We start from the raw sequence: 50,127 nt of genomic DNA on the forward strand, positions 1-50,127 counted from the left end.
GTTGCTAGCAGCCGCCGCAAATTTTCTTGTAATAACCTTTGGGCATAACTATAAATTGCTGGTTGTTCTCCTGTATGGAGAATTTTACCGATCCCTTCCCCACCTTTAATTGTCACCGTTTCTTCACCTTCACCACCCCATTCGACCATTGCCCAAATCGGTGTATCGCGGGTAAGGTCAAGATTATCACCAGGGTCACTCCGGGTAATTGCCAAAGCCAGATTTTCCGCTAGACCAGATACCTGTTCAATTGGTATTTCTACGATTTGTGGCGGTGTAATTAAATCCACCGCCACAACTTTTAACGGCTGACGCTGGCGTAACCAATGTAACGCCGCCACAGCCGCCGCACAAGCAAACACAGGTAAAGTGTATCCAGCCTTACTCATTCATCAACAACATAATATTTCACACTTCACACTTCATACTTCATACTTCACACTTCACACTTCATACTTCACACTTCACACTTCACACTTCACACTTCATACTTCACACTCCCACCTCTGCTAATAAAGCTTGCATTGCTTCCCAAGAGATGCCTTTTTCAATATAGCGGGGTGCTTCAGGATTATAAGGGCTGGCAATGCGATCGATACTGATAATTGTGGCAGCATCTAGTAACACAGGTACATCTGGATCGAAGGCAGTGGGGCGCATCAAAGAACTAGAAAAACCTTTGAAGACGGCAATTTTATCTTGTTCATCAGCTATTTCCACCGCGATGAGTAAGACTTCTTGGGGACGTTTGATGGTGTATTGTTCTAGCCGCTTGCCAATGGAATTATTCATCAAATTGGATGCAATGATAGCTAATTACTGTGGTGTAGCCGAGCGTCCTTGTTTGCCCAGCTTAAATAAAACAAAATAGCTTAAGTAAAGCACATAAATCACTAGACAGACGATTCCCAGAAAACCCAGAAATCCAGGCTTGCTGTTGTGATGGAAATAATCTTTGAAGAGTAAGGGGGCTTCAAACCAGACTCGACAATAGGGACTTTTAATGGCTGTTGCTGAAAAAGCGCAACCGATAAAGGGGATAAAAGCGATCGCACCTAAAAGACAATAAACTGATACAGCCCAACGCCAAGAGGTAAAAATTAACTTTAACGGGCCGCTAGGTTGATACTCAATTTCATCATTGAGATCGACCCAGAACCATAAAGAAATGGGAATCAGAATATTTGCTATCAATCCCGAAATAAAGCTGACTGGATATTCCGCAATCATTAAATAAATTGTAATGACCAAAAGGCTGGCAATTCGCCAGTAAATCATTAACAGGCGTTGAATTCCTTCTGCCTTCTGCACAAATGCCCAAATTAACAAAATTAAAGGAATAACTAACGTAAATAATACCCCCAGTCGGTAATCAGTCCAAATATAGGGGCGGAACCAAACTTCTTGCATTGTTTTTGCCAGACGATAAATAAAAAGTTTGCATGAAGATGCAGATATTTACTATAACGGATACTTCAGCAAAGACTTTTGGTGGAAATAGGTAATTCTGATGCTGGCACTAAACGCTGACTGGAATTTACCCATCTCTCTAAATATGATGCAAAAAAACAAGCAACTTGTATATCTTTTACTTTCATGAGCTTGTACAAACTTACGGCTGATATAGGGTAAGTTGTGCCACACACCCCAAAAAGCATTAAGGTACAAGGTCTTAATTCGTAAATAGATTTTGGTTGCTTGCCTCTGGGATGAATGGAAAATTGACCCAATTTAAGGTTTATTCATCATAAACACGGCACTCAGCCGCTTCTGGATTATCATCGCAGTACTGTTCCAAAGAATTTTTTGGCTTAGTTTGACGCTGGTGAGAGGCTTCAGCTTGCAGCTCTTCAACTGCATCCCAAGCAGCTGCACACTCAGCAGAATTGCTACCGGAGATATCGCAGACAGCACGAGCTTGTTCTACTTCTGCTTGAATTTGTTCTTGGATATCAACTTTTGCTTTGGTTTCGCTCATAGCTTTTGCTTTGCTTTGTTGTGTGTTGTTAATACTAGTATAGAAAAGTTCAAAAATTGCTAGTTTTTGTACTATCACTCATCATTTTACATAATTAGCACAACTACTTAGTCTGACAGTTGGATGATTGTGAACTCAGGCAAACCAGAATATTTATCGGGTATGTTTGTCTATACTTTTAAGATTTTATAGAGTCCTTACTGTGAAAGTACATCTATCAACTATATTTATTCCATGCAGTAGGAATTGATGAATAACTGTCTTAAAAGACAGCTATGCGGGAGGCAAAGGGGAAGAAAAACTTTTCATCCTCAGTTATAAAATATACTTATGAAAGGCTGGCACATCTTTGTCTCGTCAAAACCTTGAGCTAAAAGCACGACGAAAAGGAAAGAGCTAAAAACTCATGGCAGATCAAATGCAGTGGGCAAATGCCCTATCAACCCGTCCTTCGTTGGAAGCAGCTGTAAAAGAGGTGGTACAAAGGGCTGTGTCTTCGTTAACAGCACCTGCGGATTTAGGGCTGGTATTTATTTCATCTGCTTTTGCTAGTGAGTATTCACGGCTTTTACCTTTACTGGCAGAGCAACTGGCACTACCTGTGATTGTTGGTTGTAGTGGCGGCGGCGTAATTGGGACTACAACTAAAGGACAAACTGAAGAAATAGAAGCGGAAGCTGCTTTAAGTCTGACTTTGGCACATCTGCCAGGAGTGAATATTCAAGTTTTTCATGTATTGTCAGAAGAATTGCCCGATTTAGATAGTTCGCCCGATGCTTGGATTAATTTAATCGGCGTAGAACCATCTCAAAAGCCACAATTTATTTTATTGTCGAGTTCTTTTTCTTCCGGGATCAATGAACTGTTGCAAGGCTTAGATTTTGCTTATCCTGGTTCAGTGATTCTGGGAGGACAGGCAAGTGCGGGTGGGATGGGTAGTCGCATTGCACTGTTTTGTAACGATCGCCTCTATCGAGAAGGCACTGTGGGTTTAGCTTTGACTGGTAATATTGTCTTAGAAACAATTGTGGCCCAAGGTTGCCGACCCATTGGTAAACCAATGCAAGTCACCAAAGCCGAACGCAACATTATTTTAGAATTAGACGAACAAGTGCCACTGGTGCTGCTGCGGGATTTAATTAATAGTCTGAGCGAGAAAGAACGGAGTTTGGCCCAACATTCTTTGTTTGTTGGGGTAGCGATGGACGAGTTTAAACTATCCTTGCTGCAAGGAGATTTTTTAATTCGTAATATTCTAGGTGTAGATCCCACTGGAGGTGCGATCGCGATCGGCGATCTCGTTCGTCCTGGCCAACGTCTACAATTTCACATCCGTGATGCGGAAGCTTCCGCAGAAGATTTAGAATTTCTGCTAGAACGATATCAAAACCAGCAAAACACCACATCTTCGGCTATTGCTGCTTTAATGTTTTCTTGTGTTGGTCGTGGCGAAGGACTTTACGGCAAACCCAACTTTGATTCTGCATTATTTCAACGTTATTTCCAAAATTTACCCGTCAGTGGCTTTTTCTGTAGTGGTGAAATTGGCCCTGTAGGTGGTAGAACCTTCCTCCACGGTTATACCTCAGTCTTTGGCATTTGCCGTCAAAATCAGTTTTGAGTCAATGGTCATGGGTCTATGCTTATTAGTTTACACTTTAGGGCAAAGGGCGCTGCGCCAAGCTTTGGAGAGTGCAAAACAAACTATCAATAATCAGTTAGGTAAGCCCACTGCTACACCCACTTTACGTTGGGTCTTTCAATGTTTTATGTCGATTCATCTGTTAACGATCGCCGGCATTCAACAAATTGCTAATCTTACCGATGAACGACGTTGGATTCTCCAATTTCTCGGTGCTCCTTGCCGAAAATATTATTTGCTTACCTGATAGACCTGCAGAATGTAGGTTTTAACCCACCGTTGTTGGGGGCTATCTTACTTTCCCAGCGACTACAGCTATAAAAATGATCATCTAGGCATTTTGCCTAGCAAACATTACTACTCACAAGGCTCATTTTGACTCCACCTTTAGGTCCTAATAGAAAACCTCTACGCGCTGGATTAACTGGGGCTTTTTCTGCTAATTTCAATCGATAATTTAAAAGAATAGTCGCTAAAATTAATTTCATTTCAAACAAAGCAAATACTTGCCCTAGACATTGGCGAGAACCACCTCCAAAAGGCCAAAATTCATAAGGTGAGTATTTCCGATTGATAAACCTTTGAGGTTGAAATTCATGTGGTTGAGGATATAAATCTTCTCGACGATGAGTTAAATAAATGCAAGGTGTCACATACGTTCCCGCAGCAACTTGATATCCTCTTAAATTGACGGAGCGTAAAGTAATTCTCGGGAAAGTGAAAAGAACTACAGGGTAAATTCTCAAGGTTTCTTGGCAAACTGCTGTTAGGTAAGGTAGTTGACTAATTTTGAGTGGGTCAGGATTATCTAAACCTTGTAACTCATACAAAAGTTTCTCATAAACTTCCGGTTGTTGGTGAATCCAATACAAAGCCCAAGCAATAGCAGTCGCCGTAGTTTCGTGACCAGCATTCAGCAACGTTAATAAGTTATCTCTTAATTCAGCATCACTCATGCCTTCTCCATTTTCATATTCTGCTTTCATTAGCAAACTCAGAATATCGAAACGCGAGGTTTGCATTTGTTGACGACGCTCTAATATTTCTGCCATTAAGTTGTCATCAATTTGTTTTCTTAAACGCAGAAATTTTCCCCAAGGACTCCAAGCACCTAAATCTTTTTGTAGAGATGGAAGCAATAAAACGCTGGCACTGAGTGGTGAACTAGTCAAAGAAAGCCAAGTATTCATGAGATTTTTCACTTTTTCCAGCCTGAATCCCTCATTTATCCCAAAGACTACTTTTAAAATAATCTTCATGGTAATGTTTTCACTTAAATGACGAGCAATGAAAACTTCATCTGGTTGGATATTTTGGATGACTTGTTGGGTTATTTCACAAATTTGTTGACCATAATTGAGCATCTGTTCTCCATGAAAGGGTGGCATGATTAGCTTGCGTTGACGTTGATGCCGTTCGCCATCTTGTACAATTAATGAGTTTTCTCCCAGCTGAGGTTTGAAGATTTCATTAGCCGCACCTGGAGCATCAAGTATTTTATTAACAGGATTAAATAACTCTTGAAGATCCTGGGGGTGACTAACAACTAAAGTTTCTAGATTGCCAAAAGAATTAGTCAAGAAAATATCTCCATAATCTTTGGCGCAACGATCTAAAAATTCTAATGGTTTGAGGATTGATTCAATTTGTTGGATAAATTTAGGAGTTGTCAGTTTCTCAATTTGTTTAATTGTCATATCTTGAAAACCCTGTAACTTATTTTGGATAAATTTGATTATTGTGATTTCTATCTTGAGATAAAGTTGCTACAGCAATTGCAGATAGGTTGTGAACAAAAAATTATGATAAATTACCCATGATCAAACCACCAAGGGTCTTTTTGAGAATTAGTTTTCATCAAAAAAGCTTTCTTCCGCAAAAATCGTTTGAGGGCGGCTGCACCCATCCGCGAACCACCTAAACCGGAGAATTTAAAAGCATTTTTCTCGCCTTCGTGCATGATGGCAGTCAAGGCGGCATCATTAATACTAATAGCACCTGCATCTAAATATTGAGCTACTGCTAAAGCGGCGGTTTCTGTTTCTGCAAACACCGCTGCACTTAGTCCATAAATTGAATCGTTTGCTAAATTGATAGCTGCTTCAACGTTGGTAAAGGGCATGACTGGCATGATAGGGCCAAAAGTCTCTTCCTGCATGACTTTCATGGAATGATTGACTTCTGTTAGCACAGTAGGACGACACCACCAACCGCCCCCTATTTCTTCGACTTTGCCGCCGCAGTGAATAACTGCACCTTTTTCCACAGCATCTGCAATATGTTCATTAATAATTGCTGCTTGTCTTTCGGCAATGATTGGGCCAATTTCGCCACTTTCTAAGCTGGGATAGGCTAGTTGTAGGCTATGGGCTTTGGTAACTAATTGATGATAAAACTTTTCAAATATAGATTCGGCAACGTAAATTCGCTCAATTGATAAACATGACTGTCCGGTATTGACGACAGAACCCCACAAAATTGCTGAGGTTGCTAAATCTAGATTGGCTGATTCTAAAACGATCGCCGGATCTTTGCCACCCAATTCTAAAAAAGCTGGAATAAATCTTTTGGCTGCGGCTTCGGCCACTTTGCGCCCCGTGGCGACACTGCCAGTAAAACAAATTAAATCGACATTTTCGATTAAAGCCGCACCTGTTTCGCCTGCGCCTTCGATAAAACTTAAGACATCACGCAAGGAGGGAACAGAATTAATCGTAGCTATCAATGGGGCGATGAAGCGGGGAGCAATTTCACTCGGTTTGACAACTACGGCACAACCCGCAATCAAGGCCGGGATTGTATCAATTGTTGATAGTAATAAAGGAAAATTCCACGGACTAATTACCCCGACTAAAGGGTAAGGCGTTGAGGTTTGTTGTAGGGCGATGAAAGGTATAGAGGTATTTTTAGCTACATCTTGTAACAAATCTGGTGCTAATCCACACCAGCGATCGATGCTAGAAACAAAGGAATCGATTTCGAGAATTGATATAGATAATCTACCAGTGTCATTGACTAAAGCTTCTTTGAGTTTGTCGCGCTCTGATAATACCGCTTGCTTCCATTCTTGTAGGGCGGCAATTCTACCTTCTACCCCTAACTTTTGCCAACGCACTTGCGCTCTGCGCGCCCGGTTGCATTGCTGTGCCAACAGTTTCGGCGGTGGTGGAATAATTACGTAATCATATTTCCCTGTACGTGGGTTACGAACTTCGATGGCTTTTGTCATTGGTCAAGAACAGAGGGTAGGGTGTTGGGTGTAGTGAATACGGCATTGCTTGGGGCTTGAACCCTCTTGATGCATACGGGGCTTCCCAGGGTGCTTCGATGCTCTATATCCCCCACACCCACTCAGCCACACTCCGCCCCAACAGGGCTTGGTCATTTTTTAAATAACAGGAGGGCGCAGAAAATTGAGACTTCATACTTCATACTTCACACTTCATACTTCACACTTCATACTTCATACTTCATACTTCACACTTCATACTTCACACTTCATACTTCACACTTCATACTTCATACTTCACACTTCATACTTCAAATAACTCCTAACTCACTTAGACGTTCTATGGTCTTTTGCTGTGTTTGGATAAAATGTTGGCGTTGCACTTCTCCCTCAAGCATAGTATTTGCTGGGTAGAATTGTGCCTGACTGTAGCTTTGGGCGTATAGTTCAAATCGCTGACGAGAGAGTATATTATTTAACCCAGGGCGACGGCGATCGCGTCTTAAGGCGGTTAAATCTATCTCAGCAAAAGCAGCCATACTTTCGCCTGCACCTGTCTGGGCTAAAATTATACCGCGATAGTCAACAATTTTAGAACCACCATCAACCGAAGCAATGGGAATCGAACTATTCGCTAGACCAGCTGTATTAGAAGAAACAACGTAAGCCATATTTTCTACCGCCCGAGAAATTTTGGCTGCATCTTTAGGTGTCAAACTGTTGTTATAAACTTCTGAGGTGGAGTGCAGAAAAATCTCTGCGCCTCGCATTGCTAAACACCGGGCTACTTCGGGGTATAAAATTTCTTCGGAGGCTAAGGCGGCTAAATTGCCAATGGCGGTTTTGGCAACTGGGAAGACACCTTCTAAACCGTAGCAATCTAAGTATTTATCCCAAACATCCCCAGGCGTGGGTGCAAATAATGAATTTAACCGCCGATACCGCAAGATAACTTCGCCAGCAGGGTCAATGACAAAACAGGTTTGAAAATACAACCCTGGAAAATTAGGGTCGAGTTCGTAAGCGTTACCAGCTAAAAATATTTTGTGTTTTTGGGCAATTTTCCCAAGGGCTGTGTATTCTGCACCGTTCATTTCTATACAAGCTTTATTTGCCCACACAGCTAAAGGTTCCCCCATTGGAAAGCCAGTGAGAAAATATTCCGGCAAGACAATTAACCGACAATCAGAGCCAATAAAAGCGATACTGGCAGCAATTTGCTGGGCTAAACGGGTAATAGCCTTTTCTATTAAAGAACGAGTTTCTTGACGATCGCTTGCTTGGTTAACTGCATGACAAGTCACTTGCAATGCTAAAGCACGAAATGATTCAATGGGGGCAGTATGATTCACCATGCTGGTTGCTGTATGAAAATTTTCTCACTATTCAGTTTATCTGCGATCGCCACCCCAAAGCGCAACCACTAATTTATTAGTCAATTCTTCCCCAAACATCTGGGCGGCGTTTTCGTTTCCCGGATCACGTTCGGCAATTGTCCGACGCAGAAACAAATCGCGTTGAGATAAATCAGCGCGTTCAGATTCCGGTACAGTTTCGGCGGCATCTACCCAAGTTAGCCAACGGTCGATCATGGAATGAGCAATACTGCTAACAACGGTTAAAGTTTCATCCCCAATCCCACAGGTAAAACACAAACAAACAGGTGAGAAAACCTGACGAATATAAGTGCTTCTGCTGTTATACGCTTGAAAGCGGATATCTTTTTGGAGATGTAAATAAGTATTGTTTACAGGTTCGTAGTAGCGATCGAGATATTCTAAATCTGTGGATAAATCTGTGCGCGGAATGTAATCAATATAAAAAAGTAGCTCTCCAAAAGTACCAAACTCAAAAGCCAGATGGGGAACGCGAATCTGTGAGCCTAACCAGATAACCAAGCGCACATAGTTAAAATCAGATTGGGGTTTGTGTGACCATTGATGTACTAACCAGTCAATTTCCGAACCAGTATAAGCATTAAAAGAGCCTTGAATTTCTCCTTTTTGGTCAGAGTAATTACTTAAATTAGCAGTAGCAGAATCTAAATGGAGGTCAAAACGCGCGTTGAGTTTTTGGCGAAGTTCGTTGGTAATACCCCACAATCGCTCAAATACAGCTATATCTGATTGCGGCTCACTCATGGTTTAACCTCCATTGAATCTCAGCGTTATAGATATTTGTCTGAACTTAGCCAGATGAAAACTAATTAATTAGTCTAGACTGAATTTATGACGCAGCATTCCCAGTAAAAGAATGTCACAAAAGGGCGATCGCCAAAAAATACTGCTCATCGGCGTTACAGGTGGCACAGGTGGCAACATCATCAAAGGATTTCTGGAACAAAATGTCACTAATCTGCGCGCCATCACCAGAAAAATCGACCTCAACCGTCCATCGCAAGCCTTGCTGAATCAGGCCGGAATTGAACTGGTAGAAGCCAACCTCGATGATGCCGATTCTCTCATTACTGCCTTTACAGATGTTTCGGCAGTTTATTGTCATGCAACTGCGCCAGATGCAGCTAAACCTACGCCCTTAGAAATTGCCAGGGCTAAACGAGTTGCCCACGCCGCTAAACAAGCGAATATTCAGCATTTTGTTTATAACTCCGCAGGTGGGGCTGACAGAAATTCGGGAGTGATTCGGATTGAACAAAAGTATCAGGTAGAGCAAATATTCAAACAAGCAGGTTTACCAACTACTATGTTGCGAGCTTGCTTATTCATGGAAGAATTGTGGAAGAAATACACTCGACCTGCTATCCTCAAAGGCACTTTCGCCTTTGCGATTCAACCTGATAGACCGATGCATCTAATCACTACTAAAGATATGGGTCGGATTGCTGCCTATGTGATTAAACATCCATCCCAGTATATCGGTAAAGAAATTGAGTTAGCAGGTGATGTCTTAACTCCCACACAAATGGCAGCGGCATTTTCTCAGGCGCAAGGAAAGCCAGTTGTTTATCAACAAACGCCGCCGTGGATTTTCTTACTATTCTTTCAAAGAGATTTGTATTGTTTAATTCAGTGGTATCGTCACAAAGGTTATCAAGCAGATGTCGCCCATCTACGCCAAGAATTTCCCGGACTTTTGACGACATTTAGTGAATTTTTAGCGGAAACAGACTGGGCAAATCCCCAATTGAGTTACGAAAATCTTTAATTTGCCAAGGAATAATATCGTTTCACTTTAAAAGTGAAACGATATAAGTCTGACTACCAAGAAGTTTCAACGTAGTGGGGCGGTGGGTGTTTTCATCAAGAGAACTTCTTGAGTATCCATCACTGTGCGGACGTTGTAGTTTTTCACCAGTTCACGGTAAACATTCATGGTTTCGTCGTGAACTCTGACAGCACTGAATCGGTCTAAATTTTGTTTGGCGCGGTTTTTCCAATATTGGAGTTTTACAGGGTTGCTGAGTAATTGGGCTAAGGTGAGAGCTAGAGTTTGGCTATCTTTAGGTGGAACTAAAATACCTGCTTGGCGATGATCTAGTGTTTCTGGAATACCATCTACATCACTGGCAATGATGGCGCAACCCGCTTCGCGTGCTTCTGTGAGAACTAAACCGAAAGATTCGCAGTGGGAAGCAAGGACAAAAATATCGGTGGCTAACATGTAGCGTTGTGGTTCTGGCTGGAACCCTTCAAAATGAATCCGCTGACTGAATGGTGTATTTTGGGCAATTTCTTCAAATATTGCACGTTCTGGCCCATCACCAACTAAATATAAGTGGGCTGCGGGATAATCTGAGGCAATTTTGTTAAAAGCGGCAATTAATTCTGTAATACCTTTGCGGGTATACATCCCCGCAACTGTAGTAATTGCTGGACGATGCAGAGGTAAAGGTTGATAATCTTGAATACTAGGATGGCGAGGGCTACTTAATGTGCCGTTGGCAACTAGGCGCAATTTAGTTTTAGGTATGCCACGGCGCACCATTGAATCAGATACAGCTTGACTTACAGCTATCACTCGATCTGCCAATCCCATCAAGACGGCACTGCGCTGAAATTCGTTATGTACTGTCGAGACTAAATTATACTTATAGCTTTTGCGTAAAACTCCGGCTAACACAACTCCAGTCATCATGTGTGCATGAACAATATCTGGCTGAAATTGTTGGATAATTTCTCTTAAACGCCAAGCTGCTTTGAGCAAATTTAACGGTTGTTTGGACTGATTTAATTGAAAGTGTTTGGCGTTATGACTGGCTAAGAGTGTTTCAAATTCTCCTCCAGCCGAAGCCACAGCCACATCATGACCATCTTGTGATTGTAAACAAGCTAAGTCTACAGCTACGTTGACAATGCCATTACCGATTTTTTGGAGATGATTAGTAATATGTAATATTTTCATAGTAAATTTTCTCAATATTGTTTATGTCTAAATTATGGCGATCGCTGGAATTTCAGCTATTCTTAGTTGAGGTTATCTGTTTTAAAGAAGATTTCATAGTTATTTAAAAATTGTTGGACAAATCCCCGCGGTAGGGAATTTATTTGAGATGGATAAGCTGCGATCGCCTGTTTTTTTCTCTCTTGAACTGAAGAAATCGAAACCCAATAAGCTGAGGCTATATCTTGCAGTTTTAACAGGATAAATAAAGGCGCTCGCCAAAATAGCCAGACAGGATATTGAATGAGTTCAGGAGTTATTTTTGCTTCTTTAATTGCGGCTTTTAGCAATTCATAAGATGCTTCATGATCTCTATGGCAATCTTTTCTATGAGGTATGTATATTTCTGCTGGTTGATACTGGCTTAAAAGTGCAGATATTTGAGAAACTGTTGTTTGTCTTTCGGAATTTGCTAAATTTAATAATTTGCCATCTGGTTTGCCTAAAAAGTGGATTTTTGATGTTTCTAAACCCAATATATTTAAGGCTTTGATTGCTTCTTGTTGCCGCATTTGCACAATTTTATTTTTGGCTTGTTCGTCTACATGATGATTACCTTGTCCATCAGTCAAAAATACTACTGCAACCGAAACACCTTGTTCGCATTTGTGAGCAATCATCCCACCACAACCAAATGTTTCATCATCTTGATGGGGAGAAAATACCATTGCTGATTTTTGATTAAATGCTAACTGTTTGTTTTCTCGAAACAAAATCCAATTTACTATTAAGCTAGAGTGAATATATTGCATCTTTTCTAGCCATACACTAGGTATTAATTTTTGTATCTGTTGTAAATAGCTTTTAATAGCCATAAGTCTTTTATTTGTTAAAGCGCATCATAATAGCAATAAATAGTGCAGAAATTATCCAACACTCCACTGCTATATTCTGTTTACTTTTTGATTGTGGAGTTTCCAGATTTTTTATTTAAAGAAAGAATAAATATTTTATCTTGTGAAAGTAAAAAGATATAGAAAAATTTGTAAATTCTCTCTAACTAATTATTGACAGAGCAAAAACTACAAATATAAGAGGATGTTTGAAAAGTATTGGGCGAATAGAATTCGCTACTACACAAGCAAAGTCCACCTGCGTGGACTAACACAAAATCATCTAAGGTAATCTATTATTATTAGTGATTGAGCTTATAGCGATTCCCAGTTAAGTGAGGTACAGGTAATATTTTGAAACGCAGAGGCTCGCAGAGTTAAGCGCAGAGGTACGCAGAAATTTGTACTTCAGCAGACTAGGAAACGCTATATACTCACAATTACTAGCTTGAAAATAGTTAAAAAATAAATCTAAATAAAACCTAAACTCTTCTATGGTTTAGCATCAAATATCACAAAAAAAGCCGGAGGAATTAATTTCTCCGGCTAAGAAATCAAATTGAATTGCTATATTTGAAAACTTAACTTTTCAAGCGATACATAATGACTTTACCTTTCCAATCTTCTTCAACAAATACTACATATTCACCATTAGAACGCTGAAAAGCACGGATACCGTGAGGGATATCAATCCAACCACTTTCACCTGCAACTTCAGGGCCGGGTTTGAGTGTTTTCACCATCTCTCCAGTCTTGGCATGATAAACGTAAACTTCTGCGGTTTTGACGGTGACAGCAAATACATAGTCTCCGGCTACACTCATCGCGGCGGTGGCGACTTCACGCTTACCTGTGGTGTCGTAAGGAATTACAGTCCGCCAAGTGGGTGTAAAATTGCCTTGACTCCAGTGATCAAAACGGGCGATTTCTGAACCAACTACTTTAGTATCATCACCGATCGCTGGATGATCTTTGGTAAAGCCAGACAAATACATCGTATCAGTTTCGGGAAAGTATTCAATTCGCCGTAAGTCGGTAAAGATGCTGGGAGTTTTTTGCTTTTTCATGGAAGCATAGGTGTAGATGGGATTTCCATGTGCATCTAGTCCTTGTAGCGGATAGTGGCGAATACCATCTTCAGTTCGCAAGGTTTTCCAAACATCACCTTTGCTATCTACCCACCATCCCCCGATGTACGGATAGTCCTCATTTCTATCATATTCATCTTTGTCAAACAGACCGTTACCGTTGCGATCGCGCCAAATCCAATCTCCTTTTTCTGGTTGATGTGCAGGCCATTTTTCTTTCAGCGATTGTTCATTGGTACTAGCAAACATCCCCGCCGGAATAGCAACTTTACCATCTTTGGCTGGGTTGAAGCGATAAATTTGGATAAAACTGCTGTACATATCTGTGAGGAACAAAAACGGCTGACCTTTGATGCGGCGGACAAAGGTAGCGTCAGGAGAGGTATGCAAGCGCGGATCTTGGGGATATTTGAACGGATTTAGGGTGTAAGCTTTGTAAGTCCATTGCTTACCACTAGGCTGGTTATAGTCAATTAAAAAGCGTTCTTGTTTGGTAAACACTTCTAAGCCATCAGTTTGCGGGTCAGCATCGGCGTTATCTACAAATAACAATCCGTGTAATTGCCAAAGTATTTTTCCTGAAGATGAAAGTTTGCGTAAGTCTGTGCCTGATTTGTTAAAACCGTTGTTATTGACATAGATATTACCAGCTGCGTCTGCACCCACTCCAGTCAGACCATAGAGTTTTAATGGTTGCACTTCACCGGGAACCCCGGCATAAATTCCGCCTTTAGTGCCGAATGTGCCAACCTGCACAGGCTGATTTTTGATGTTATAAATCAGTATTTGTTGGTTGCGTCCATTATCAGCTATTAATAGCCTGTTTTGATGATCAATAGCGATCGCCGAAGGTTGAGCAACATTGGTAATTTTTGCGGATAAGGGCTTACCTGTGGGAGAATAAGCTTGAATCTGTTTTTGGTTTTGGATCACCCAAAGATTGCCTTTTTGATCAATAGCGATCGCGCCTGGTTTGTCTACGCTAAAACTGCGTAGTTCTTGCATTGTTTCGCTATTAAAGACCCGAATCTGATTTTTAGCTGCATCACTTACGTATAACTCATTGGCTTTGGTAGCTAATCCAGTAACTTCGCTTTGATTACCGATAATTAGCATACTTTTATCCCAACCCCGACCACCTGTAAAAGGTGCTGGCTTGCCTAATAAAGTGTAGCGTCTGACAGTGTACCAAGTTGTATTTTCGGGTGGATAATCTTGGTCTGTTTTGCCAATTGCACCTTGAGATAAAGCAATGTAAATATATTTATTATTAGCGGTTACAGCTTTCCCACCAAGGCGACTCCAACCGTGAGTATCTTCAACAATTCCAACTACATTGCCATCTTTATATATACTTGCTTCTCTACCACCTTCATCCCAATGGCTATTAGTGTAGACTGTACCATTGGGACTCACATACATAGCTTCAATGTTATTTTGTACCCACTTTTCACCACCGCCAAAAGTGTTACCTAACCAAGAAGTTTTATATGTGGTAGCAGCCACACTAGTAACATTTAAATCACTACTGATATCAATAGAAATCGCTATGGATGCAACAGCTACACCAAAAAATAAAAAATAAAATGGTCTTAACTTTCTTTTAGCAATAAATCTACTTATTTTGCTAATATATTGCCTAATTTCTCGATAAATTTGGCTCAATAAGAAATAAAATTTTTGCATAACGTTGCCTTGATTGACGATGCCAAAATAATTTTTATTGCTGCTGCGATCGCAAAAAAATCTAAAAATCTACTGCTGATAAGTGAATTTATGAACAATAAATTAAATCAAATAGTCAATCATGATTAACCCTGGTGTATCGCATTTAAATGCTTGACTATTGTATTTGCACCTTTGTTTAATATCAATTTTGCTCTTAGCAAAGCATATTATATAAATAGCTGAATCTTGATATTGTAAAATTCAGGTTTACTAAAAATTTATCTAAGCCATACAATTAGTTTAAACAAAATTCAACTTGTTAAAATATTTACTGACAATTTTTGCTAAATAGTAAATTCATATACAAATTTAATTGAGAATTCAAGATAAAAACTAGTCTATTCTCTTTTAAAAGTTATTCGTGATGTTTGGTGAATCTGTAGAGACGTTGCAATGCAACGTCTCTACTTTATTGAAGTATGGGCTAAAATTCTCCTGCCTTCTGCCTTTTCCTGACGATAAATATTCACGAAGACCTACTTAGATAAAATCTCCATGCAGTATGAAGCGAAGAATGCTGATTATCTGAAAAACCACAGGATATAAGTATTAGCTGCTTTAAAAATTTAGCACGCTCATACATTGTAGGAGGTAACTAAGTGTCAGAAAAAACACAAAATTGTAGCTCTACAGCTGCATCTATCCTCACGCTTGGCTTAGGCTGGTTTCCGCACACACCTGGAGGTTTAGAAAGGTATATTTATGAACTAACCCATGAATTAGCCGCGTGTCAAGACAATATAGAATTATGTGGAGTTGGTTTACCAGAATCTCCTGTTGATTCACCAATTAAGTTAACTAATTTAGCTTCTCCTGATAGTCCAATATGGCAGAGATTTTGGTCAATTCGGCGGAATTTTCAAAAAACCAGAGTTACAAAACCCGATGCGATCAATTTGCATTTTGCATTATATAGCTTTCCGATTATGGATATTTTGCCAAAAAATATCCCCATTACTTTTAACTTTCATGGCCCTTGGGCTTCCGAAAGTCAACAAGAAATGGTTAATCATCAACTCAGTATTATTTTAAAGCGTTGGTTAATCGAAAAAAGTACTTATAATCGCTGCGATCGCTTTGTTGTTCTCAGCAAAGCATTTGGTAATATTCTACATCAACAATATCAAATACCTTGGGAAAAAATTCACGTTATCCCTGGTGGCGTAAATATTCATCGTTTTCAGCCAAATTTATCACCGCAAGCAGCGCGTCAACAATTAGGCTGGCCAGATAATCGGCATATTTTATTTACTTCCCGACGCTTAGTTTATCGTATGGGTATCGATAAATTATTGCAAGCTCTAGCATTAATTAAACCAAAAGTTCCTGATGTTTGGTTAGCAATTGCTGGTCGTGGTCATATGCAGAATTTGTTACAGCAGCAGGTAAAAGAATTAGGTTTAGAAGATTCGGTGAAATTTTTAGGTTTTTTACCTGATGAACAATTACCGATAGCTTATCAAGCGGCTGATTTAACTGTTATGCCTAGTCAATCTTTTGAAGGGTTTGGATTAGCTGTTTTAGAATCTTTAGCTTGTGGCACACCTGTTTTATGCACACCTATTGGGGGAATGCCAGAAATTTTAACATCATTTTCGCCAGACTTAATTACTGCTACTCCCGACACTGCCGCTATTGCTGAAAAATTAGCAAATATCTTATTAGGAGAATTAGCAATTCCTTCTCGCCAAGATTGCCGTCAGTATGCTGTGAATTACTATGACTGGCATTTTATTGCCAAAAAAGTGCGGGATGTGATATTAGCTTAAAACTGAAAATTGAACTAACTCAAATATTTTATGAAAATTCTATTTTTAGACCAAAGTGGTAAACCAGGTGGGGCAGAATTATGTTTAATAGATATTGCTAAACCTTATGGCGATCGCGCTTTAGTTGGGTTATTTGCTGATGGCACTTTTAAAACTTTACTCCAGCAGCATTCTATTCCTGTGGAGGTGTTAACAACCCAAGCTATTCAAGTGCGGAAGCAAAGTAAATTATTGCCAGCCTTAGCTAGTCTAATTCTACTTATCCCTTTATTAATTAAGGTTGTTAAATTAGCCCAAAAATACGATTTAATTTATGCTAATACCCAAAAAGCATTAGTGGTGGGCGCCTTAGCAAGTTTTTTAGCACGTCGCCCTTTAGTTTATCATTTACATGATATCCTTTCTCCAGCACACTTTAGTCAAATTAATTTACGTGTTGCTATTACCTTAGCCAATCTTTTTGCATCTTTAGTTATTGCTAATTCTCAGGCTAGTCAACAAGCCTTTGTGCAAGCTGGGGGAAAATCAGAATTAACTGCTATTATTTATAACGGTTTTGACTCGAAAAACTATCAAGTTAGTGATGCTGAAGTTCAAAAAATTCAAGCAGAGTTAGAATTAACAGGCAAATTTGTTGTCGGACACTTTAGCCGCTTATCACCGTGGAAAGGACAGCATATTTTAATTGCGGCCTTAGCAAAATGTCCACCACAAGTAACAGCGATTTTAGTTGGTGATGCTTTATTTGGTGAACAAGATTATGTTAAAGAATTACACCAACAAGTGATAGATTTAGGGCTAGAACATCGCGTAAAATTTTTAGGCTTTCGTTCGGATATTCCCCAATTAATGGCTGCTTGTAACTTAATTACTCATACTTCCACTGCACCAGAACCTTTTGGGAGAGTGATTGTAGAAGCTATGTTATGTGGCACACCAATCATAGCTGCCAAAGCTGGCGGTGCTAGAGAATTAGTGGAACATGGTGTAAATGGCTTTTTAGTCACCCCAGAAAACCCTCGGGAATTGGCACAAGTAATTAATACTTGTCTGCAAGAAAAAGAAATAATGACAACCATTGCTAATCATGCTCAGAGTCTAGCTAGCAAAAATTTTGATGTGGCAATAATTAATCAACAAATTGCTCAATTACTACAGAAAGTACACAATAAGATGGCCTATTGATGATGAATTAGCGATAAACAATCCCCATTTGAGTGTTTATACGCTATAAATAAAAGTAATGGGGATCAAAAACACACGAAACACTCTGCGAAAATCACTGTCCGTATTCCGCTACAGTGGACGGGCGATTAACTTGGTGTGGACTACTAGTCGCACTTTAACATTGGTTCTGGCGGCGTTAACTCTGGTCGCAGGACTTTTACCAGCAGCGATCGCTTACATTGGTAAGCTGATTGTAGATGCAGTTGTCTCTGCTGCTCAAGGTCACTTAGTAACAGGTTATCATCCTTTAGTGTACGTGGGGTTAGAGGCGATCGCAGTTGCTTTATTAGCGGCTAGTCAGCGCGGTTTACTTGTTTGTCAAGCTTTACTGCGGGCTTTACTAGGTCAAAGAGTTAATATCCTCATCCTCGAAAAAGCACTGACACTAGAACTACGTCAATTTGAAGACTCAGAATTTTACGATAAGTTAACCAACGCTAGGCGCGAAGCTTCTGTGCGTCCCCTTTCTTTAGTGAATCGGATTTTTGGCTTACTACAAAATGCCCTTTCTTTGATAACTTACGGTGTTTTGCTGATTAAGTTCTCATTTTGGGCAGTGATAGTTTTGATTTTAGCAGCTATGCCTGCATTCATCGCTGAAACCCGCTTTGCAGGCGAAGCCTTTCGGATTTTTAGCTGGCGTGCGCCAGAAACCCGTCAACAGCACTACATTGAAAATCTCTTAGCGCGAGAAGACTTTGCAACAGAAATCAAACTCTACCAATTAGGCGAGATGCTGTTAGAGCGTTATCGCAATATATTCACACAACTCTACAGCGAAGACAAAGACTTAACTTTGCGGCGGGGAATGTGGGGTTATTTGTTAAGTTTGGTCAGTACTGTTGCTTTTTACATCGCTTACGCTTGGATTGTTTTAGAAGCAGTAGCAAGTAAAATTTCTCTTGGCGATATGACAATGTATCTCACCGTCTTTCGTCAAGGACAGTCTACTTTTGCCAATGCTCTCACTTCTATTGGTGGGATGTATGAAGACAATTTGTATTTATCCAACCTGTATGATTTTCTCGAAGAGAAAGTTACTAAACCTTGGGGTGAGGCTACTAAAGGTTTATTTCCTCAAGATGGTATCCGGTTTGAAAATGTCTCTTTTACTTATCCTGGTAGTTCTAAACCTGCTTTAAAAAATATTTCTCTGCATCTCAAACCTGGGGAAAAACTCGCAATTGTTGGTGAAAATGGTTCTGGTAAAACTACTTTAATTAAACTACTCACCCGACTCTACACCCCAGACTCCGGCAGAATTTTATTAGATGGTTTGGACTTGCAAGAATGGGATGTGGATGTATTACAAAAACGCATTGGCGTAATTTTTCAGAACTTTGTTCGCTATCAATTTACCGTCGGTGAAAACATTGGTATAGGAGATGTCAACAATTTAGAAGACAAACATCTCTGGCAAATTGCTGCCCAAAAAGGTTTAGCGCAAACTTTTATTGAAAAATTACCCCACAGCTTTCAAACACAATTAGGGCGATGGTTCAAAGGTGGACAAGAACTGTCTGGGGGACAGTGGCAAAAAATCGCCCTGGCTCGTGCTTTTATGCGTACTCAAGCCGATATTTTAGTCTTAGATGAACCCACATCTGCTATTGACGCGCAAGCTGAATTTGAGATTTTCAATCATTTTCGTACCCTGACGCAAAATCAGATGGTGTTTTTAATTTCTCACCGTTTTTCTACTGTCAGAATGGCTGACAAAATTTTGGTAATTGAAAATGGGGAAATCATAGAACAGGGAACTCATCAACAATTGCTAGAAACTGGCGGACTATATGCGAGGTTATTTTTCTTACAAGCTGCGGGTTATCAATAGTTAGAAGAGGGAATGCTGATAGGTGTGGGTGTTGAGGTTCTGCACTAAAAATATTATTTTTCTCTACTATTTAATTTTCTTAATTTTTTTGAGAGTTATAACTCATTTATTTGTAAACCTGATGAGTTAGTTTTTAATTGTCAATAACTGGGTATTTTTAGCGATCGCCTACAACGAAAATTTATTAGGCATAAATCTCTACTAAATCCTGAAATAATTATCAAGCCTGAGTCTCTAGCTTTGACATTCAGAGTTAGTTAACTGAGCAGTTTAGTCAATATTACCTTGAAGGGTATTTATTTGTAACTTGAATTAATTTAATTATTTTTACAATTGTTCAAATTAAACTACAACTAATATCAAATTTTTGTTACATATTCATTAAGAATAGTTACAAATCTCTTAGACAAGGAAATATTAATTATGCCAGTGTCACTTGAGAATCATCAACCACATCAGGTTGTAATTATTGGTGGTGGCTTTGGTGGACTTTATGCAGCAAAGGCACTAAAAAATGCAAATGTAAATGTTACGCTCATCGACAAACGTAACTTTCATTTATTTCAGCCACTCTTATATCAAGTAGCAACAGGGGCATTATCACCTGCGGATATTTCCTCACCATTAAGATCCGTACTCAGCAAAAGCAAAAATACAAAAGTGTTACTGGGACAAGTAAATGATATCGATCCAGAAACACAACAAGTTAAGCTGGAAGATAAAGTAGTAAAATATGACACATTAATTGTTGCCACAGGTGCAAAGCATTCCTATTTTGGTAAAGATAACTGGGAAGAATTAGCCCCTGGTTTAAAAACTGTAGAAGATGCGATAGAAATGCGTCGGCGGATTTTTGGCGCATTTGAAGCCGCAGAAAAAGAAATTGACCCAGAAAAACGCCGTGCTTTGTTGACTTTTGTGATTGTGGGTGGTGGCCCGACAGGAGTAGAATTAGCAGGAGCGATCGCAGAATTAGCTTATAAAACTCTCAAAGAAGATTTCCGCAATATCAGCACCACAGAAGCCAGAATTGTACTATTGCAAGGGGCTGATCGTATCCTCCCATCTTTTTCACCCGATCTATCGCAATCAGCCGCAGAATCTTTAGCAAAATTGGGCGTAGTTATCCATACCAAAACCCGCGTCACAAATATTGAAAATGACATCGTTACCTTGAAGCAAGGCGATGAATTTAAAGAAATTGCCGCAAAAACTGTATTGTGGGCTGCAGGTGTTCAAGGTTCGACAATGGGTAAAGTGTTAGCCCAACGCACAGGTGTCGAGTGCGATCGCTCTGGAAGAGTTATTGTAGAACCAGACTTAAGCATTAAGGGATACAATAATATCTTCGTTGTGGGAGACTTAGCTAACTTCTCTCACCAAAATAATCAAGCCCTCCCTGGTGTTGCACCCGTCGCCATCCAAGAAGGTGAATACGTTGCCGCCCTCGTGAAAAAACGCCTGCGCGGTCAAACTATGCCAGCCTTTAAATATTCTGATCATGGTAGTCTCGCCATGATTGGACAAAATTCAGCCGTTGTTGATTTAGGCTTAATCAACATGGATGGCTTCTTTGCATGGATATTCTGGCTATTTATTCACATCTACTTCTTGATTGAGTTTGATAGCAAAGTATTAGTCATGATGCAGTGGGCGTGGAACTATATGACCCGCAAACGTGGTTCTCGATTAATGACTGGTGAAGGAGCTTTAGCCTTCGCTCAAGGTGAATATCCCAATAGTAAAACTGATTACATCACCATCAACAATAGAGAGCCAATCAACGTTTAGTCTTGCCATTAAGTAGGTCGGCGTAAATAATCAATGTTGGGATAAGGCAGGGGGCAGGGGGCAGGGAGCAGGGGGAGAAAGAGTTTGAGCATTATTTACTTTTCTTCACACAGGTTGGTTTTATTGCACCGACTTACTTATCTGCAATGCACTAAAACCCTTTTATGCGTAAATCCTATATTTATCGATATTCCTTTTTTGATTTTGATTAGTCTTCTATATTTTCGTTCCACCCGTGCAGATTGGCGACACTTTTACTCTCCAATTCCAGTAGGGTTGGCGGCGCGGTTGAGATTAAAACACTGGGATAAACTGCTGTACCCCACATCGGATGAACTAATACACAGCATTTGTTTTTTCTGACGGGATAGCCGAGTAAAGCTTTCACCACGGCTGTATCATTGTGAGGTATAGCTCCAGGACGAGACAGTAAAGGATAACCAGTGCGTGGATCGATGAGGTCTGTAAGATAGCCGCGATCGCGTAAATTAAAAGCTAAGTCACAACCAAATCGCATAAACTTTTCTCGCAACCGTTGTTTCTCATTTTCTATTTCTGGCGTACTTTTGACTAATTCATATTGCGAGCGCTGCAAAACAATCACAACCCAGAAAAAAGGTTGTTCTTTCCAATCTGGTAATATCTGTTCGCAGTTGGCACAGATATATTGGCTGGGTAGATGAATTGAAATTTGTACTGCTTGTCCCATATCGCCAACTAAATTTATGGGACTGCTTTGTTTTGAAAAAGAAAGCCTGGGATAGTTCACTGCATTGATTCAGTTTTTTCCAAGTTGTTAATTTGTTCCTTGGGATCGATGATAACTCTTAAAACTTTATAAAAATCATCAATTTTCTATAATTAGTAAGATTTATTTGCAGTTTATTTTAACTAACTGTAAATTTTTAATCGAATTTTTATCATTTATTAACCTCAATTGATTTACTCATCTGTTGAGGCTTCAATCTCAATCTAGAAAAACAAGCAAGCTCATCCAACCTCCGCTAGACATAACTCGCCTCTGGTGGTATTGTGGCGATCGCGTCAAGCAAAAATCTGGATAGTTACAACTCTTCTTTGTTATTTAACTCCTGCAAGTCTGAACAAGGATTCATCAACACTAGACAAAATCAGCATTCAATAGGTGTGACGACAAATACCAATCATGAAATTCCTTGGAGAAGTTGCCCCAACAAAGTCAGGACAACTTCTGGTACACCCCTTGCACAATACAAACAATATCAGTATTCACAACACTTTGGATGCCAATTTGGCAAAAATCTACAATTACAGTCAGTCTAGACATTGAATGATGCAATATTTCTTCACTGTACTAACTAATTAGTGTATAAAACGAATATCAGCCTGGTAATTTCAAAATAAATTAGCTATGAACTTCTAGATTAGTTACTGAACATACTTGTGTATCAAGGTGGCAGTCACCTCAAATGCAGAAATGAATAACTATAATTAATCTAGGAGTCTGTTGAAGGACTAACAATAAATATTTCCCGAATTACTCTTTTTTAGAGTAGTTAAAAAATCTAGTCAGCAGGCTATAGGTATTAACATTCACTTCATTATATTCAGCTTATATACCTAAACTCAATGAGGCTAATCATGGAAAGCCAAACACAAGCAAATCTCAATCTTCGTGATGAACTTGAAGCAGCGAGAAAGCTTTTAAAGTATAACCAAAAAGGTGGAATGGTTGCTTTAGATAATATTTACCGCCAAGGTGTAGTGCCAAATCCACTTTTGCATGGTCGTTACTGGGGTGAGTTTTTGACTGCTAACTTTAACCCAGTTGTAGATAGTTGGCTAGATATTGTCACTAAATTTTGGTTGCCTTGGCAAGGCAAAGTTTTTGATGCGAATACTAATACAGGAGATAATATTTTTACTAACGATGGGTTATTGCTAGGAAAAATAATTTGGCCTTTTTACGAGAGATATATACCAGATACACGAGGGCGATCGCTAGCATTTAGTTTTCACTCTTCTATTAGTCAATCTCTCTTAGAGCCAGACATTGAGGTTTTGAGTTTAAACTTTAATTTACCAGAAAATCCCCGATTTCTGATTCGTGATTTGGTAGATCAATTAGTGCAGATTGATGAAAATTTATATCTAGGCAAGGCTATTTTAAAACATCCAAATGGTGGATGGTTTTGTGCAGCATATTTTACCCTGAAATCTGGATTAGTGGCTGATAATTATAGCGATTCCCAGTTAAGTGAGGTACAGGTAATATTTTGAAACGCAGAGGGTCGCAGAGTTAAGCGCAGAGGTACGCAGAAATTTGTACTTCAGCAGACTAGGAAACGCTATAATTGAATTAATCACAATATCCCCGACTTTTTCCTAAAGCGGGGATATTAATCTAAGTACAAGACACAAATAAACTTAAATTAATCAATACCTCTTTCCTCATACCTGAAAATAACTGAGTAAAAATACTAGCTATTATTTCATCCAAGGGTCGTAAAATAAGTTTAATTGGGATTGCCTCATACCAATTACATGATTAATGTTTACAAATTAGGTTTATACCATTCCCTATATTCAGCTAAATAAATACATCGAGTGCAATCTTCTTGGGGGTTGACAGCGCATTGCAAATAAACTGATCGCGCATTAAATAAACAGTCAAATTCTTCCAATAAATTTTGGTGTTTCTGGCTGGGAGATTCTTCTCTAGATATTACGCGAGGTGATGCGATCGCTGATAGCATTCCGAGCAAAAACCAAATACTGCTACAAAAAGCTAATAACATAAAGTCTAAAGCACGATGCATATTCAATCCCTAGCTTAAATCTTAACTGCTCATGATTTTAGCGAGATTGCGATATTCATTTCATCCGTCATTAGTCATTAATATTTGGTAAAGATAAATTATGAATATCTCATAAAAAGGGATAATTCTACATAAAATGTAAGTATCTAAAGTTATCAAAACAGAATATAAGAGTCAGGCACTGGAATTCTATTTTGATAAAATTGCTATAGCATATATAAACGAGTTATAAACCTCTGGAATACTAATTTTCTAACTGAATAAGTAGTTGATAGATTAGACAGAATTGCTATAATCAGATACCGATTGCAAAACTACGATTGTAGTCTGATAAACAGAAAGTAGTATACTTAACTCGGTTTTGGATTACATAACCAAAAAATTTTTAAATCACAAAATTTTGGTATTGTTCTGATGTTAAGCCCTGTAGTTACAGTTAGTATCTTCCAAAAACAACCAAATCCTCAAGCATATTCCGCTGGACAAGTCATCTTTGAAGAAGGAGATTCTGGTGAATTTATGTTTGGTATTGTTGAGGGAGAAGTAGATATATCAATTAATAATAAAATTGTAGAAACAATCACAGCTGGTGATATTTTTGGGACTGGAGTGCTAGTAGGAATTAAAAATCGCACATATACTGCGATCGCTAAAACAGACTGCAAACTTGCTTACCTAGATGAAAGAAGGTTTCTCTTCGCCGTTCAAGAAACACCTATGTTTGCACTGAATGTGATCAAAAATTATTCAGAGCGATTATCCCGTTTGCAACACATGGTTTAATTTATTCAAGGGTGTAGGGAAAATCTAGAAAAATTAAATATGAGTTTTGGCTCATTTTGTCAATCTTAAAATAAAAGAGGCACTGCATTGCAGCACCTCTGTTATTTTTATCTCTTAGTCATTTCTAGTTAGAGTTTAGGTTCCACTAGTCCAAGAGTTGATGTATTCAATTTGATCTGCTGTTAAGCTATCGATATGAATACCAATAGCTTGCAACTTCAACCGCGCAATTTCTTGATCTACTTCAGTAGGAATAGAGTGCAAACCAGGTTCCAAATTACCTTTATTCTTCACCAAGTATTCACAAGCCAATGCTTGGTTTGCAAAGCTCATATCCATTACCGCGCTAGGATGTCCTTCGGCGGCGGCGAGGTTAACTAAGCGTCCTTCACCTAAAACAATTACAGATTTACCACTCTTGAGTTGATATTGTTCGGTAAAGGGGCGAACTAGCTTGATTTCTTGAGCTTGGCTAGCTAAATATTTCAAGTCAAGTTCAATATCAAAGTGACCGGAGTTACAAACAATTGCACCGTCTTTCATGACATCAAAATGTTCGCCACGAATAACGTGCTTGTTACCAGTCACAGTAATAAACAAATCACCTTGAGGTGCAGCTTCAGCCATTGGTAATACGCGGAAGCCATCCATCACTGCTTCAATTGCTTTGATGGGGTCAATTTCGGTGACAATGACGTTAGCACCTAAACCACGGGCGCGGAGTGCTGTACCTTTACCGCACCAGCCATAACCAGCAACAACAATAGTTTTGCCAGCTAAGAGAATATTTGTCGCCCGGATAATCCCATCTAGAGTTGATTGTCCAGTACCGTAGCGATTGTCAAAGAAATGCTTTGTGTCTGCATCGTTAACGTTGACTGCGGGGAATGTGAGAACGCCATCTTTGAACATAGCGCGTAAGCGCACAATTCCCGTTGTGGTTTCTTCTGTAGTACCGATTAAATCAGCAATTTGATGTTGACGTTGCTGAACTAAAGTAGCAACTACATCACTACCATCGTCAATGATGATGTTAGGACGGTGGTCTAAAGCAATTTGAACGTGGCGGTTATAAGTTTCGTTATCTTCGCCTTTGATAGCAAAGACAGGTATTTCATGATCGACAACGAGACTAGCTGCTACGTCATCTTGAGTTGATAAGGGGTTACTTGCAATTAAAACTGCATCTGCACCGCCAGCTTTAAGTGCAATGGCCAGATGTGCTGTTTCTGTTGTGACGTGGGCGCAAGCCACCAGGCGCAACCCTGCAAAAGGCTTTTCTTGGGCAAAGCGATCCCGTATTTGCCGCAAAACCGGCATTTCTCGTCCAGCCCATTCAATGCGCTGTCTTCCCAAGGGAGCGAGGGCGAGGTCTTTAACCTCGTGCTTTAATCGGGGAGAAGTTGCGGTCATAAGTTCCTCAAAACGTAAAAAAATGCGCGTAAATTTTTATTACGCACTTTACTAGTTTATTCTAAGACTAGGAGTTTTTGGCTGTTGTTGCTAATTAGCTAGCCACCACCCCTTGGAAATAGCTTGACGGTTGATGAGCATAATGTCAACATATCCAGCTTTTTTCATAGTGGGTGATAAATTTAGGCTGAGACACTCAGATTTTGTCATCAGGCTGGGTTTATGGGTATAAAAGTGGAAAATTGGTAGATACATCCACCACTGCATCTTGAAAATCTTGATTTTTCTTTTTTATGGCTAAATACAGTCAGATAATAACTTTTAAAATTTTTTGCATAAATATGCATAAAGTTAGTGAAATTACTAAATGAACTGACATATTTTTACTCTGATGAGATGAATTAATTAGGCGATCGCAAAACTAACCAAATTCATAACCAACGCTGCCGAAAATACTGACTCTGGCTGAGTTCACAGATTCAGAGGATATTTGGAAAAATAACCTATAAAATTAAAAGTGGTGCTGGAGTATGAATATCAAGCTCAAGAATTAAATCTTTAGCTGTGTGCAGAAAATCCCAAAATAAACTTATTCGGCTAACACTTAAGACAGTCTCTAGTTGTTCCCTTGGTAATGCTGTGTTTCTGGAAAAGCCATTGTCAAAATAATTGCATCCTTTACCTGAAGTTATAATGAAATACGAGGTAGTAGAGCAAATCTTCAATAAATATTCCACTTTACGTAAATTTGAACACTTAGAAATAGATCGTAATTTTTGCCTTTTAGATAAATCTCAACAGGCACATTGCCTGGCATTTCTACCTGAAGAGGTAAAAGTAGGTAGAGATATTCGCGTGGGTTTTCCTGAATTAGCTGGCTTAGAAGATGTTTTGCAATCTATTTTGCAAGGTCAACAAGAGACCTTTGAATTAACAGAGATTAAACGCGATTTTGAGCATCAAAACACAATTTATATCAATATTTATATTACTAGGGAAATTAGCGAAAATATTGATGATGCCAAATTGATTATTTTCCTGGAAGACGTAACCCATATCATCACCAATAATCAAAATATATCCAAACTAACAAATGCAGCTAGTATTCTCTCCATGACATTAGTTGCATATAAAAATTATATGGATACGGTTATCCATTCAATGGCAGATGCTTTATTGGTAACTAGTAATTCTGGAAAAATTAAAAGAGTAAATCCAGCCGCTCAAAAATTATTTAACTTTACAGAAGCAGAATTAATTAATCAACCAATATCTTTAATATTTGATGACAATTTTTTGTTACTGAGAATTCTTAATCACTACAGTAAAATCAATCGTGATTTACAAAACTTTGAAGTAGTCTGTCGCAAGAAAACTGGTGAAAAAGTTTTAATAGCCTTTTCTTGCGCTGTGATGCAGAAAAAAAATGAAATTTTAGAAGACATTATTTACATTGGTCGAGATATTACTGGTCGTCAAAGTCGGGAACAAAGGATTAATGCCCAATATGCAATTACGCGCATTCTCTCAGAATCACAAAATATTAAACAGGCAATGCCACAAATATTGCAAGCTATCTGTCAAAGTTTAGAGTGGGATGTAGGTGAGTTATGGACAACTAACCAATATATCAGTACCCATGCGCCAGAAGATAATGAAAATGCTGTATTAAGGTGTGTAGAAATTTATTCTAGCCGACTCGTATCTGTGCGTGAATTTAAAGCAGTGACATGGCAAACTACATATCAATCTGGTATAGGATTACCTGGGCAGATTTGGAGTAAAAATTCTCCCTTATGGATTCAAAATCTATCGGATTATGAAGACTCACAGCGTCAGTCAACTGCTAGAGTTGCTGGGTTACGTTCGGCATTTGGATTTCCAATTTTAGATGACAATAAAATATTAGGAGTGATGACATTTTTTAGCCGAGATTTGCAGCCAAAAGATACAGATTTATTGCAAATGATGGGTTCAGTTGGTAATCAAATCTCGCAATTTATGAAACGGAAACAAGCCGAAGAGGATTTGCTAGAAAGTGAATATCGATATCGGGATATATGCGAAAATGCGAATGATTTAATTCAATCTGTTAATCCTTATGGTAAGTTTTTATATGTTAATAAAGCATGGTGTAAAACTCTCGGTTATACTGATAATGAAGTTGCCAAACTAAATATTTTTGATATTATTCATCCTGATTTTAAAGAACACTGTCGGCAAATGTTTTATCGTTTAATGTCAGGAGAACAATTAGAAAACGTGCAAACGGCTTTTATTGGCAAAAATGGTCAAACAGTGTTTTTAGAAGGTAATGTTAACTGTAAATTTGTTCATGGTAAGCCAGTAGCCACTCGCGGGATTTTTCGCAACATTACTCAAAAAGTAGAAATAGAAGCAGCCTTGCAGCATCAGCAAGAGAAAACAGAAAAACTATGGCAAACAAAAATACCAGCATTTGTAACTGACACTTTACAACCAGAAATAGCTAGCGCAGCAGCTGATGAAATTAATATCACTGTTTTATGTGCAGATATCGTCGGCTTAAATGAAATTGTGACTTTAAGCAGTGCGATGCAAATGGTGAATTTACTCAGTCCGATTTTTGCTGCTTTTGACCGTCTTTGCACTCAGTATGGTTTAGAAAAAGTCCAAACGATTAATGAAGCTTATGTAGTGATTGGTGGATTACCGAAAAAACGCCAAGATCATACCCAAGCAATAGCGCGAATGGCCTTGGATATGCAAGCTGCGATCGCTAAATTTAATCAAGAAAATCAACAAAATCTCAAACTCTGCATCGGTATCCACACGGGAACTATCACAGCCGCAGCCAATGGTTTAATGGATACTATTAATATTGCCAGATCCGTAGAAGGACAAAGTTTAGCTGATACTATCCAAGTAACCTCCTCTGCTTACGCCCAAATCCGCGATGAATTTGTGCTAGAAAAACAGGATGAAATTGTCATTTCCAATCAGCAAAAAATTACAACTTACCTTTTACAAGGAAAAAGTAAAAAGTAAAAAGGCAAAAGTTTTGAAATTTTGACTTTTACCTTTTGACTTTTACCTTTTTATTTACTGATGATTCGGAATCAATCTACCACAAGGATAAGTTGCTACACCTTGCGCTGCTTCTTCGGCTACAGCAGCAGGTACTTGAGAGGATGATTGCGTTTTAGCGGCTAAGTAATCTTTTTGCAGTTTGCTGAAGATTGCTTCTCGCTGATCGTACAACCGTTTTAACGGACGAGGCGAACATTGATTTAATGTATATGCTGTGACTAATGGTAAAGCAATTGTGCTATCGGTATAACAAACAATGGTGCTGGGTAATTCTTCTGGGTCAATCTTACCCCAGCTAACCGCTTCTGATGGAGTCGCCCCCGACAAACCACCAGTATCAGGACGTGCATCTGTAAACTGGACAAAGAAATCATGTCCGCGTTCTTCTAAACCTAGTACTTCATGAATTTGTGGTTGAGTTTGCAGTAAGAAATTCTTGGGACTACCACCACCAAGAATCACCGCCGCGCTTTTACCATTTTCCTCTCTAGCATTGTAGGCGATCGCAGCTGTCTCGTTCACATCAATTGCTGGGTCTAAGATTAATTGCGAACCTTCTAACGCCAACGCCGCAACGTTCATCCCAATGGAACTATCCCCAGGTGAAGATGTGTAAATTGGTACGCCACACTCATAAGCTGTAGCCAGCAAGCAAGAATGCTGCACACCCAATTGTTTTTCCACTTCCCGGACATACTTACCTAAAAGATAGTGAAATTCTGCTGTTCCCATCCGCTTTTGAAAAGGTTCGGCTTGCAAAATTTTGCGAATGAACGCATCGGTTTCTAATAATACATCGTAGCCAAATACAATGTCATAAATGCGGATAGTGCCTTCTTCACGCAGTTTGACATCATCCACAAAGGGATTACCAGCGAATAATTCAAAGCCTAAGCCATAATGCATATCATGGTATAAATTCGCCCCAGTGCTAATCATCCAGTCGATAAAACCATTGCGAATTAAGGGAGCTAGTGCTGAAACCCCAAATCCGGCTGGTGTCATCGCCCCAGAAAGACTAACTCCCACCGTCACGCCATCTTGAAATACATCTTTACTTAATAGTTGGCAAACTTCCCGCAAACGCGCTGAGTTGTAGGCTGTGAAGTAATTATTGATTAAGTCAACTACCCCAATATCAGATGATATGGGTGTAGGTGCGATTTTTTGACCACGCTGTTTTGACATTTTGCACTCCCGAACAGTAACGCGCCGCATCTAATGTTATAGCAACAACCAAGGCCGTGAGGAAATTACAAGACTTTTTAATTTCTCAGCAGTTCCGGTATAGCCGTTATTTCTTAGACACAGCCGCACTATTCAATAAATACCAACGCCACGGTAAATCTACACCTTTAGTTAAACCGATACGGGTAGTTTGCATTAAACTCAGCTGTCCCGCTTCTAACTGTTGTTGGAATTCTGGAGGGCGATGTTCTAACCATAAAGGTTGACCAAACTGTAAATCTGTGGCATTTAATGTCAAGTCAATTTTCAAAGCACGGCAAAGTTTACCAGGCCCAGCCGCAATTCGATGAGGTTTTAAAGTATCTTTCAGTTCAACCCAAGTAGGTATTTTATCTAACTCAAGGGCGCGCACAAGTACAGCACTGGCAACTCCATCTCGGTCTGTTACCACATTAAAACAATGATAAATACCATAAATTAAATAGACATAAGCTTTACCCGCCGCACCAAACATTACCTGATTGCGCTTAGTTTTTCCACGATAAGCGTGCATTGCTGGATCTTCAGGGGTGTATGCTTCTGTTTCTACTATCATTCCTCGCACAATACTGCCATCGGGCATGAGTCTGACTAGAGTACAGCCAATCAGTTCCGGTGCTATGGTAGTTGCGGGACGAGTTAGCCAAATACTATCAATACAAGCATTCACTCTGAATTTTGATTTGGATATATTACCAGACTAGCAGCAGTTTATGTATGAATACTTTGCTTAATCGGAATTTCAATCTGAAATTCTGTGCCATACCCTACGTGGGATTCACATTTAAATGTCCCACCGTGCTTTTCTACGACAATTTGATAACTAATAGATAACCCCAAGCCTGTACCCTTGCCTACTGGTTTAGTAGTAAAAAATGGATCGAATACGCGATTTTTGACAGCTTCAGGTATACCTAAGCCATTATCTTTGATGGAAATGACTACGCTGGGCATATTTTCTTTCATCTTGCTGCTGGCTGTCTGAATAGTAATTTGATGTTGATGGGTATTGGCGATGGAGTTTTGGTGATACTCAAACGCATCGATCGCATTACTCAACACATTCATAAATACTTGATTTAGCTGCCCTGCAAAGCACTCTACCAACGGTAAGTTACCATACTGTTTGACTACTTCAATATTCAAACTGTCAGATTTTGATTTCAAGCGGTGCTGTAAAATCAACAGTGTACTATCAATGCCTTCATGAATATCTACTACCTTCATTTCAGCTTCATCCAGGCGGGAGAAATTACGCAAGGACATGACAATTTGACGAATGCGTTCGACACCAATGTGCATAGAAGATAAAGTTTTTGGCATATCTTCAGTCAGGAATTCTAAATCTATGGTTTCGGCGCGATCGCAAATTTCTGGATGAGGCCGGGGATAATGCTGCTGATACAGATGCAGCATACTTACCAAATCATCAGTATATTCCCGAATATGAGCAAGATTTCCATAAATAAAATTTACCGGATTGTTAATTTCATGAGCTACACCCGCGACTAACTGACCCAATGAAGACATTTTTTCAGTTTGGATGAGTTGAGTTTGGGTTGTTTGTAATTCATGTAAGGCTTCTGACAATTGCTGTGCTTGCTGTTGCGTTCTCGTGAGTAAATCAGCTTGCTCTAGTGCTACAGAAAGCTGTGCTGCTACTTGAGTGGCAAACTGAATTTCTACAACTTCCCATTCCCGAGGTTGAGCGCACTGATGAATACACAACAAACCCCAAAGTTCATTCCCTTTGACTAGAGGTACAACTAAATTAGCTTGAACTTGCAGTCTCTCCAACATTTTCAAATAACAAAGATTGAGTCCCGAATGATGAATATCTGTAATCACATGGACTCTTCCTTGGCGATGAAAGGCAACATATTTTTGCTTAAAGCAGGTATCTCTAATTTTTAAAGACATACCAGAAATAAACCCTGGCAAAATATCCTCTGAAACTATTTCCCCATCATCTAATTCAGCCTCAGAATCAAAACGGTAAACTACAACTCTATCGGCATTTAAGGTGCGGCGCACCTCACGCGCCGTAGCAGCAAAAATAGTATCTAAATCTAAAGATTCTCTGAGTTTGCTGACGACTTCAAACAATATCTGCCGTTGTTCGGCGGCTTTGCGTAAATCTGCCGCCTGCTGCTGAGTTTGCATAAGTAACTCAGCTTGTTGGAGTGCGATTCCCAGTTGGGCCGCAATTTGACTGAGGAAGTTGACTTCTGAAGATTTCCATTCGCGGGGGCCGGAATGTTGATAGGTACAAAGTATCCCCCAAAGTTTCTGCCCAACAAATATCGGTGCTAAAACAAAAGCATGAATTTGGTAATATTCCAAATTTTCGATATGACACTGGGTAAACCCCATTTTATAAATATCATCTACCGCAAATGTTTCATTGTGGCGGTAACGGCCTCCCTCGGTTTGTTGGAGATAAGTGTCATTCCAAATTGTATTGACCGCAATTTTGGATTCATTTGTCCAGTTGGGGCTAGTTGCTTCAAAGTCGCCGACAAATTCACCACCCCACTCAGGCGTAAAGCGATAAACAGAAACGCGATCTGCTTTGAGTAACTGACACACTTCTTTGGTGGTGATTTGAAATATCGTATCAGTATTTAAAGACTCACGAATTTTGGCAATGACACCAAATACCGCTTGTTGTTGTTCATAAGTGCGTTGCAAATCAACTGTGCGTCTTTTGACTTGATGTTCTAAATTCAGATTAAAAGCTTGTACTTGTTGATAGAGTTCTTGTTGTTGAATAGCTGAGGCAAAGTGTTGAGCAATTTCTCTGGCGAATTGAATTTCGGTTTCTTGCCATTGCTGGGGTTGTGCTTTTTTGAATTCTCGCCAGACATCAAACGACATCCGGGGAAATAATTGACGGCGATCGCTATCAATTTTACCAGCCCAGAGAGTTTCGGTATCGATTTCATCTCGGAAAATGCTTAAGTAACCCACCAATTGTTGACGATACTGGAGTGGGATCATTAAGATACTGCGAATTTTAGTTGGTTGAAAAGCTAGTTGCAAAGCTCGCAAATTGGGAGTTTGATAAATGTCGGCGATCGCCCAAACGTCATAGTTACCTGATTTATAATGCTCTTGCCAGACGTTATACTGCTCCATTAATGGATAGATCGTATCTTCGGGAATTTCCGGTTGTTTTCCGCAGGTATAAACCTTAATGCAGTTACTACCTGGAATTAAACATTCGGCTAGGCTTTTCACACCACCATTTGACTGTTGAAAAGCTTCATTTCTCAGGCAGAGTCTACCTCCAGAACCTTGAAAAGCGGCGACAGTTTCTTCTAAGGCAGGTTGCAGAACAATGGTAGGTAGGGAATGCAGTAAGCTCGCAATGCGATTAATTAAACTTTCTCGTTCCGCTTTAGCATGGGTTTGCGCTAGCAGATTGCTGTGGGCGATGGCGATCGATAATTGATCTACTACCATTTGTATGACTTCTAACTCTGCTTCGGCAAGAGAAATTGCTGCCGAATGATGAGATACCAGCAATCCCCACAGTTGATCGCCATCAAAAATCGGTGTTACCATACAAGACTTTACGCCCATTGCCGTTAAATATTCCGCATGGCAAGGATCTACAGGGCGATAACGGATATTCTCGGGATGAATTTCTCCGGTTGCCAACATTGTCACTGAACTATGACCAATCTGTTGCGTCTCCACATCCACAATTGAACGCACCTTACATCGAACAAACAGTTCTCGCGCGTGTGGTGGAATATCATCAGCCGGAAAATTTAGCCCCAATAGCGAAGGTAAACGATGTTCGTAAATTGACTCACCAACAACTTCGCCACTACCATCAGTATGAAACTGATAAATCATCACTCGGTCAGTTCCCAGGAAATTCCGTACTTCTGCCGTGGTTGTGGAGAGAATTTCTTTTATATCTAATGTTTGTCGAATCCGGTTAATAATGCGCCGTAAGACAACTTCTTGATTTTGTTTTGTCCACAAGTTTGTATCAGTTATTGAAGACATTGCTGTTAAATTTAATAAATTTCAGAAAAATAAATAGTGAGTCATAAATCTGAAATTATTGTGAATTTTTTTCAATCTTTTTGTCCACAGTAAAACCACGGTCAAAATACAGTAAATACTCTTATGTTTCTGTTACATATATTTATATTATTTATTTTCTTCATAGGTTCCCAAACAATTGACTTTTTTCAATCAAGTTTCGTGTAAAGCAAAGTTTAATTAATTAGTTATTATCGATAGTAATAAAAAAGTAGAGATATAAACTTTTATATCTCTACCTGGAAACTTTAGGATTTATTGAAACGTGATTAAAAACGCAAAACTAAACTCTGGCACTATCAACAAAACGAATTCTCAAATAATCATCTTCCATCTTAGCTCCACCAGGTTGGAGTGCTGCTAATGCTTGTGGCAGCACGAGATTGCGGCGATGATTGCCAATAGTAATGTTTAATTCATCACCTGTTTTACTCAGTTGAATTTGATTTTTGGGAATCCCCGGTAAATACAGTTCTAAACTGTATTGATTGTCCTCTTGTACAACTCTGAGTGTTGTTTCTTTGTAGTAAACTTGGCTGGGGTCTTCATCTTGATAAAGAATGTCTTTGAGACGTTCTAAAGCTGCTAACCCACACATTTCCTCGGAGAAAAGAGGTACTTCTTTAACTGGTAAGGGATGAAAATTTTCATGAATTTCTTGTCGATATTGCTCTTGATTTTGTTTCCAAATTTGGAAGAAGGGATCTTCTACTTCTGGAGGAATGATGCGATTAGCAACGACTAAATCAGTGGCAACATTATATAAACTTAAATAGGCATGAGCGCGTAGCGATTCTTTGATCACCATTTTTTCGGGATTCGTCACCAGACGCACAGAAGTTTGGGTATTGTCTGTTAAGACTTTTTCCAAAGCTTCTATTTGTTCATAAAACTCGTAAGGTGCATCCATAACCTCTTTATCGGGCAAAGAAAAACCAGCAATTGGTTTAAAAATGGGTTCAACTAAAGGACGCAAGGCTACAGAGATGCTTTGAAACGGTTTGTAAAAGCGGCGCATATACCAACCGCCAACTTCCGGTAAACTCAAAAGGCGTAAAGCTGTGCCAGTTGGGGCTGAATCAATAATTAATACATCAAAATCCCCTTCATCGTAGTGGCGTTTCATTCTCACCAAGCTAAAAATTTCATCCATGCCTGGTAAAATTGCCAATTCTTCCGCTTGTACTCCTTCTAAACCCCGAGCCTGCAAAACTTGAGTAATGTATCGTTTGACAGCACCCCAGTTGCCTTCGAGTTCTTGCAGGGCATCAAGTTCTGCACCCCATAAGTTAGGGCGAATTTGCCGGGGTGCGTGTTCTAGTTCCAGATCGAAACTGTCAGCTAACGAGTGTGCCGGATCTGTACTCAAAACTAGTGTGCGATAGCCTAGTTCTGCACAACGCAGCCCCGTAGCGGCAGCAACGGAGGTTTTTCCTACACCGCCTTTGCCAGTCATCAAAATTACGCGCATGAATAAATCTGACCTGCCTGAGAAGTTTTTACATTTATTTACATTATCGACCTTTTAAACAATTAAAGGGAACAGAGGAGAAGTATGAAGTATGAAGTGTGAAGTGTGAAGTGTGAAGTGTGAAGTGTGAAGTGTGAAATTTTTTCTTTTTGCTTTTTCCTTGCATTGAGCAAAAAACAGGGTTAGTGGTGTTTTGTGTGGGGTGTGGGGGAAGAGAAAGCTATATTTTTGTACACCTTACCCTTGAAAAGCCCGCCTTTGAGGGCGATAGCATTGGTCGGGGTTTCAAACCTGAGGAAAATTAGAGGTTGATCAAAGCCAATTTTGCAATGACTCAAACTGAGCAAATTCTGATTCTAACTGCCATTGAATCCGCGCGCGATCGCTTTGCCGTAAAAAAGCACTACACTCAGCAGAAATAGATGTTTTACCAGGGGTATCGCTGGCACAAGCTCCAACCATTGTCTTAAATTCCGGCGACTTCCAAAGACTATTTCCCGGAGCGAAACTATATTCTAAGCTATTGCGAGCCAGTCGCTTGAGGTCTTGATATCCTAGCCCATATCTGGTTGCTGCTAACAGATACTCATTACTCAAATCAATGCGAGAAATACCTTCATCATCGGAAGCAAGGGTCATTGGGACTCCAGCCTTCCAATACTCCCTAAAAGGATGATTATCTCCCTTGACATTCAAAATCACCTCATTACTAGTCAGGCAAATTTCAACCAACACACCGCGTTGTTGCATTTGCTTCATCAACTCAAAAGGACGCTCTTCAAAAAGAATATCTACCCCATGTCCAATGCGAGATGCCTGTGCTACTTCTACAGCTTGCCGAATATGAAAACGTAAATGCTCAGTTGGCACTAACCCCAAAGTTAACTCTCCGGCATGAAGTGAAACCTTAACATTGGGATATTGACGTTTGAGAAATTGTAGCATCTGCATTTGTAGGGTGTAGTCGCGTAGTGCGATCGGATTATCTTCTGGGGCAACAAGATTGATCCCAACTACCTGCTTAGACGATGAAGCCAATGCAAAAGCATAAGCTAACTGAGCAAATACTTCAACAGGTGATTTTGTTCTTGTGGTTTGCTGCAAATAGCGCACCGTGACTGTACATCCAGGCTGTGCTGATGGAGTGCCGCAACCGAGTGTTTTCGTAACTTCACTCTCCAACTGCGCAATTTGCTGGCTACCGATTGTTACTAGCTTTGTTAATCCTCGTGCGAGCAATAGCTCGTGCATTTTTTGTAAATCTTGATTCCAGCCCACTTCACGCCCTAGCTGTCGCACTTCACTGCCCTGAACAGTCAGCATTAACTCTAGATAGGTAATATGCTGCGAAGCTGCCCGATTTGCTACTGACGCGACCATATCATCCCGACGGGTGGCAGAATCGGATATTGTCCCAAATCCCGCAAACGCTTCAAAAAATTGGTCGTGTCCCGATTTTCCGGCAAATTGGAGGTTACGAGTAGACCAACGATTTATGAGGGAATCATAAACAGATGTTCGGTTGAACAATTCTGAGGCGGGAAAATAGCTACTGTCCTGACTGCAAGCCTTGGGTTCAACTAAAGTTCCCGCTTGTGGATTCACACAATACCCATCAGTTGCAGCCCACTCTAAATAATGTTCTGCATACACAGCCCCACTGAGATGACTGTGAATATCTCCGCCCTTCGGCATTCGCTGTACAAATGCCCGTAAAGCGGCTGGCTGCGAGTAATGGGCTTTAAACCAACTAGCAGCTTGAGCTTCACTATCAATTGAGGACTGCCGCGAAGTAGCTGGAACTTGAGCTGCTACACTGAAGATAAAGCAGCTAGAACTTGTTAATACGCCTAGAAATAAAGATAAAGCTGCCTGTCTACGCATAATGATTTTTATATTGTTGCCATCTTTGCCAAAAATCCAACCGATATCTGCGGTAGCACTAGGGTAGCTATAACAGAACAAATTTTATCCATATGCTTGGATAAATACTGATAAATGTAATTTCATAATTTTTAATTTATGTAATGTATCCTTATAAATTGACAAAGATAGTAGTCATTGAGAGTTTCATGTTTACACTGCTGAAAACAACCAACTATCAAGCTGTGTAATTTACATAAGCTATAACTTAGGGTAGATGTCTGTCAACTATTTTGATAGGTAAGTACACTGAACTTAATCAATATAGTTAGGACTTACGCAAAATATCTCTCAAACTCTCATTTCTCCGTGAACTCTGCGCCTCTGTGGTTCGATTTTCCGTAGCTTGTGCGTAAGTCCTGATAGTTTCAATCTACAGCATCTGATTGTTTCCCAGGAAACCGCAGCATCATCGAGGGCTAAAAAATATCCCAAGATTGCTATATAGCTGAAAAAATAACAAAACTTGACGCAACTTAATCGATTGCTAGACTCCCTTGCCGGAGTTATGTCATAAGTTAAAAAAGGCTGTTAAATGCAAATTAACTTATGACTGCTGCTGTACAAAATTCTCCTAACTTGGCTGTCAACTTGGTAAATGGCATTTTGGCAATCAAGCCTTTAGCGAACCTCGCCAAGCACCAAGCCCGCCAAATGATGATTAAACGTGCTGAAAGAATTGGCGTACCTTGGACAAAAGAAGTAGAGAAATTACAAGCTCGTGATTGGTCTACAGATTTAACGCAAATTCAAAATCCTCAAGTTTCCTACCCAGATTACTATTTCCATGAATTCCACGCCTACGAAGACGGAAATCTTGGTTGGAAACCAGCTTTTGAGTTAGAAGTTGCAGCTCGTACTGTTCATGCAGGAATTTGGCAGGATACTGGAGCGAAAGGAGATGCTCAACTGCGCCAAAGTTATCATGAAATACTCAAAGCACAACTGCCCAATTCGCCCCAAGATATTTTAGACTTAGCCTGTGGTGTAGGTTTAAGTACTTTTTCTTTACAGGAAGTTTATCCCCAAGCCAAAATCACAGGCTTAGATTTATCTCCTTATTTCTTAGCTGTTGCTAATTACCGCGCCCAACAGCGACAAGCAAATATAGATTGGGTTCATGCGGCGGCTGAATCGACAGGGCTACCAGATGCCTCATTTGATTTAGTTTCCATATTTTTGCTTTGCCATGAGTTACCCCAAGTTCCCACCCGCCAGATTTTTGCTGAAGCGCGGCGGCTGTTGCGTCCTGATGGTCATTTGGCAATCATGGATATGAATCCTCAATCTGAAATTTACAAAAAAATGCCGCCCTACATTTTGACGTTGCTCAAAAGTACCGAACCATATTTAGATGAGTATTTCAGCTTGGATATTGGGCAAGCACTTGTAGAAGCTGGTTTTCACACACCTACTATCACTAGCAATAGCCCCCGTCACCGGACTGTAATTGCACAGGTGCGTGAGTAATTTAGCTTTACTGCTGTGGGCAGTAATTCCACCACTGCTGTTTTTAGGCTATTACTATCGCCGGGTTGCATTTGCTCCTTTTTACTTACGTTTGCTATGGTTCTTTGTTTTTGGGGCAATATCTGGTGTTATTGCCCTTAATTTAGAATTGGGTTTTGAAACGCTTGTTCACTCGTTTGTAGGTTGGCAACATCAGCGATCGCTTGTTGGTGTAACCTTAAGACAACTGGTAGAAATCGGCCCAATTGAAGAAGGCTGTAAGTTAGCTGCTGTAGTTCTTCCCACAATCTATTTGCAACGTAAATATCAATTACGCCCCAGCACCGTTTTTTTATTTACTATTGCAGTTGCTTTAGGCTTCACCGCCGAAGAAAACTGGATTTACTTTTACCGTGGTACAGCCTCATTTATTGACCGTACTATTGGCACGCCAGTCCACGCTATGTTTTCTGCACCTTGGGGTTACGCCCTGGGGTTTTATTTCTCTAAAAATAGGAACATCCCTACTCCCCGCCCAATTTCAATTGCCAAAACTTTCCTAAATGCTATTGTTTGTCACGCTTTGGTAAATGTTCTCTCGATTGCTTGGCGATATCCAGAACCCCTAAAACTGTTGAGTTATAGTTTATTTCCTTTTTTGTTATGGATGTTTTGGCGGCTGGAACAATTACTGCGTAAAGTGCAAGGTCAACCCCCAATTAATTTAATTTCGGCGCGTACACCGCAACATCGTTATTGGCAAACAGGGCTAGTAATCTTTGCTCTGATGTTGGGAGGAAATTCTATTTTCGGCTGGTTTTTGTTAGCGAGAGTTGTTAGCCCTTTACGTGTATCGCAGCTTTTATATCCAAATGTTTTGCAATTTATTGCCAGTCGCTTTTTACTAAATTTGATGTTTGCCCTTGTAGCGTGGGGAATTTATTTGTATTTAATTAATTTGCCTTATCGTTAGCGATCGCACAACCGCAATCAATCAACTAGCCTTCAATAAAACTTAATTTTTAACAAAAGCGGAATTTAATTTACCTATGCTACATTAAACTACAAGGTAATAATACATCTGCTTTACTATGGTTCGGGTTCTTTATGCCCGACTGGTGCGCCAACCACTGGATTGCGCGTATACCGTAGAGTAAGAGGTCATTACCCGATAGTTTGATTAGCTCAGTGGGAGAGCAATTGACTAACAATCAATTGGGCGTAGGTTCGATTCCTATATCAAACACCCGAAAGTTAGCTCACTGGTAGAGCGATCGACTTATAATCGATAGGTTGCAGGTTCGAGTCCTGTACTTTTAACCACCCTGTCCGGGTATAAGGACAAAATTTGCGGAATAGAGCAGTTGGTTAGCTCGTTGGGCTTCTAACCCGAAGATCAGTGGTTCAAATCCACTTTCTGCCACCAAAAACCCTGTCCGGGTCAAAAGACACTATCCTGTCACGATAGCCAGTTTAACTTTAATCAAAACTCTGCATTGTAGGTTAACTATTAACATTACTTTGTGATGTTGGTAGTAACAGTAAAGTAGCCTGTGCAAATGTTTTCTTCTCAACTTGAGTATGTCCTTCGTTTACCTCCAGTTGGCAAGCTGAACGGCATATTTGAGGGTTGTTGTCTTTTTTGAGATTACCTTTGGGTAGTTTAAAGAAAGTAGCAACACTCTTAATCCAGTTTTGGAGATATATTTGCCCGCAACTGAACTGTCAATACCTACATTTGCAGAGTTTTAAAATATAATGTAGTATATGTAATATATAACTACAGAGGCAGCATTAACCGTAATACATAAAGCTATATACGCAAAGTTGGCTGGAAAATAACCCAGGTAAACTTTCTAGGCGCAACTTATCAATGTTGTTATCAAATCTTCTACGTCAGCGACAAATGCCTAAGTTATCTATGCAAATTACTATCTGGAAAACTTTTTATATCAAACCTAACGAAATTGGCATATTATATCACCGCAGTGATTTTAAGAAAATTTTGCAGCCTGGCACTTACAGATATTTTGGTAAGCATTGGCAAGTTAAAACCTATGACCTCAACCAACCAGAAGCTAAGATTGAAAACTTAGAATTATTGCTGCGAAATCACAGTGCAGAATTACAGGAATATCTTGTAGTAGTAAGAACTACATTCAATCAAGCGGCTTTAGTACGCTGTGGTCAAAATTGGGTGAGTATTACCCCAAATCAACTTCGCGCTTTTTGGCGGGGTTTTATTGAAGTAGAAACTCATCTTTTTAACTTAAACGAAAGCTTGACATTACCCGCCCAGTTCGTGCAACAACTACGGGGAATTGCTTTGAATGGAATTAAAAAATTCCTCATTTCCGAGTATGAAATTGGTTTGCTGTATGTGCAGAATAACTTTGTACAACCGCTAGAATCAGGCGAGTATGCTTTTTGGGCGGTTGATAGAGATGTGACTGTTCGCACTCTCAGCCAAATTATCCCTAATCCAGATTTTCCTTTAGAAGATGTATTGATTGAAAGACATCCTGAGTTTGTCGCGGCTTATTGCGAGATAGTGCAATTACAAAATCAGCAAGTTGCGATCGCTCGATATCAAGGTAAAGTAATAGCTATCCTCAAGCCATGCAGTCGCAAATTATTTTGGCGAGGTGTGGAAGTCGAAGTGATTGACATCAACACTGATGCAACATTGCCATTTGGTTTAATTGCTGAGTTAGTTTCAGGTTTACCAGAAACTCTGGCTTTAAGCCGCAGTTTTTTGCATATCTGCGAAGTTCCAGCACAACACCAGGGATTACTCTACATCAATCAAGAGTTCCAAACCCAACTGCAACCAGGGAAGCACGTTTGGTGGATATTCGGACGTTCCTTGCAAACAGAAGTCTTTGATTTACGTCAGCAAACTTTAGAAGTATCTGGTCAAGATATCCTATCTAAGGATAAAGTACCGTTACGCTTAAATTTAACGGCTGGTTTCCGTATTCTTGATCCTCTCAGGGCTAAAAATGGTTTATCCGATATTGTTAGCTACTTATACAAGGAGCTACAATTTGCCTTACGTGGTGCAGTCGGGGAACGCAGCCTAGATGCGTTATTAGAAGATAAAGGTGCGATTGATAGGAGTATTTTTGAATACATTCGTCAAAAAACCGCCGACTACGGAATTGAAATAGATTCCGTCGGTGTGAAAGATATTATTCTTCCTGGCGAAATTAAAACCATCTTGAGCAAGGTAGTAGAAGCGGAAAAAGCAGCCCAAGCCAATGTAGTACGTCGTCGTGAAGAAACTGCTGCAACTCGCAGTATGTTAAATACGGCCAAAGTTATGGAAGATAACCCCGTCGCATTGCGTTTGAAAGAATTGGAAGTGCTAGAGCGAATTGCGGAGAAGATTGAAAAAATTCAAGTTAATGGTAGCTTAGATAGCATTTTGACGGAGTTGATTAGCATTAATCGCCAATAAAAGTAGAGACGCGAAATTTCGCTTTCGCGTCTCTACTATTTACAGGATGTTTTAAAAGTTTTGGGCGAATGGCGAATATAATTCGCTACTACACAAACAAAGTCCGCACTTCGACAAGCTCAGTGACCACCTGCGCGGACTCATGAAAAATCAAGGGTTTTGAACCCACGAAGGTGGGTTTTGTCTGTGTAGCCAAGCCATTGCGTTGGGCGGGTTCCCCGACTCCCTCAATGGCGCGCGATTTCTAATCGCCAAGGAAAGTAATAAATTAGACTTTTAAAACAACCTCTTATATCCGTACTAAAACTGGCTGTTGTTGGATTGTATTAGTAGTATTTTCTTCTGCATCAGTGCAGTAGATTTCGCAGGAATTATTGGGGCTTTCGATGAGTTTGACTTTGTAAAGCTTGGCTCCTAGATTTTGGATGGGCGATCGCAGTAAATTACTAATATACAGCGCAATATTTTCCGCAGTCGGTACAACCTCGGCAAAATAAGGCACATCCTTATTTAAAAAGGTGTGATCAAATGGTTCCACCACATAATCTTCTATCACTTGCTGCAACGCACCTAAATCAACAATCATTCCAGTGCGCTGATCAATTTCACCTTTCACAGTCACTTCTAAATGATAGTTGTGTCCGTGACCGTTAGTCCGCGCACATTTACCGTAAATCTCAGTATTATCTTCTAAGCTGAGATCAGGATGTGCCAGCCGATGAGCCGCGCTAAAGTGAGTACTGATACTGAGATAAGCTTCCATTGAGTTTCCCATATAATCTGCCCAAAGTTCAGGATGTTCAAATAACTGTACGCGGACTACAGGCAAGTGGGGTGCTAACCGCCGCCAGATAACCCGTGCAATATTTTCCGTGGTGGGTAGAGTGTCTTGAAATTCTGCCCAGACATCATTGAGATAAGAAAAATCTAGCTGGTTGGTAACTTCGCGTTTAATTACCTGTTTGACATCAGACAAATTCAGCACCATACCATATTCATCTAATTCTCCAGCCAGAGAAATAAATAAAACATAGTTGTGTCCGTGTCCGGGAAATTTTGAGCCAGCACCAAATTTCTCAAAATTCTCAGCTTCACTCAGTTCGGGTAGCCAATAGCGATGACTAGCCGAAAATTGAGCGCGGCGATTGACGATACATTGCATGAGTACACTGGGAAAAAATTTTAAACTTTCTTAATCTTTCACTTTATTCAGGATAAACTACTTTCTTCCTCTGTGGCGATGGGAGTAATATTTGTATCCATCAAATAAATAAATATCGGACTAGAAATTTTCAATATGACTGATTTTCTCGAAAATATCGGGCTGCGATCGCATATTTTCTGCTACAGCCAAAGGTAAAAACCCAGCAGAAGAAATTTGGCTCCCCTGTGTTCCGCCTGATGAGAAACTTCCATGCAAATTCTCATCTGTATTGCTTAACTGAATCTTGCGCTTCGTAATGTAATCTTGTAGCTATACGAAACATTTCTTGCCCAGTGTGCAAATAGCGATCGTCATAGCTAAGGGGAAAGTAGGCAAATTCTTCTATGCCATCTGCTACTTGATTGAGGCTGTAGTAGAGATGGGCCGCAGTTCTCGCTAAACTAGGAGGATTGGGCAGGGAGCGAAAAATGACTTGAGCTTGTTTAATTTCGTCTCGACAAGTATCTAAATATTCTTGAAATTCTTCTAATAATTGATCATCAAAGGGATCGGCTGCTAGTTCTTCTATTTGTTCTTCTAAAGAATCAAGAACCTCGCTTAAAATGCGGTTGACTGGTTGATAGATTAAGCGTAGCCACTCTTCAACTTGTTCATCAGCATTTTTGCCCGATTTTCGAGTGGCTTGATAATGTTTTTGCGCGGATGCAGCACGTTGTTGACGATTTTGAGATTCTTCTTGGAGTTTTTGATCGTAATCTAGGCGACTTTGACTATCACCTAAGACTTCATAAGCCGCGTTAATGCGGATAATTTCATTTTTATCTGCTGTTTCTTGATTACTATCAGGATGAAATAATTTAACCAAGCGGCGATAAGCTTGCTTAATCTCCGCTTGGCTGGCATCACGATTAATTTTGAGAGTTTCGTAGTGGTTATCAGTATGCTTGGAGTTAACCATTAGTCTAATTGATTGTGAGCTAGACGCTGGTGGGTATCTTGGTTTCCAAGTCTTGGAACAATGGTGTACTCAAATACCTTTCTCCAAAACTGGGCTGAATCATTACAATCAAGCGTCCTTCGTTTTCTGGGCGCTGGGCAACGCGAATAGCAGCACATAAAGCTGCACCACTGGAAATACCAGACAATAGTCCTTCTTCTCTGGCTAACCGCCGACTATATGCGATCGCATCATCATCACTGACGGTAATCACTTCATCAATGAACTTCATTTTCAGCACTTGAGGAATAAAGCCTGCGCCAATGCCTTGAATTTTATGCGCTCCTGCTTTTCCCCCAGATAATACTGGGCTATTAGCAGGCTCAACAGCGATCGCTTTAAAGCTCGGTTTGCGTGCTTTAATTACTTCTGCTACACCAGAGATCGTACCACCTGTCCCTACACCTGCGACAATCATATCTACTTGACCGTCGGTATCTTCCCAGATTTCCTCGGCTGTAGTTTCTCGATGAATTTTGGCATTCGCTGGATTGCGAAATTGCTGCAACATATAAGAGTAGGGCGTACTATTGACTATCTCCTGGGCGCGGCGAATTGCGCCTCCCATTCCTTCAATTCCGGGAGTGAGTTCTAGTTCTGCCCCATAAGCTCGCAGCATTGCTCGACGTTCACCACTCATAGTATCGGGCATTGTCAAAACTAATCGATAACCCTTGGCGGCGGCTACCATTGCTAAGGCAATTCCGGTATTACCAGAAGTTGGTTCTACTAATACTGTCTTTCCTGGAGAAATTAACCCTTCTGCTTCTGCCGCCGCAATCATACTAATGCCAATTCGGTCTTTGACTGATGCCGACGGGTTCATACTCTCTAGTTTCACCACTATTTGTGCTACACACCCCTCTTGCTGAGGAATGCGATTTAGCTGCACTAAAGGTGTGCGACCTACAAGTTCTGTGATGTTCCGAGCAATATGCATAATATTCCTTTGTTATGAGTCCAGATTCCATAATCAAAAGCCAATAGTCTATGGTCAAACGTGACAAATCACAAATGACCATTGACAAATGACCATTGACCACACACTAGATGTAGTACATAATATCCAACTGCTTTCGAGCATCTCGTTTTTCACAAAGATCCTGAAGCGAGTAGTTTTGTAAAACAGAATTTGCAGCTTGACGTGCTTCTTGCCAAACTTCATCCACAACAGCACTGTCTATACTTTTGAGACTGGCACTCTCTTCGCACACTTTCACATCTAAGCCTTCCAAGCATTCCAAAACTTCATATATTGTAATTTTCCAAGGTTCCCGCGAGAGCAAATAGCCACCTTTAGAACCACGTTGGCTTTTGATAATTCCTCCACGTCGCAAAGTCGCTAACAACTGTTCTAGATAGCGGTCGGGGATGTTTTGTTGGGCGGCGATTTGGCGAATTTGCATTGGTTCGCCGTTGTCATAATGAGTTGCCATTTCGATTAACGCAAGGATTGCGTACTCTGATTTACACGATAGTTCCACAGGCGGTAATTAAAGATAAATGCTAAAGGATTTTCGGCACAGTTAGGTAGTCTGAAGGATAAAATTTGATGTTTATTACCTTTATACTTCACCCTAAACTTTAGGAACGCCAAGGGCGAACTTACCTTCTTTTAGTATACTCCGGTTAATTACTGGGGTTTTAGTCTTTCTGCTATTTATAGACAAAAAACCCCGCTTCTTGGCGGGGTTTAATTCAATTGAAAGTTATGTAAAGTCTTTCAACCTTTTAGAATGTGAAGGTGGTGCGGAGAGTACCGATAATTGCGTCATCGCTATTACCCTGACCAGGAGAAGTTAACCAGATTACGCCAGGAGTAATGGAAATGTTATCAGATACACGGTATTTGTAGAAACCTTCAACTTGGTATGGCACGTCTCCACCGTTTCTACCAGCAAAGCCTGGACGGTTGAGAGCATAAGGTACTGCACCAGCGAAAATACCCAACACGTTACCTTGTTTACCAAAGTCAGGTAAAGCTACACCAGCACCATAAGACCAAGCTTCGTAATCATTACCAGCACCTGCTGGGGTAACGTCGTGGTAAGATACGAAACCGCTAATGGACAACTTGTCACTTGGTCTGAAGGCAGCAGATAAACCAAAAGAATTACTAGAAGTTGGGGTAGTGAGTCTGTTAGCTGCTTCAGTACCGACTAAAGCAACGTTAGCACCATTGAAACCACCTGCATCAAATAAGGAACTGCCTGCACCATTGTAGCCATGAACGTAGGTTGCAGCTAACGCTATGCGATCGCCAATCCCAAAGTTCAATTGTCCTAAAGCAGCATAGTTGCCATTGAACAGACCTGAACTACCAGTTGGGGTGTTAGCTTCTGATGCCAAGTAACCTACAGTGATAGAGCTTGGTTTTAAGATGCCGCCGCCTTGACCAAAAGGTATATTCAAAGCTATACCGGAACCGCCACCAATCCGATAAATTGGGTTTTCTGACGAGAAGGTAGATAACGCGCCATTACCACCGTCAGTTTTGTCAAAGAAGTAAGGATTGTTAACAGCAGCGTACTGGCTGTGTTGACCACCAGCAGCAGACAAGTAAACTTGAGCCGGGCCAATGGGGGCTTCGTAGGTTAGTCTGTCTATTTTGACACTGTTGCCAGTAGAGCCACCATTAGCTTGGAAAGTTTGTAAACCTTCTCCGCTAAAAGCATTGTTGATCTGACCGCCAACATTATCTTGAATGTTGAAAGGTGTGGTGTTGCTAGCAGCTAGACGGGTAGTCAATACGTCTCTACCTGTGAAGCTGGTTTGTAAACCTAAACGTACTCTGTCTTGGAAGACGGTGTTGTTAGCACTACCTGTGTTATCACCAAAGGCATCAGTGACCGCGAAAACTGCTTCACCGACTAACTTGGTGGTAGTAGAAAATTGGTTAGCTTCCAATTCAGCTGTGCGTGCTTCTAAAGCATCAACGCGACCACGCAAGGTTGCTAGTTCAGCGGAGAATTCTTCTTGTAAGCGCTGTAAGGTTGCTAAATCTTGCTTAGTTACTAAGTCAGCAGTTGCTGTAGCAATTAATTCATTGACGCGATCCAAACAAGCGTTTAAACCAGCCGCAAATTCGTAACGTGTCAGAGCGCGGTTTCCACGAAAAGTACCATTGGGATAACCTGCAATACAACCATATCGTTCAACCAAGGATTGTAATGCTTGGAATGCCCAGTCTGTTGGTTGTACGTCCGAAAATTGGGAAACCGATGTTACTTGCGACTGAGTGCTGCTGGATTTGCCTTCGTTGCTGTAACGATTAACTTGGTCTAAAACTTGAGCGTCATTGCTAGCTGGAGTTGCTTGTGCCAAAACATCTGGTTGTGCAACTTCTACAGCAACGGATTTTTCAGTTGTTGAAACTTCAGTGGTTGCGTTGGGAGCTGCCATCGCTGCTGTTGAAACTAGTAGCGTTGCTCCTAATACTGCCGGGCTAACCACGAGTGATTTCCACAAGAGATTAGACATTTTTTCTTTTCTCCTCACACCTTGTATAGAGAATTGTTTTCGTAGCACTTACTCTCAAACATACGACATTTTGTTGAAATGTTTTAATGAGGTATAGTGCGACTAATACAATTTTAGTTTTCGCAAAGCTAATATCTAATTAACTTGGTGTTAAAAATTGATGTAATTAACTTATGCAAAAAACATAGCTTCATAGCTTATTATTATAAAGCATTAACACCAGATGACAAGCTATGTGCGATCGCCTCCTAAACTGTCACAACACAGCCACAGTCTTCTGCCAGTAAGAGTAGGGTTAAAAGTATTTATAGTCACCTATTTAGCAAAATAGACTGAATATGGCGTTAACTTTTAAACGATTTGAGAAATGACTGTTGCTAAGTCAAAGTCTTTTTGGGTTAAACCACCAGCATCATGAGTTGTCAGTATGACTTTGACTTTGTTATAAGAAATTTCTATATCTGGATGATGCCCAGCCGATTCAGCCGGTTCTACTAATTTATTCACAAATTCGATTGCTGTCACAAAATCTGGGAACGTTAAAGTTGTCTGCAACTGGCTATTTTCCACAATCCACCCTGATAGATGATTTGCCAGCTGTTGAATTTCTGGTTCAGTCAGTAATTGTGCCATACCACAAAACCCTCATGGAGATTTTTGAGTAATTTCCAGTATCTGAATTTCTACCAATCAAGCTAGATTTTCTAGCTCACCAAGTTCGCCTATTTTTCCTTGGCATTTTGATGCTCAAGGTAACTTTCCTAAAAATTCTGCATAAAAAACTATCCGCTCCGATTTAGATCAGTTGACCTAATATCAGAGCGGTCTAGCGGGTCTTCAGGTTGCAACCAGACTGCCGGAAGGAACTCCCAGCTTTGCCTAGCTACTTGAGCTAACTTAGTTTCTCAGTGTAACTAAGGCTAACTTTTAGAGTACAGCCCCGGCGCACAGCCGGCTAACTGCAACCTGATGACCCATGCATTTACTACTTTCAATCATGGGCATCACCTCCTTGTTGCCTAAGCGGTCTTAGTTTCAAAAAGGCAGAGTAATTACTCTGGGCTTTAACCTTCAACCAATATAACACATGAATTTCTAGAAGTTAAATCAAAATAAAAAATCCCCCGCTCAAAAGCGGAGGACTCTGAATTTATTGATTCACTAAATTACAGAGCGTTACCACGAGGCAGTACTTCTTCAGGGAAGATAAATTGTTCGTGGGGCTGGTCTTGAGGAGCCATCCAAGCGCGGATACCCTCGTTCAGCAAAATGTTTTTGGTATAGAAAGTTTCAAATTCTGGGTCTTCCGCCGC

The 50,127-nt window shown here is 40.2% G+C and carries 37 protein-coding genes, 2 tRNA genes and 2 pseudogenes (1 of these 41 running past the window's edge); 15 read left to right on the top strand and 26 right to left on the bottom strand.

Features of this window, described 5'->3' with window-relative positions:
- The 4 genes from cbiD to H6G69_RS08885 all read right to left on the bottom strand — a co-directional run.
- Positions 1–389: the beginning of a cobalt-precorrin-5B (C(1))-methyltransferase CbiD gene (gene cbiD, locus H6G69_RS08870; protein WP_190684727.1), read on the bottom strand. Its footprint begins 727 nt before the window's first position; 389 of the gene's 1,116 nt are visible here — the first part of the coding sequence; the start codon lies at positions 387–389; its stop codon lies beyond the left edge, outside the window.
- A gap of 103 nt (positions 390–492) precedes the next feature.
- Positions 493–792, bottom strand: coding sequence for a hypothetical protein (locus tag H6G69_RS08875; protein ID WP_190684730.1), 300 nt, complete (start codon positions 790–792; stop codon positions 493–495).
- Between the two features lie 24 nt (positions 793–816).
- On the bottom strand, positions 817–1,410 hold the full coding sequence (locus H6G69_RS08880; protein ID WP_190684732.1) for a DUF3177 family protein: 594 nt from the start codon (positions 1,408–1,410) through the stop codon (positions 817–819).
- A gap of 328 nt (positions 1,411–1,738) precedes the next feature.
- The gene (locus tag H6G69_RS08885) at positions 1,739–1,978 is read right to left on the bottom strand and encodes a Calvin cycle protein CP12 (RefSeq protein WP_190684735.1); all 240 of its coding nucleotides are present in this window, start codon (positions 1,976–1,978) and stop codon (positions 1,739–1,741) included.
- Positions 1,979–2,384: 406 nt separating this feature from the next.
- Between H6G69_RS08885 and H6G69_RS08890 the strand changes: the two genes are divergently transcribed.
- Both H6G69_RS08890 and H6G69_RS08895 read left to right on the top strand, forming a co-directional pair.
- Positions 2,385–3,599, top strand: coding sequence for an FIST N-terminal domain-containing protein (locus H6G69_RS08890; protein ID WP_190684738.1), 1,215 nt, complete (start codon positions 2,385–2,387; stop codon positions 3,597–3,599).
- A gap of 1 nt (position 3,600) precedes the next feature.
- Positions 3,601–3,867, top strand: a pseudogene (locus tag H6G69_RS08895) (IS1634 family transposase); the annotation flags it as partial.
- Positions 3,868–3,964: 97 nt separating this feature from the next.
- On the opposite strand, the gene H6G69_RS08900 reads toward H6G69_RS08895, so the two are convergent.
- The 4 genes from H6G69_RS08900 to H6G69_RS08915 all read right to left on the bottom strand — a co-directional run bounded on the left by H6G69_RS08900 (position 3,965) and on the right by H6G69_RS08915 (position 8,990).
- A complete protein-coding gene (locus H6G69_RS08900; protein WP_190684741.1) occupies positions 3,965–5,317 on the bottom strand; it encodes a cytochrome P450 in 1,353 nt (450 codons plus the stop codon).
- A gap of 113 nt (positions 5,318–5,430) precedes the next feature.
- On the bottom strand, positions 5,431–6,849 hold the full coding sequence (locus H6G69_RS08905; protein ID WP_190684744.1) for an aldehyde dehydrogenase family protein: 1,419 nt from the start codon (positions 6,847–6,849) through the stop codon (positions 5,431–5,433).
- Between the two features lie 311 nt (positions 6,850–7,160).
- Positions 7,161–8,204, bottom strand: a complete 1,044-nt coding sequence (locus H6G69_RS08910; RefSeq protein WP_190684747.1) for a nitrilase-related carbon-nitrogen hydrolase — start codon at positions 8,202–8,204, stop codon at positions 7,161–7,163.
- A gap of 36 nt (positions 8,205–8,240) precedes the next feature.
- Complete coding sequence (locus H6G69_RS08915; RefSeq protein ID WP_190684752.1) at positions 8,241–8,990, bottom strand: red chlorophyll catabolite reductase; 750 nt, start codon at positions 8,988–8,990, stop codon at positions 8,241–8,243.
- Between the two features lie 112 nt (positions 8,991–9,102).
- Between H6G69_RS08915 and H6G69_RS08920 the strand changes: the two genes are divergently transcribed.
- A complete protein-coding gene (locus H6G69_RS08920; protein ID WP_190684754.1) occupies positions 9,103–10,014 on the top strand; it encodes an NmrA/HSCARG family protein in 912 nt (303 codons plus the stop codon).
- A 66-nt stretch (positions 10,015–10,080) separates the two neighbouring features.
- Here the strand turns inward: H6G69_RS08920 and H6G69_RS08925 are convergent, their stop codons facing one another.
- The 3 genes from H6G69_RS08925 to H6G69_RS08935 all read right to left on the bottom strand — a co-directional run bounded on the left by H6G69_RS08925 (position 10,081) and on the right by H6G69_RS08935 (position 14,857).
- On the bottom strand, positions 10,081–11,211 hold the full coding sequence (locus H6G69_RS08925; protein ID WP_190684758.1) for a glycosyltransferase family 4 protein: 1,131 nt from the start codon (positions 11,209–11,211) through the stop codon (positions 10,081–10,083).
- A 62-nt stretch (positions 11,212–11,273) separates the two neighbouring features.
- A complete protein-coding gene (locus H6G69_RS08930; RefSeq protein WP_190684761.1) occupies positions 11,274–12,065 on the bottom strand; it encodes a PIG-L deacetylase family protein in 792 nt (263 codons plus the stop codon).
- Positions 12,066–12,664: 599 nt separating this feature from the next.
- Entirely contained in the window at positions 12,665–14,857 is a 2,193-nt protein-coding gene (locus tag H6G69_RS08935) for a hypothetical protein (RefSeq protein ID WP_190684764.1), read from the bottom strand.
- A gap of 641 nt (positions 14,858–15,498) precedes the next feature.
- Between H6G69_RS08935 and H6G69_RS08940 the strand changes: the two genes are divergently transcribed.
- From H6G69_RS08940 to H6G69_RS08955, 4 genes are all read left to right on the top strand, one after another.
- On the top strand, positions 15,499–16,668 hold the full coding sequence (locus H6G69_RS08940) for a glycosyltransferase family 4 protein (RefSeq protein ID WP_190684767.1): 1,170 nt from the start codon (positions 15,499–15,501) through the stop codon (positions 16,666–16,668).
- Between the two features lie 30 nt (positions 16,669–16,698).
- Positions 16,699–17,853 (top strand): glycosyltransferase family 4 protein, encoded by a 1,155-nt coding sequence (locus tag H6G69_RS08945; RefSeq protein WP_190684769.1) that lies wholly within the window; start codon positions 16,699–16,701, stop codon positions 17,851–17,853.
- A 58-nt stretch (positions 17,854–17,911) separates the two neighbouring features.
- Positions 17,912–19,729, top strand: a complete 1,818-nt coding sequence (locus H6G69_RS08950; protein WP_190684772.1) for an ABC transporter ATP-binding protein — start codon at positions 17,912–17,914, stop codon at positions 19,727–19,729.
- A gap of 423 nt (positions 19,730–20,152) precedes the next feature.
- A complete protein-coding gene (locus H6G69_RS08955) occupies positions 20,153–21,520 on the top strand; it encodes an NAD(P)/FAD-dependent oxidoreductase (protein ID WP_190684775.1) in 1,368 nt (455 codons plus the stop codon).
- A gap of 208 nt (positions 21,521–21,728) precedes the next feature.
- Here the strand turns inward: H6G69_RS08955 and H6G69_RS08960 are convergent, their stop codons facing one another.
- Positions 21,729–22,229: a methylmalonic aciduria and homocystinuria type D protein gene (locus H6G69_RS08960; protein WP_190684778.1), complete on the bottom strand. Its 501-nt coding sequence runs from the start codon at positions 22,227–22,229 to the stop codon at positions 21,729–21,731.
- Between the two features lie 911 nt (positions 22,230–23,140).
- Between H6G69_RS08960 and H6G69_RS08965 the strand changes: the two genes are divergently transcribed.
- Positions 23,141–23,779: a hypothetical protein gene (locus H6G69_RS08965; protein WP_190684781.1), complete on the top strand. Its 639-nt coding sequence runs from the start codon at positions 23,141–23,143 to the stop codon at positions 23,777–23,779.
- A gap of 275 nt (positions 23,780–24,054) precedes the next feature.
- On the opposite strand, the gene H6G69_RS08970 is transcribed toward H6G69_RS08965, so the two are convergent.
- Entirely contained in the window at positions 24,055–24,318 is a 264-nt protein-coding gene (locus H6G69_RS08970; RefSeq protein WP_190684784.1) for a DUF6464 family protein, read from the bottom strand.
- 414 nt (positions 24,319–24,732) lie between these two features.
- On the opposite strand from H6G69_RS08970, the gene H6G69_RS08975 reads away from it, so the two are divergent.
- Positions 24,733–25,101 (top strand): cyclic nucleotide-binding domain-containing protein, encoded by a 369-nt coding sequence (locus tag H6G69_RS08975; RefSeq protein ID WP_190684787.1) that lies wholly within the window; start codon positions 24,733–24,735, stop codon positions 25,099–25,101.
- A 135-nt stretch (positions 25,102–25,236) separates the two neighbouring features.
- Here H6G69_RS08975 and ahcY read toward each other — a convergent pair whose 3' ends face one another.
- Entirely contained in the window at positions 25,237–26,514 is a 1,278-nt protein-coding gene (ahcY, locus tag H6G69_RS08980) for an adenosylhomocysteinase (protein ID WP_190684790.1), read from the bottom strand.
- 693 nt (positions 26,515–27,207) lie between these two features.
- Between ahcY and H6G69_RS08985 the strand changes: the two genes are divergently transcribed.
- Positions 27,208–29,541, top strand: a complete 2,334-nt coding sequence (locus H6G69_RS08985; protein WP_190684793.1) for a PAS domain S-box protein — start codon at positions 27,208–27,210, stop codon at positions 29,539–29,541.
- A gap of 54 nt (positions 29,542–29,595) precedes the next feature.
- Here the strand turns inward: H6G69_RS08985 and speY are convergent, their stop codons facing one another.
- From speY to H6G69_RS09010, 5 genes are all read right to left on the bottom strand, one after another.
- Complete coding sequence (gene speY / locus H6G69_RS08990; RefSeq protein ID WP_190684794.1) at positions 29,596–30,771, bottom strand: homospermidine biosynthesis protein; 1,176 nt, start codon at positions 30,769–30,771, stop codon at positions 29,596–29,598.
- 106 nt (positions 30,772–30,877) lie between these two features.
- Entirely contained in the window at positions 30,878–31,480 is a 603-nt protein-coding gene (locus H6G69_RS08995) for a DNA-3-methyladenine glycosylase (protein ID WP_190684798.1), read from the bottom strand.
- 41 nt (positions 31,481–31,521) lie between these two features.
- Positions 31,522–34,830: a GAF domain-containing protein gene (locus H6G69_RS09000; protein WP_190684802.1), complete on the bottom strand. Its 3,309-nt coding sequence runs from the start codon at positions 34,828–34,830 to the stop codon at positions 31,522–31,524.
- Positions 34,831–35,152: 322 nt separating this feature from the next.
- Positions 35,153–36,340: a TRC40/GET3/ArsA family transport-energizing ATPase gene (locus H6G69_RS09005; protein ID WP_190684805.1), complete on the bottom strand. Its 1,188-nt coding sequence runs from the start codon at positions 36,338–36,340 to the stop codon at positions 35,153–35,155.
- 312 nt (positions 36,341–36,652) lie between these two features.
- Positions 36,653–38,305, bottom strand: coding sequence for an adenosine deaminase (locus H6G69_RS09010; protein WP_242072012.1), 1,653 nt, complete (start codon positions 38,303–38,305; stop codon positions 36,653–36,655).
- 507 nt (positions 38,306–38,812) lie between these two features.
- On the opposite strand from H6G69_RS09010, the gene H6G69_RS09015 reads away from it, so the two are divergent.
- The 5 genes from H6G69_RS09015 to H6G69_RS09035 all read left to right on the top strand — a co-directional run bounded on the left by H6G69_RS09015 (position 38,813) and on the right by H6G69_RS09035 (position 43,172).
- The gene (locus H6G69_RS09015) at positions 38,813–39,733 is read left to right on the top strand and encodes a class I SAM-dependent methyltransferase (RefSeq protein ID WP_190684808.1); all 921 of its coding nucleotides are present in this window, start codon (positions 38,813–38,815) and stop codon (positions 39,731–39,733) included.
- Entirely contained in the window at positions 39,726–40,685 is a 960-nt protein-coding gene (locus H6G69_RS09020; protein ID WP_190684810.1) for a PrsW family glutamic-type intramembrane protease, read from the top strand. The genes H6G69_RS09015 and H6G69_RS09020 overlap by 8 nt, the downstream gene beginning before the upstream one ends.
- 201 nt (positions 40,686–40,886) lie before the next feature.
- Positions 40,887–40,958 (top strand) — tRNA-Val (locus H6G69_RS09025).
- Between the two features lie 2 nt (positions 40,959–40,960).
- A tRNA-Ile gene (locus H6G69_RS09030) sits at positions 40,961–41,035 on the top strand.
- 598 nt (positions 41,036–41,633) lie between these two features.
- Complete coding sequence (locus tag H6G69_RS09035; protein WP_190684852.1) at positions 41,634–43,172, top strand: slipin family protein; 1,539 nt, start codon at positions 41,634–41,636, stop codon at positions 43,170–43,172.
- Between the two features lie 289 nt (positions 43,173–43,461).
- On the opposite strand, the gene H6G69_RS09040 is transcribed toward H6G69_RS09035, so the two are convergent.
- The 7 genes and pseudogenes from H6G69_RS09040 to H6G69_RS09070 all read right to left on the bottom strand — a co-directional run.
- Positions 43,462–44,334: a 6-carboxytetrahydropterin synthase gene (locus tag H6G69_RS09040; RefSeq protein WP_190684813.1), complete on the bottom strand. Its 873-nt coding sequence runs from the start codon at positions 44,332–44,334 to the stop codon at positions 43,462–43,464.
- A gap of 262 nt (positions 44,335–44,596) precedes the next feature.
- Positions 44,597–45,295 (bottom strand): J domain-containing protein, encoded by a 699-nt coding sequence (locus tag H6G69_RS09045; protein WP_190684816.1) that lies wholly within the window; start codon positions 45,293–45,295, stop codon positions 44,597–44,599.
- A gap of 19 nt (positions 45,296–45,314) precedes the next feature.
- Positions 45,315–46,274, bottom strand: coding sequence for a cysteine synthase A (gene cysK, locus H6G69_RS09050; RefSeq protein ID WP_190684819.1), 960 nt, complete (start codon positions 46,272–46,274; stop codon positions 45,315–45,317).
- A gap of 106 nt (positions 46,275–46,380) precedes the next feature.
- The gene (locus tag H6G69_RS09055; RefSeq protein WP_190684823.1) at positions 46,381–46,818 is read right to left on the bottom strand and encodes an Rrf2 family transcriptional regulator; all 438 of its coding nucleotides are present in this window, start codon (positions 46,816–46,818) and stop codon (positions 46,381–46,383) included.
- Positions 46,819–47,065: 247 nt separating this feature from the next.
- Positions 47,066–48,814 carry an iron uptake porin gene (locus tag H6G69_RS09060; protein WP_190684825.1) on the bottom strand — a complete coding sequence of 583 codons (1,749 nt, stop codon included), beginning with the start codon at positions 48,812–48,814 and terminating at the stop codon, positions 47,066–47,068.
- A 351-nt stretch (positions 48,815–49,165) separates the two neighbouring features.
- Positions 49,166–49,447 carry a 4a-hydroxytetrahydrobiopterin dehydratase gene (locus H6G69_RS09065; protein ID WP_190684828.1) on the bottom strand — a complete coding sequence of 94 codons (282 nt, stop codon included), beginning with the start codon at positions 49,445–49,447 and terminating at the stop codon, positions 49,166–49,168.
- A 533-nt stretch (positions 49,448–49,980) separates the two neighbouring features.
- Positions 49,981–50,127, bottom strand: a pseudogene (locus H6G69_RS09070) (photosystem II D2 protein (photosystem q(a) protein)); the annotation flags it as partial.

Source organism: Nostoc sp. FACHB-110, assembly GCF_014697425.1.
GTDB lineage: Bacteria > Cyanobacteriota > Cyanobacteriia > Cyanobacteriales > Nostocaceae > Nostoc_B.

Bases quoted from the DNA above. Each gene is read 5' to 3' on its own strand.
- H6G69_RS08875 (WP_190684730.1), bottom strand. From the start codon at position 792: ATGAATAATTCCATTGGCAAGCGGCTAGAACAATACACCATCAAACGT.
- H6G69_RS08880 (WP_190684732.1), bottom strand. From the start codon at position 1,410: ATGCAAGAAGTTTGGTTCCGCCCCTATATTTGGACTGATTACCGACTG.
- H6G69_RS08885 (WP_190684735.1), bottom strand. From the start codon at position 1,978: ATGAGCGAAACCAAAGCAAAAGTTGATATCCAAGAACAAATTCAAGCA.
- H6G69_RS08890 (WP_190684738.1), top strand. From the start codon at position 2,385: ATGGCAGATCAAATGCAGTGGGCAAATGCCCTATCAACCCGTCCTTCG.
- H6G69_RS08900 (WP_190684741.1), bottom strand. From the start codon at position 5,317: ATGACAATTAAACAAATTGAGAAACTGACAACTCCTAAATTTATCCAA.
- H6G69_RS08905 (WP_190684744.1), bottom strand. From the start codon at position 6,849: ATGACAAAAGCCATCGAAGTTCGTAACCCACGTACAGGGAAATATGAT.
- H6G69_RS08910 (WP_190684747.1), bottom strand. From the start codon at position 8,204: ATGGTGAATCATACTGCCCCCATTGAATCATTTCGTGCTTTAGCATTG.
- H6G69_RS08915 (WP_190684752.1), bottom strand. From the start codon at position 8,990: ATGAGTGAGCCGCAATCAGATATAGCTGTATTTGAGCGATTGTGGGGT.
- H6G69_RS08920 (WP_190684754.1), top strand. From the start codon at position 9,103: ATGTCACAAAAGGGCGATCGCCAAAAAATACTGCTCATCGGCGTTACA.
- H6G69_RS08925 (WP_190684758.1), bottom strand. From the start codon at position 11,211: ATGAAAATATTACATATTACTAATCATCTCCAAAAAATCGGTAATGGC.
- H6G69_RS08930 (WP_190684761.1), bottom strand. From the start codon at position 12,065: ATGGCTATTAAAAGCTATTTACAACAGATACAAAAATTAATACCTAGT.
- H6G69_RS08935 (WP_190684764.1), bottom strand. From the start codon at position 14,857: ATGCAAAAATTTTATTTCTTATTGAGCCAAATTTATCGAGAAATTAGG.
- H6G69_RS08945 (WP_190684769.1), top strand. From the start codon at position 16,699: ATGAAAATTCTATTTTTAGACCAAAGTGGTAAACCAGGTGGGGCAGAA.
- H6G69_RS08950 (WP_190684772.1), top strand. From the start codon at position 17,912: ATGGGGATCAAAAACACACGAAACACTCTGCGAAAATCACTGTCCGTA.
- H6G69_RS08955 (WP_190684775.1), top strand. From the start codon at position 20,153: ATGCCAGTGTCACTTGAGAATCATCAACCACATCAGGTTGTAATTATT.
- H6G69_RS08960 (WP_190684778.1), bottom strand. From the start codon at position 22,229: ATGGGACAAGCAGTACAAATTTCAATTCATCTACCCAGCCAATATATC.
- H6G69_RS08965 (WP_190684781.1), top strand. From the start codon at position 23,141: ATGGAAAGCCAAACACAAGCAAATCTCAATCTTCGTGATGAACTTGAA.
- H6G69_RS08970 (WP_190684784.1), bottom strand. From the start codon at position 24,318: ATGCATCGTGCTTTAGACTTTATGTTATTAGCTTTTTGTAGCAGTATT.
- H6G69_RS08975 (WP_190684787.1), top strand. From the start codon at position 24,733: ATGTTAAGCCCTGTAGTTACAGTTAGTATCTTCCAAAAACAACCAAAT.
- ahcY (WP_190684790.1), bottom strand. From the start codon at position 26,514: ATGACCGCAACTTCTCCCCGATTAAAGCACGAGGTTAAAGACCTCGCC.
- H6G69_RS08985 (WP_190684793.1), top strand. From the start codon at position 27,208: ATGAAATACGAGGTAGTAGAGCAAATCTTCAATAAATATTCCACTTTA.
- speY (WP_190684794.1), bottom strand. From the start codon at position 30,771: ATGTCAAAACAGCGTGGTCAAAAAATCGCACCTACACCCATATCATCT.
- H6G69_RS09000 (WP_190684802.1), bottom strand. From the start codon at position 34,830: ATGTCTTCAATAACTGATACAAACTTGTGGACAAAACAAAATCAAGAA.
- H6G69_RS09005 (WP_190684805.1), bottom strand. From the start codon at position 36,340: ATGCGCGTAATTTTGATGACTGGCAAAGGCGGTGTAGGAAAAACCTCC.
- H6G69_RS09015 (WP_190684808.1), top strand. From the start codon at position 38,813: ATGACTGCTGCTGTACAAAATTCTCCTAACTTGGCTGTCAACTTGGTA.
- H6G69_RS09035 (WP_190684852.1), top strand. From the start codon at position 41,634: ATGCAAATTACTATCTGGAAAACTTTTTATATCAAACCTAACGAAATT.
- H6G69_RS09040 (WP_190684813.1), bottom strand. From the start codon at position 44,334: ATGCAATGTATCGTCAATCGCCGCGCTCAATTTTCGGCTAGTCATCGC.
- H6G69_RS09045 (WP_190684816.1), bottom strand. From the start codon at position 45,295: ATGGTTAACTCCAAGCATACTGATAACCACTACGAAACTCTCAAAATT.
- cysK (WP_190684819.1), bottom strand. From the start codon at position 46,274: ATGCATATTGCTCGGAACATCACAGAACTTGTAGGTCGCACACCTTTA.
- H6G69_RS09060 (WP_190684825.1), bottom strand. From the start codon at position 48,814: ATGTCTAATCTCTTGTGGAAATCACTCGTGGTTAGCCCGGCAGTATTA.
- H6G69_RS09065 (WP_190684828.1), bottom strand. From the start codon at position 49,447: ATGGCACAATTACTGACTGAACCAGAAATTCAACAGCTGGCAAATCAT.